Annotated in this window: 55 protein-coding genes and 1 riboswitch (1 of these 56 running past the window's edge); of the genes, 19 read left to right on the forward strand and 36 right to left on the reverse strand. The window is 61.7% G+C overall.

The annotated features are described in order from the left end of the window. Positions 1-97: 97 nt before the first annotated feature. Positions 98-835 carry a substrate-binding periplasmic protein gene (locus tag BLP99_RS04605; protein WP_092179838.1) on the reverse strand — a complete coding sequence of 246 codons (738 nt, stop codon included), beginning with the start codon at positions 833-835 and terminating at the stop codon, positions 98-100. A gap of 256 nt (positions 836-1091) precedes the next feature. Here BLP99_RS04605 and BLP99_RS04610 point away from each other — a divergent pair, with 256 nt between their 5' ends. Beyond that, a complete protein-coding gene (locus BLP99_RS04610) occupies positions 1092-1547 on the forward strand; it encodes a GNAT family N-acetyltransferase (RefSeq protein WP_072390024.1) in 456 nt (151 codons plus the stop codon). Positions 1548-1662: 115 nt separating this feature from the next. Here the strand turns inward: BLP99_RS04610 and BLP99_RS04615 are convergent, their stop codons facing one another. The 3 genes from BLP99_RS04615 to BLP99_RS04625 are packed head-to-tail and all read right to left on the reverse strand — an operon-like array spanning position 1663 to position 4632. Next, on the reverse strand, positions 1663-1959 hold the full coding sequence (locus tag BLP99_RS04615; RefSeq protein ID WP_092179840.1) for a winged helix-turn-helix domain-containing protein: 297 nt from the start codon (positions 1957-1959) through the stop codon (positions 1663-1665). A 4-nt stretch (positions 1960-1963) separates the two neighbouring features. Further along, positions 1964-2467 carry a M48 family metallopeptidase gene (locus BLP99_RS04620; RefSeq protein ID WP_072390030.1) on the reverse strand — a complete coding sequence of 168 codons (504 nt, stop codon included), beginning with the start codon at positions 2465-2467 and terminating at the stop codon, positions 1964-1966. Between the two features lie 41 nt (positions 2468-2508). After that, on the reverse strand, positions 2509-4632 hold the full coding sequence (locus BLP99_RS04625; protein WP_072390033.1) for a putative bifunctional diguanylate cyclase/phosphodiesterase: 2124 nt from the start codon (positions 4630-4632) through the stop codon (positions 2509-2511). 318 nt (positions 4633-4950) lie between these two features. Here BLP99_RS04625 and BLP99_RS04630 point away from each other — a divergent pair, with 318 nt between their 5' ends. The 3 genes from BLP99_RS04630 to BLP99_RS04645 all read left to right on the forward strand — a co-directional run bounded on the left by BLP99_RS04630 (position 4951) and on the right by BLP99_RS04645 (position 7457). Beyond that, complete coding sequence (locus tag BLP99_RS04630; protein ID WP_072390036.1) at positions 4951-5619, forward strand: polysaccharide lyase family 7 protein; 669 nt, start codon at positions 4951-4953, stop codon at positions 5617-5619. A 251-nt stretch (positions 5620-5870) separates the two neighbouring features. Continuing rightward, positions 5871-6539 (forward strand): polysaccharide lyase family 7 protein, encoded by a 669-nt coding sequence (locus BLP99_RS04635; protein ID WP_072390039.1) that lies wholly within the window; start codon positions 5871-5873, stop codon positions 6537-6539. A gap of 648 nt (positions 6540-7187) precedes the next feature. Beyond that, positions 7188-7457 (forward strand): I78 family peptidase inhibitor, encoded by a 270-nt coding sequence (locus BLP99_RS04645; protein ID WP_072390042.1) that lies wholly within the window; start codon positions 7188-7190, stop codon positions 7455-7457. Between the two features lie 54 nt (positions 7458-7511). Here the strand turns inward: BLP99_RS04645 and fba are convergent, their stop codons facing one another. The 6 genes from fba to tkt all read right to left on the reverse strand — a co-directional run bounded on the left by fba (position 7512) and on the right by tkt (position 13911). Next, complete coding sequence (fba, locus tag BLP99_RS04650; RefSeq protein WP_053156043.1) at positions 7512-8576, reverse strand: class II fructose-bisphosphate aldolase; 1065 nt, start codon at positions 8574-8576, stop codon at positions 7512-7514. A gap of 272 nt (positions 8577-8848) precedes the next feature. After that, the gene (locus BLP99_RS04655) at positions 8849-9181 is read right to left on the reverse strand and encodes an MliC family protein (RefSeq protein WP_072390045.1); all 333 of its coding nucleotides are present in this window, start codon (positions 9179-9181) and stop codon (positions 8849-8851) included. 57 nt (positions 9182-9238) lie between these two features. Further along, positions 9239-9460, reverse strand: a complete 222-nt coding sequence (locus BLP99_RS04660; protein ID WP_072390048.1) for a hypothetical protein — start codon at positions 9458-9460, stop codon at positions 9239-9241. A 31-nt stretch (positions 9461-9491) separates the two neighbouring features. Continuing rightward, entirely contained in the window at positions 9492-10655 is a 1164-nt protein-coding gene (locus BLP99_RS04665) for a phosphoglycerate kinase (protein ID WP_072390051.1), read from the reverse strand. Positions 10656-10679: 24 nt separating this feature from the next. Continuing rightward, positions 10680-11765: an erythrose-4-phosphate dehydrogenase gene (gene epd, locus BLP99_RS04670; protein ID WP_072390054.1), complete on the reverse strand. Its 1086-nt coding sequence runs from the start codon at positions 11763-11765 to the stop codon at positions 10680-10682. Positions 11766-11913: 148 nt separating this feature from the next. Then, positions 11914-13911: a transketolase gene (gene tkt, locus BLP99_RS04675; RefSeq protein WP_072430875.1), complete on the reverse strand. Its 1998-nt coding sequence runs from the start codon at positions 13909-13911 to the stop codon at positions 11914-11916. Between the two features lie 258 nt (positions 13912-14169). Here tkt and BLP99_RS04680 point away from each other — a divergent pair, with 258 nt between their 5' ends. Both BLP99_RS04680 and metK read left to right on the forward strand, forming a co-directional pair. Beyond that, complete coding sequence (locus BLP99_RS04680) at positions 14170-15165, forward strand: ArsR/SmtB family transcription factor (protein WP_072390060.1); 996 nt, start codon at positions 14170-14172, stop codon at positions 15163-15165. Between the two features lie 19 nt (positions 15166-15184). Beyond that, entirely contained in the window at positions 15185-16375 is a 1191-nt protein-coding gene (metK, locus tag BLP99_RS04685; protein ID WP_072390063.1) for a methionine adenosyltransferase, read from the forward strand. A gap of 128 nt (positions 16376-16503) precedes the next feature. Here the strand turns inward: metK and BLP99_RS04690 are convergent, their stop codons facing one another. Next, positions 16504-17124, reverse strand: a complete 621-nt coding sequence (locus BLP99_RS04690; protein ID WP_072390066.1) for a LysE family translocator — start codon at positions 17122-17124, stop codon at positions 16504-16506. 189 nt (positions 17125-17313) lie between these two features. Between BLP99_RS04690 and ligB the strand changes: the two genes are divergently transcribed. Beyond that, entirely contained in the window at positions 17314-18987 is a 1674-nt protein-coding gene (ligB, locus tag BLP99_RS04695) for an NAD-dependent DNA ligase LigB (protein WP_092179842.1), read from the forward strand. A 103-nt stretch (positions 18988-19090) separates the two neighbouring features. Further along, entirely contained in the window at positions 19091-19483 is a 393-nt protein-coding gene (locus tag BLP99_RS04700; RefSeq protein WP_072390072.1) for a DUF1090 domain-containing protein, read from the forward strand. 10 nt (positions 19484-19493) lie between these two features. Here BLP99_RS04700 and BLP99_RS04705 read toward each other — a convergent pair whose 3' ends face one another. Next, a complete protein-coding gene (locus BLP99_RS04705; RefSeq protein ID WP_072390075.1) occupies positions 19494-19943 on the reverse strand; it encodes a c-type cytochrome in 450 nt (149 codons plus the stop codon). A 123-nt stretch (positions 19944-20066) separates the two neighbouring features. On the opposite strand from BLP99_RS04705, the gene mltA reads away from it, so the two are divergent. Further along, positions 20067-21251, forward strand: coding sequence for a murein transglycosylase A (gene mltA, locus BLP99_RS04710; protein ID WP_072390078.1), 1185 nt, complete (start codon positions 20067-20069; stop codon positions 21249-21251). A 125-nt stretch (positions 21252-21376) separates the two neighbouring features. Here mltA and BLP99_RS04715 read toward each other — a convergent pair whose 3' ends face one another. Together BLP99_RS04715 and BLP99_RS04720 are read right to left on the reverse strand one after the other, a co-directional pair. Beyond that, entirely contained in the window at positions 21377-21760 is a 384-nt protein-coding gene (locus BLP99_RS04715) for an MAPEG family protein (protein ID WP_072390081.1), read from the reverse strand. A gap of 51 nt (positions 21761-21811) precedes the next feature. Further along, on the reverse strand, positions 21812-22645 hold the full coding sequence (locus BLP99_RS04720; protein ID WP_092179844.1) for an EamA family transporter: 834 nt from the start codon (positions 22643-22645) through the stop codon (positions 21812-21814). Positions 22646-22882: 237 nt separating this feature from the next. Between BLP99_RS04720 and BLP99_RS04725 the strand changes: the two genes are divergently transcribed. Further along, on the forward strand, positions 22883-24052 hold the full coding sequence (locus BLP99_RS04725; protein WP_072390087.1) for an MFS transporter: 1170 nt from the start codon (positions 22883-22885) through the stop codon (positions 24050-24052). Here BLP99_RS04725 and BLP99_RS04730 read toward each other — a convergent pair. Together BLP99_RS04730 and BLP99_RS04735 are read right to left on the reverse strand one after the other, a co-directional pair. After that, positions 24003-24884, reverse strand: coding sequence for a formate/nitrite transporter family protein (locus BLP99_RS04730; RefSeq protein ID WP_072390090.1), 882 nt, complete (start codon positions 24882-24884; stop codon positions 24003-24005). The two genes, BLP99_RS04725 and BLP99_RS04730, sit on opposite strands and share 50 nt — an antisense overlap. Positions 24885-24983: 99 nt before the next feature. Next, positions 24984-25385 (reverse strand): acyl-CoA thioesterase, encoded by a 402-nt coding sequence (locus BLP99_RS04735; RefSeq protein WP_003206420.1) that lies wholly within the window; start codon positions 25383-25385, stop codon positions 24984-24986. A gap of 191 nt (positions 25386-25576) precedes the next feature. Then, positions 25577-25684: riboswitch (S-adenosyl-L-homocysteine riboswitch) on the forward strand. A gap of 23 nt (positions 25685-25707) precedes the next feature. Between BLP99_RS04735 and ahcY the strand changes: the two genes are divergently transcribed. From ahcY to BLP99_RS04755, 4 genes are all read left to right on the forward strand, one after another. Beyond that, positions 25708-27117, forward strand: a complete 1410-nt coding sequence (gene ahcY / locus BLP99_RS04740) for an adenosylhomocysteinase (protein WP_072390093.1) — start codon at positions 25708-25710, stop codon at positions 27115-27117. A gap of 185 nt (positions 27118-27302) precedes the next feature. Continuing rightward, positions 27303-28148, forward strand: a complete 846-nt coding sequence (gene metF, locus BLP99_RS04745; protein ID WP_072390096.1) for a methylenetetrahydrofolate reductase [NAD(P)H] — start codon at positions 27303-27305, stop codon at positions 28146-28148. A 153-nt stretch (positions 28149-28301) separates the two neighbouring features. Then, positions 28302-29078, forward strand: a complete 777-nt coding sequence (locus BLP99_RS04750) for a substrate-binding periplasmic protein (RefSeq protein WP_072390099.1) — start codon at positions 28302-28304, stop codon at positions 29076-29078. Positions 29079-29342: 264 nt separating this feature from the next. Continuing rightward, positions 29343-31196 carry an RNA helicase RhlE2 gene (locus tag BLP99_RS04755; protein ID WP_072390102.1) on the forward strand — a complete coding sequence of 618 codons (1854 nt, stop codon included), beginning with the start codon at positions 29343-29345 and terminating at the stop codon, positions 31194-31196. A 65-nt stretch (positions 31197-31261) separates the two neighbouring features. On the opposite strand, the gene BLP99_RS04760 is transcribed toward BLP99_RS04755, so the two are convergent. The 3 genes from BLP99_RS04760 to BLP99_RS04775 form a co-directional block, all read right to left on the reverse strand. After that, positions 31262-31858 carry a YceI family protein gene (locus tag BLP99_RS04760; RefSeq protein WP_072458587.1) on the reverse strand — a complete coding sequence of 199 codons (597 nt, stop codon included), beginning with the start codon at positions 31856-31858 and terminating at the stop codon, positions 31262-31264. 32 nt (positions 31859-31890) lie between these two features. Next, on the reverse strand, positions 31891-32442 hold the full coding sequence (locus BLP99_RS04765; RefSeq protein WP_072390108.1) for a cytochrome b: 552 nt from the start codon (positions 32440-32442) through the stop codon (positions 31891-31893). 1242 nt (positions 32443-33684) lie between these two features. Continuing rightward, positions 33685-35460 carry a flavin monoamine oxidase family protein gene (locus BLP99_RS04775; protein ID WP_072430879.1) on the reverse strand — a complete coding sequence of 592 codons (1776 nt, stop codon included), beginning with the start codon at positions 35458-35460 and terminating at the stop codon, positions 33685-33687. A 225-nt stretch (positions 35461-35685) separates the two neighbouring features. On the opposite strand from BLP99_RS04775, the gene BLP99_RS04780 reads away from it, so the two are divergent. Further along, positions 35686-37092 carry an adenosylmethionine--8-amino-7-oxononanoate transaminase gene (locus BLP99_RS04780; protein ID WP_072390117.1) on the forward strand — a complete coding sequence of 469 codons (1407 nt, stop codon included), beginning with the start codon at positions 35686-35688 and terminating at the stop codon, positions 37090-37092. Positions 37093-37194: 102 nt separating this feature from the next. Further along, the gene (locus BLP99_RS04785) at positions 37195-37914 is read left to right on the forward strand and encodes a 16S rRNA (uracil(1498)-N(3))-methyltransferase (RefSeq protein ID WP_072390120.1); all 720 of its coding nucleotides are present in this window, start codon (positions 37195-37197) and stop codon (positions 37912-37914) included. A 156-nt stretch (positions 37915-38070) separates the two neighbouring features. On the opposite strand, the gene BLP99_RS04790 is transcribed toward BLP99_RS04785, so the two are convergent. Both BLP99_RS04790 and BLP99_RS04795 read right to left on the reverse strand, forming a co-directional pair. Continuing rightward, positions 38071-38970: a transporter substrate-binding domain-containing protein gene (locus BLP99_RS04790; protein WP_072390123.1), complete on the reverse strand. Its 900-nt coding sequence runs from the start codon at positions 38968-38970 to the stop codon at positions 38071-38073. A gap of 23 nt (positions 38971-38993) precedes the next feature. Next, complete coding sequence (locus tag BLP99_RS04795) at positions 38994-40235, reverse strand: D-amino acid dehydrogenase (RefSeq protein ID WP_072390126.1); 1242 nt, start codon at positions 40233-40235, stop codon at positions 38994-38996. Positions 40236-40340: 105 nt separating this feature from the next. Between BLP99_RS04795 and BLP99_RS04800 the strand changes: the two genes are divergently transcribed. Further along, positions 40341-41246 carry a LysR substrate-binding domain-containing protein gene (locus BLP99_RS04800; protein WP_072390129.1) on the forward strand — a complete coding sequence of 302 codons (906 nt, stop codon included), beginning with the start codon at positions 40341-40343 and terminating at the stop codon, positions 41244-41246. Between the two features lie 56 nt (positions 41247-41302). On the opposite strand, the gene trhA is transcribed toward BLP99_RS04800, so the two are convergent. Further along, positions 41303-41920, reverse strand: coding sequence for a PAQR family membrane homeostasis protein TrhA (trhA, locus tag BLP99_RS04805; protein ID WP_072390132.1), 618 nt, complete (start codon positions 41918-41920; stop codon positions 41303-41305). A gap of 207 nt (positions 41921-42127) precedes the next feature. Here trhA and BLP99_RS04810 point away from each other — a divergent pair, with 207 nt between their 5' ends. Continuing rightward, positions 42128-43042, forward strand: a complete 915-nt coding sequence (locus BLP99_RS04810; protein ID WP_072430882.1) for a LysR family transcriptional regulator — start codon at positions 42128-42130, stop codon at positions 43040-43042. Positions 43043-43162: 120 nt separating this feature from the next. On the opposite strand, the gene madM is transcribed toward BLP99_RS04810, so the two are convergent. The 9 genes from madM to mdcA all read right to left on the reverse strand — a co-directional run bounded on the left by madM (position 43163) and on the right by mdcA (position 50415). After that, positions 43163-43927, reverse strand: a complete 765-nt coding sequence (gene madM, locus BLP99_RS04815; protein ID WP_092179940.1) for a malonate transporter subunit MadM — start codon at positions 43925-43927, stop codon at positions 43163-43165. 5 nt (positions 43928-43932) lie between these two features. Continuing rightward, the gene (madL, locus tag BLP99_RS04820) at positions 43933-44325 is read right to left on the reverse strand and encodes a malonate transporter subunit MadL (RefSeq protein WP_072390138.1); all 393 of its coding nucleotides are present in this window, start codon (positions 44323-44325) and stop codon (positions 43933-43935) included. Positions 44326-44391: 66 nt separating this feature from the next. Further along, positions 44392-45312 carry a malonate decarboxylase subunit epsilon gene (gene mdcH, locus BLP99_RS04825; protein WP_092179846.1) on the reverse strand — a complete coding sequence of 307 codons (921 nt, stop codon included), beginning with the start codon at positions 45310-45312 and terminating at the stop codon, positions 44392-44394. Next, the gene (locus BLP99_RS04830; RefSeq protein ID WP_256327608.1) at positions 45309-45932 is read right to left on the reverse strand and encodes a malonate decarboxylase holo-ACP synthase; all 624 of its coding nucleotides are present in this window, start codon (positions 45930-45932) and stop codon (positions 45309-45311) included. Before BLP99_RS04830 ends, mdcH begins: the two co-directional genes overlap by 4 nt. Beyond that, positions 45926-46729, reverse strand: a complete 804-nt coding sequence (gene mdcE, locus BLP99_RS04835; RefSeq protein WP_072390148.1) for a biotin-independent malonate decarboxylase subunit gamma — start codon at positions 46727-46729, stop codon at positions 45926-45928. Before mdcE ends, BLP99_RS04830 begins: the two co-directional genes overlap by 7 nt. After that, on the reverse strand, positions 46726-47577 hold the full coding sequence (locus BLP99_RS04840; protein WP_092179848.1) for a biotin-independent malonate decarboxylase subunit beta: 852 nt from the start codon (positions 47575-47577) through the stop codon (positions 46726-46728). The genes mdcE and BLP99_RS04840 overlap by 4 nt, the downstream gene beginning before the upstream one ends. Continuing rightward, on the reverse strand, positions 47570-47869 hold the full coding sequence (locus tag BLP99_RS04845) for a malonate decarboxylase subunit delta (RefSeq protein WP_072390154.1): 300 nt from the start codon (positions 47867-47869) through the stop codon (positions 47570-47572). Before BLP99_RS04845 ends, BLP99_RS04840 begins: the two co-directional genes overlap by 8 nt. Continuing rightward, positions 47869-48744, reverse strand: coding sequence for a triphosphoribosyl-dephospho-CoA synthase (locus BLP99_RS04850; protein ID WP_092179850.1), 876 nt, complete (start codon positions 48742-48744; stop codon positions 47869-47871). Before BLP99_RS04850 ends, BLP99_RS04845 begins: the two co-directional genes overlap by 1 nt. Beyond that, entirely contained in the window at positions 48745-50415 is a 1671-nt protein-coding gene (mdcA, locus tag BLP99_RS04855; protein ID WP_072390160.1) for a malonate decarboxylase subunit alpha, read from the reverse strand. A 382-nt stretch (positions 50416-50797) separates the two neighbouring features. Between mdcA and BLP99_RS04860 the strand changes: the two genes are divergently transcribed. Then, positions 50798-51265 carry a hypothetical protein gene (locus tag BLP99_RS04860; protein WP_092179852.1) on the forward strand — a complete coding sequence of 156 codons (468 nt, stop codon included), beginning with the start codon at positions 50798-50800 and terminating at the stop codon, positions 51263-51265. 221 nt (positions 51266-51486) lie between these two features. Here BLP99_RS04860 and BLP99_RS04865 read toward each other — a convergent pair whose 3' ends face one another. The 5 genes from BLP99_RS04865 to BLP99_RS04890 all read right to left on the reverse strand — a co-directional run. Continuing rightward, the gene (locus BLP99_RS04865; protein ID WP_092179854.1) at positions 51487-51912 is read right to left on the reverse strand and encodes a hypothetical protein; all 426 of its coding nucleotides are present in this window, start codon (positions 51910-51912) and stop codon (positions 51487-51489) included. Then, the gene (locus BLP99_RS04870; RefSeq protein WP_092179944.1) at positions 51875-52504 is read right to left on the reverse strand and encodes a nucleotidyltransferase domain-containing protein; all 630 of its coding nucleotides are present in this window, start codon (positions 52502-52504) and stop codon (positions 51875-51877) included. The genes BLP99_RS04865 and BLP99_RS04870 overlap by 38 nt, the downstream gene beginning before the upstream one ends. A gap of 266 nt (positions 52505-52770) precedes the next feature. Continuing rightward, positions 52771-53136: a DUF6124 family protein gene (locus BLP99_RS04875; protein ID WP_092179856.1), complete on the reverse strand. Its 366-nt coding sequence runs from the start codon at positions 53134-53136 to the stop codon at positions 52771-52773. A 985-nt stretch (positions 53137-54121) separates the two neighbouring features. Further along, complete coding sequence (locus tag BLP99_RS04885) at positions 54122-54592, reverse strand: chemotaxis protein CheW (RefSeq protein WP_092179860.1); 471 nt, start codon at positions 54590-54592, stop codon at positions 54122-54124. After that, positions 54585-56433, reverse strand: the 3' end of a protein-coding gene (locus BLP99_RS04890) for an Hpt domain-containing protein (RefSeq protein WP_092179862.1). The gene runs 4055 nt beyond the window's last position; the window shows 1849 of its 5904 coding nt (coding positions 4056-5904); the start codon falls outside the window, past its right edge; its stop codon occupies positions 54585-54587. Before BLP99_RS04890 ends, BLP99_RS04885 begins: the two co-directional genes overlap by 8 nt.

Here is a 56433-nt window from a genome sequence, read left to right on the forward strand (position 1 = left end):
TGAGCGGGCCTCATCGCGAGCAAGCTCGCTCCTACAACGGTATGCATTCCAGATGCGGGAGCGAGCCTGCTTGGGACAAGCCATCAGTAGCCCGTCACTACATGCCATGTTGCTTCAATAGCCGCGCGTAACTGCCATCCGCCTTCATCGCCGAGATCTCCCGATCGAACCCCGCCACGATCTGCTCATGGTTCGGGTTCTTCAGGCTGACCAGGATATGCAGGCTGTTCTCGCTCAGTGGCTTGGGCAGGAACTCGACAGCGTTACGCACCTTGGCGGATTCGTGGGCCAGGTAATAACGGGCGACATATTCGTCTTCCAGGGTCAGCTTCACACGGTCGGCCGCCAGCATGCGCACCGCCATCGCGAAGTTGTGCACGGGGACTTTCTGCATCTGCGAGTCCTCGTCGAACGCCTTCGAGTAGGCATAACCACGAACCACGGCGATGGGATAGGCGTAGAGCTGTTGCAGCGTGTCGAACTGGACCGCAGCGTCCTTGCGCTTGAGAAAGCGCACCCGGTTAACCAGGTATTCGGCCGAGAACCGGCCGATATGGGTGCGTTCCTCGCTGTACCAGGCGTTGACCAGCACGTCATAACGACCCTCGCTGATGCCCAGCATCGCCCGGGCCCAGGGCACCTGCTCGAACTCACTGGCATAGCCGGCACGCGCCAGCGCGGTGCTGACAATGTCGGTCGCCAGTCCTCCATTGACCAGCGTGGAATCGGTAAAGGGGGGCCAGCCATCGCCGACCAGGCGCAGTTTCTGCCCAAAGGCGTCCTGGCCCACCCACAGCAACCCGATCAAAACAAGAGCTTGATGCAATCGCGGCATGCCAGACATCCTTGAAGGGTGCAAAGCCCGTGTTTTTAGCCGAAACTCAGGAACAGTCAGAAACCCGCGTCCTAACATTAGCTCATTGAAGCCGCTGCGCAGGCCTTGCCAAAAGATTACATAAAGGCGACAACGCCGTGATAAATGAATGATGGCATTTTGGCCTTTATCACAGTTTTTTCGGTCGCGCCGATAAGCGACTTCCGAAGAAAGGGCGCTTAATATCGGCATCGGCTTCTTCAGGAAATTCAAAAAAATGGATATCGATTGGGTCTGCAAACACCACAGTGACCTGAGCAAGGAACAGCTGTACGCCATCTTGAAACTGCGCGCCGACGTGTTCGTGGTCGAGCAGAATTGCGCCTATCCGGACGTTGACGGCCTGGACCTGGCAGGCGACACCTGTCATTTGATGGCTTGGCAGGAAAACCACCTGGTGGCCTACCTGCGCTTGCTCGACCCCCACTCGCAGAACAGCGACGTGGTGATCGGACGCGTAGTGATCGCGCCAGAATCACGGGGCAGGGGGTTGGGCCATCAACTGATGGAACAGGGCCTCAGACACGCCGAGAAACACTGGCCCGGCATCCCGATCTCATTATCGGCCCAGGCGCATTTGCAGGGGTATTACGGACGGTACGGGTTTGAAGTGGTGGGCGTGGAGTATCTGGAGGATGGTATTCCACACATCGGGATGCATCGTCCCTGCTGACCTCTTCGCGAGCAAGCCCACGGGGGGTCTACGTTGTACCTCGATCGTGCGTCCACTGAAGATCAATGTGAAGGGCTTGCTCGCGATAGGGCCAGCCCAAGACATCACACCACCATCAGGGATACTCGAGCACCGCCTTGATCCGCTGCAGGTTCGCCTCGATCCAGCGCCGATCAATCGCCCCCCAATCATGGATCCGATAATGCCCGGCATGGTTGCGGGCGCCCTTCTCCTGTTCGAACTCACACACGATGTCCAGGTCTGCCAGCGCTGCGACGGTGTCCTGGGCGGTGCGTCGCGGCATGCCGGTGGCGTCGGTGAGCGCCGGAATGTTGCTGGCCACCCCACTATCGATCAGGTAGGCCACATACAGGCGGCGATAGAAACTGCTTTTGGTCTTGCTGACGTCCATCCGGTCATTCCTTGGCTGATTGCAGGTCGCGCCAGGTCAGGTATACCCGCAAGTCGAACTCCAACTGATGGTAACCCGGCAACATGTATTCACAGAGCTGGTAGAACGCCTTGTTGTGGTCGGACTCCTTGAAATGAGCCAGTTCGTGCACCACGATCATTTTCAGGAATTGGGGCGCCGCCTCCTTGAACAGCGAAGCGATGCGGATTTCCTTCCTGGCCTTGAGCTTGCTGCCTTGCACGCGGGACACCGTAGTGTGCAGCCCGAGGGCACGGTGGGTGAGATCCAGGCGATTGTCGAACAGCACCTTGTCGATGGCCGGCGCATTACGCAGATATTGCTGCTTGAGGTCCAGCGCGTAGCCGTAAAGGGCCTTGTCGCTCTGGATCTGATGCCGGCCGGGATAGCGCTGGTGCAGGTAATCCCCCAGGCGATCCTGGGCAATCAATTGCTGCACCTGGGCTTGCAGGGCCGCGGGGTAGGCCTGGAGGTATTTGAGCGAAATCATCGGTGGCAAGACAGTCGAAAAAGGCCGTCAGTGTAGCGAATTCAAGCCTGCACCGCGCTCCAGTCGAACGGTTTGGCGAAGACGTCGGTGTCTTCGGCCATCAAGGGCCGCGCTACGAGGAAGCCCTGCACATATTCACAGCCGTGGGCTTGCAGCCAGCGATATTGTTCCACGGTTTCCACGCCTTCGGCGATCACCCGCAAGCCCAACTGCGAGCACAGGTCGATCACCGAGGCAGCCAGGGCCGCATCCCGGGGTGAGTCCGGTAATCGGGCGATCAGGTGCCGATCCAGCTTGAGCGTATCGAGTTCGAGGTCGCGCAGGTGGGTCAACGAGCAGGGGCCCGAACCGAAGTCATCCAGCGCCACCCGCACGCCGAGATGACGCAGCAGGCGCAATTGCTTGTTGGTTTCGTCAGGGTTGCGCATCAGCGCGTCTTCGGTCACCTCGACTTCCAGTTGCCGGGGTTTCAAGGCATGGCGCTCCAGCACCTGGCGCAACTCGGTCACCAGGTTCGGCATGCCGAACTGGGTGCTGCTCAGGCTCACCCCCAGCACCAGGTCATCGGCGAACAGCCGCTCCCAGACTTTGCGCTGGGCCGCGCTGCGATGGTAGATCCAGCTGCCCAGCCGGCTGATCAGTCGCGCCTCCTCCAGCAACGGCAGGAACAGGCCCGGCGGAACATCGCCGACGCTCGGGTGCTGCCAGCGCAACAACGCCTCGAAGCCGCGGATACGTCCATCGCCGATGCTGACCTGGGGCTGGTAGACCATATTGAAGTCACGGTTCTCGATGGCCGAACGCACGCTTTCCTCGAGCATCAGCCGGGACCGGGCGCGCCCGTTCATTTCATGATCATAGAAACGGTATTGCTGGCGACCGGCACGCTTGGCCTCGTACATGGCGATGTCGGAAGCCCGCAACAGGCCATCCAGGTTGGCACCGCAGTCCGGGTACGTCGCGATACCGATGCTGGCTCCCAGGGTCACATCCATGCCTTCGATCTGCTGGCAGATCGAGACACGCTCGATGAGCTTCTCGGCAATCTTGGCGGCCTGCTCCGGGTGCTCCAGATCCAGCAAGGCCGTGAACTCATCGCCACCGAGCCGCGCCAGGATGTCGAACGGCCGCAGGCACGCCTTCAACTGTTCCGACACCCAGCGCAGTACCCGGTCACCGGCATCGTGGCCCAGGGAATCGTTGACGCGCTTGAAGCCATCGAGATCCAGGTATAACAGCACCCAGTTGCTCTCCAGGCGCTCGCTGCGCATCAGCAGGTTCTCGGCGGTCTGATAGAACCCTCTGCGGTTGAGCAGACCGGTCAACGGGTCCGTGACGGCCTGGAATTCGAGTTGCTGGTGCAAGTGGCGGACCACCGACATGTCCTGGAGAGTCACCACCATGGCTTTCTGCTCCGAAGGCAACGGTGCGCAGGACAACGCCACCGACACCTGCTGGCCGGGCGCCGTACGCAACACCGCATCGTGCAGGCGCCAGGTCTGGCCTCGGCAATAAGCGACGTGGATGTCGGAATCGGCCCACTGGGGAATGTGCGGCTTCTGCAGATAGTCCAGGAACGGCGTGCCCTGCAATTGCTCGGCGGTGGCATTGAGCAGGCGACAGGCCGACGGATTGACGAAGCGAATGCAGCCGTCTTCATCCACCACCAGGATACCTTCCGCGGCGTTATCCAGCACCGAGGCGTTGAATGCCCGGGCCGCCTCCAGGTCCTGGCTCAAGCGCTGCAAGGCCCGTCGATTGCGCTGGTGCTCCAGCAAGGCGTGAACCTTGGGCTTGAGGATCTGCGGGTCGAAGGGTTTGAACAGGTAGTCCACGGCGCCACTGGCGTAACCCTTGATCACCGCATCCTGGGACTGCTCGTTGGCGGTCAGGAAGATAATCGGCGTAAGCCGCGTACGCTGGCTGCCACGCATCAGGCGCGCCACCTCGAACCCGTCCATGTCCGGCATCTGCACATCCAGCAGCACCAGATCGATGTCGTGTTCAAGCAGCAGATTAAGGGCCTCGACACCCGAGGACGCGGTCATGACCTGCCAATCCTGACGCTGCAACAATGCACGCATGCTGATCAGGTTTTCAGGGTAATCATCAACAACCAGAAGGACAGAGTTCTCTTCACCAAGCGTAGGTTGCACGCATTCCATGCTGCTTCTCTTATCGGGGCGCCATGTCCGTTTTCAGTAGCAAAACGGACAAATTACTGTGATCTCACTCTAGACCGGGTTTATGAAAAGCAGTAGCTGTCATCACGCCATCATCCTGACAAAGCCCGAAATAGCCGACTAACGGTCACCCGCCTCAGGCACAGAAACTGCAATAGACCTCAGCGACGCACTATTGACGTCAAGCATCCGCCGAACAAACCACAAAAAGCTCATTCCGGTGTTATCAGGGCGCCCCGAACGCGCGGGTTAGAGCCTTCGCGGTGGCGTGCACATTTTTTTTAACGACAGGATCTGAACATGATTGACCTTAACACCTGGAACCTGAGCATCCCCGAAGGTAGCCCAGCAATCACCATCGAAACCCCACGCCTGGCGCAAGGGTTCAAGGACCAGTACTTCAACGCCGAAACCGGTGTTGCGTTCTTCTGGGCTCCGGTCACCGGCAGCACGACCGCCAACGCGATCTACCCGCGCAGCGAACTGCGGGAAACCTACAGCGATGGCACCTTGCGCAACTGGCTGTACTCGGCGGCGGATAACAAGCTGCGCGCGACCCTGGCCGTCAACCAGGTGCCCAGCACCGGCAAGATCGTGATCGGCCAGATCCATACCAAGGACAGCAACAGCCCCATGGTCAAGCTGGAATACCAGTACAAGACCTACAGCTCCACGGGCAACATCGTCGCCAAGGTACGCATGCGTCCCGACGACGAAACAGGCCAGGTCATCACCATTGCCACGGGCGTAAAGCTCGACCGCAACTTTTCCTACCAGATTCACCTCAGCCCGAAGGGTGCACTGGGGATCAGCGCAGCGGGCTATAGCTGGCGAACCACCATCGACCCGAGCTGGAAAGTCAAACCGCTGTATTTCAAGGCCGGCGCGTATGTCCAGGACAACACCGGCTACACCACCGAAGGCGGAAAAGTGACGTTCAGCCTGCTGGAAATCCAACACAACATCTGACTTTCACGGAGCACAGCAGCAGGGAACGCTGCCTGTGCGAGGCGACCAAGCGACAGATGTCATAGGGCCATCGTTCAAAAAATTTTCAGCCTGGCCGACCAACGGTCATGCTTCTCGGGCACAAAATCGGCCAGGGCCACTCTGACGGACAGGAAAAAGTCACCCCGCGCATCATCCAGTCATCTGAAAAGCTCGAATTAGAGGCTTCGGCTAGGTCTTGCAACTTTTTTACTCTGTAGAGGGATCCGCACATGGTCGATCTTGCAACCTGGAACTTGAGCATTCCCGAAGGCAGCCCGCCGAAAACCATCGAAACACCACGGCTGGTGGATGGGTTCCAGAATAAGTACTTCAACTCCGAAGGCAGCACGGTGTATTTCTGGTCGCCCGTCACCGGCACCAAGACTGAAAATGCCGTCTATCCGCGCAGCGAATTGCGAGAGACCTATAGAGACGGCACCTTGCGCAACTGGCTGTTCCCCGAGGCCGACAATAAATTGAGCGCGACGCTGGCCGTCAACCAGGTCCCCAGCAGCGGCAAGGTCGTGATTGGCCAGATCCACGCCAAGGACAGCAACAAGCCCATGGTGAAGCTGGAATACCAATACAAGGACGACAGCAAAACCGGAAATATTGTCGCCAAGGTGCGCATGCGCCCCGATGACGACGAGGGCCGGGTCATCACCATTGCCACGGGCATAGCCCTCGATCGGTCCTTTTCCTACCGATTGCACCTCGACCGCACCGGCGACCTGGGCATCACCGCCGCCGGGTATAGCTGGTACACCACCGTCGGCGGCGCCTGGCGCGTCAAACCGTTGTATTTCAAGGCCGGTGTCTACGTGCAGGACAACACGGGCTATACCAGCGAAGGCGGAAAAGTGACGTTCAGCAAGCTGGATATCGATCACAACACTTGATCGGGTGCTTTCGATAGACAGGTACCGTGTGTACGTCCATTGCCGCGATAACGGGGCTGCTGACGGTTCCGTTCTTACAGCGGGTCACTTTCGAAAAGCGCGAAAGCAACCAAAGCGCTTTTGTCCCACCACTCGGCACCTCGCCCAGGCTCGGTGCGCCCTCACTCCGGCCTTGCTCCGAGGACCCGCTGCGAAGGGCCATCCATGGCCCAGCGCAGCTATCCCATCATCCATGGCAGGATGCCCACTGCACAAAGCCTGCGTTCGGCCAACGTGGTTAACGGGCTAGGATTAACGTCCGAAGTAAAGCTGGAGCGGCGATACGCTGCAAATGGGGAACAAGAAGAATCAATCCATCTTAAAAGTTATAAAAACTGTCATTTCCTACAGTAGCCAGAGGGCACGCCCCTCCTAATGCTGTAATCACCCGGGCGGGTACCACAGACGCAAAGCCCAAATCCCCATAAAAAACTGTTATCTATGACAGTAGTTTCAAACAACTGGGCGCAGTAGCTTAGATTTGTACGGAAAGTCATCGAAAACCGAGGTCATGTTGTTCAACGCAGCATGACTATCGCGTCGTACAGACCATATAACGCCTGGAGCATTCCTTCGATGGAGGCCCCCATAAAAAGGAGTTTAGCTACCATGAGCCACAGATTATTCAACCTGGTATCGGCCTTGCTGCTCAGCACCGCCGCTCATGCCCAAGCCGCTTGCGATGAAACGCTGGTCAAGGATCTTGTCGGCAAGACATTCGATTCCAGCACAGAGAATGACGCCAAAGCCAAAGCCGGGGCAGATGCTGTAAGAAGCACCACTCCAGGTGGCATCTTTTTTACCAAGGATTTAAACAAGAATCGTCTCAGCATCACGGTGGATCAGGAAGGCAAGATCAAAGGCTTTACCTGCAGCTAAGCCAGCAATCATAAAAAAACCCGCATCACTGCGGGTTTTCTCACCACTGAAGCCTCAATTGACCTTGGCGTTCAACTCACCCTTCAGGTAACGCTGGTACATGCCTTCCAGGGAGATCGGCTTGATCTTCGAAGCATTGCCGGCGGTGCCGAACGCTTCGTAACGGGCGATGCACACGTCACGCATGGCGGTGACGGTGGCGCCGAGGAATTTGCGTGGGTCGAATTCGCTCGGATTGGTTGCCATCAGGCGGCGCATGGCACCGGTGGAGGCCAGGCGCAGGTCGGTGTCGATGTTGACCTTGCGCACGCCGTGCTTGATGCCTTCGACGATCTCTTCAACCGGCACGCCGTAGGTTTCCTTGATGTCGCCGCCGTACTGGTTGATGATCGCCAGCCATTCCTGCGGCACCGAGGACGAACCGTGCATCACCAGGTGGGTGTTGGGGATGCGCTTGTGGATTTCCTTGATGCGGTCGATCGCCAGCACGTCACCGGTAGGCGGCTTGGTGAACTTGTAGGCGCCGTGGCTGGTGCCGATGGCGATGGCCAGGGCATCGACCTGGGTTTTCTTGACGAAATCGGCGGCTTCTTCGGGGTCGGTCAGCATCTGGCTGTGGTCCAGCACGCCTTCGGCGCCGATGCCGTCTTCTTCGCCGGCCATGCCGGTTTCCAGCGAGCCCAGGCAACCCAGTTCGCCTTCCACGGAAACGCCGCAAGCGTGGGCCATGGCCACGGTCTGCTGGGTGACGCGCACGTTGTATTCGTAGTCGGTCGGGGTCTTGCCGTCTTCGCCCAGGGAACCGTCCATCATGACCGAGCTGAAGCCCAGCTGGATGGAGCGCTGGCAGACGTCAGGACTGGTGCCGTGGTCCTGGTGCATGCACACCGGGATATGGGGGAATTCTTCGATCGCCGCCAGGATCAGGTGGCGCAGGAACGGGGCGCCGGCGTATTTACGAGCACCGGCCGAAGCCTGGACGATCACCGGAGAGTCGGTCTTGTCAGCGGCTTCCATGATGGCGCGCATCTGCTCAAGGTTGTTGACGTTAAAGGCTGGAACGCCATAGCCGAACTCGGCTGCGTGGTCCAGCATCTGACGCATGCTGATAAGTGCCATTTGTGTGTCTCTCCCGGTCGAGGGTCGTTAATCGTGCCAGCCTGCCGGAGCGGCGGCGGCTATTCAAGTCATTGCGGGTCGGGGTTTGTCCCCGGCCTGCGTGTTCGGTATCGCTAAACCCAAATACTGACGCGATCCCTGTGGGAGCGAGCTTGCTCGCGATGAGGGTACATTCAACATTACTGTTACCTGGTACACCGCTATCGCGAGCAAGCTCGCTCCCACACTGGATCCGCTCCCACATTTGGATTTTCGTGGTCGGTTCAATCGTATTACTGGGCCTTGCAACCGCGTCCGATCAGATCATTGGTGGCGACCCAATACGCCAGGCCTTCCTCACCCTTGATATGGAACGCCAGCATGTCGTCACTGTACAGCGCACCCGACGCACCCGGTTCCTGCTTCAGGCGATACACCTGCTCGGCGCCGCCGAGGCGCACCTCGACAGCATTGCGGGTATCGTCGGTATAGCGCCAGATGACCTTGGCCTCGCTGTCGCAAGTCCAGGTCGTCCAACCCGCCACCGGTTCGGACGAATGCAACAGGTTCAACTGCGCGCAACCGGCCAGCAATGCCAACGCCATGATGGCGATAAAGCCTTTCATCCGTGTTCCTCGACTGACGGCACAGGCCGCCAGCCATGAGTTAAAGGGTCAGACCCGTCAAGGACAGCCATGTTCCTTGGCCGGGGTTTGCGTTTCGTATTTGTCCAGACCGTCCGGCCCGGAGCGCTTGTTCAGCACCGGGTTGGTTTCCGCCTGCCATTCCGCCTGGTAGCAGCCTGGCTCCGGCTCACGGGGAGCCGGCTCCGACGTAGCCTGCGGTTGACTCCCGCAAGCGGCCAGGGCCACGGTCGAAAACAAAAGCGCCCACGTCTTGACCATCAGAACACTCCTTTGCCCGGTCAACCTAACCTCAGGCCTTGGCCCGGCTTTCGAGGATTTCCACCGCCGGCAGCACCTTGCCCTCGACGAATTCGAGGAACGCACCGCCACCGGTCGAAATGTAGGAAATCCGGTCAGCCACGCGGTACTTGTCGATGGCCGCCAGGGTATCGCCGCCACCTGCGATGGAGAACGCCGGGCTTTCGGCGATAGCCTGGGCCAGGACCTTGGTGCCGTTGCCAAACTGATCGAATTCGAACACGCCCACCGGGCCGTTCCACAGGATAGTCTGGGAAGCCTTCAACAGCTCGGCGAAATTGGCCGCGGTCTGCGGACCGATGTCCAGGATCATGTCGTCTTCAGCCACGTCGGCGATCGCCTTGACGGTGGCCTTGGCGCTTTCGGCGAATTCCTTGGCGACCACGACGTCCACCGGCAGCGGCACGCTGACCTTGGCGGCGATTTCACGGGCGGTATCCAGCAGGTCCGGCTCGTAAAGGGATTTGCCGACCGGATGACCGGCGGCCGCCAGGAAGGTATTGGCGATACCACCGCCGACGATCAACTGATCGCAGATCTGGCTCAGGCTGTTCAGCACGTCGAGCTTGGTGGAGACCTTGGAACCGGCCACGATGGCGGCCATCGGCTTGGCGGGAGCGCCCAGGGCCTTGCCCAGCGCATCCAGTTCGGCGGCCAGCAATGGGCCCGCCGCCGCGATCTTGGCGAACTTCGCCACGCCATGGGTCGAACCCTCGGCACGGTGCGCGGTACCGAAGGCGTCCATCACGAACACGTCGCACAGGGCGGCATATTGCTGCGCCAGCTCGTCGGCGTTCTTCTTCTCGCCCTTGTTGAAGCGCACGTTCTCGAACAGCACGACGTCGCCGGCCTTCACGTCCACGCCACCCAGGTAGTCGGCCACCAGCGGCACTTCACGGCCCAGGGCGCGGCTCAGGTAGTCGGCCACTGGCTTGAGGCTGTTCTCGGCCGAGAACTCGCCCTCGGTTGGACGGCCCAAATGCGAGCAGACCATCACGGCCGCGCCTTTTTCCAGGGCCAGCTTGATGGTCGGCAGCGAAGCCAGGATGCGCGCGTCGCTGGTGACGACACCGTCCTTGACGGGGACGTTGAGGTCTTCGCGGATCAGTACGCGCTTACCTTGCAGATCGAGGTCGGACATCTTCAACACGGTCATGGGTCGCAATTCCTGGATAACTGTTTAGAGAGCAGGTTTTTTTGAAACAGAACGCTGGGAATCAGAAAGCGAAGTCGCCGCCTGCAGGTAGTGCCCGGCAACGTCCAGCATTCGGTTGGCAAATCCCCATTCGTTGTCGAACCAGGCCAGGATGTTCACAAGCCGAGGCCCGGAAACGCGGGTCTGGCTGGCGTCGACGATGGCCGAATGAGGATCATGGTTAAAGTCACAACTGGCATGAGGCAACTCGGTATAGGCCAGCAAGCCTTTGAGCGGGCCGCTGGTGGCGGCTTCGCGCAGGATCCGGTTGACCTCGGTGGCGTCGGTATCGCTCACGGTCTGCATCGTCATATCGAGGCAGGACACGTTGACCGTCGGCACCCGCACGGCTTTGGCCTGAATTCGTCCCGCAAGTTCCGGCAGCAGCCGTTCGATGCCTCTCGCCAGACCAGTGGACACCGGAATCACCGACTGGAACGCCGAACGGGTGCGGCGCAAGTCTTCATGGTGATAGGCGTCGATCACCGGCTGATCGTTCATCGCCGAGTGGATGGTGGTGATCGACACATATTCCAGGCCGACGGCCTGGTCCAGCAAGCGCAACAGCGGCACGCCGCAGTTGGTGGTGCAGGACGCGTTGGACACCAGCAGCTCTTCGCCGGTCAGGCAATCCTGGTTCACGCCGTAGACGATGGTGGCGTCCACGTCCGCTTCACTGGCCATCGGCTGGGAGAACAACACCCGTGGCGCGCCGGCAGCGAGAAAACGCTGGCCGTCTTCGCGGGTGTGGTAGGCGCCAGAGCACTCGAGCACCAGATCGACATCCAGGGACGCCCAATCGATGCCTTCGGGGGTGGCACTGCGCAAGACCTTCACGCAGTCGCCGTTAATATGCAGACAATCGCCCTCGACCCGCACTTCGCCGGGAAACCGGCCGTGGGTGGAGTCAAAGCGTGTCAGGTATTCGATACTGGCCATGTCGGCCAGATCGTTGATGGCCACAATCTCGAACCCGGCCTTGGCCCCTCGCTCGAACAACGCACGCAAGACGCAACGACCAATCCGGCCGTAGCCGTTGAGTGCAACTCTGTAGGGACGCGGTTGGGGCATGGGGTTCTCTGACCTGGTTGAATCCATTGAGGCAGTGTCGTCTGGGCCACCGCTATCGCGAGCAAGCTCGCTCCCACAGGGTCGGTGAAAACCCTTGTGGGAGCGAGCTTGCTCGCGATGGCGTCAGAACAGACAACCTGTTTGCGGATCAGTCTTCCAGCAGCTCTTCAGCCTGACCCAGGATGTTCTCCAGGGTAAAACCGAACTCTTCGAACAAGGCTGCGGCAGGTGCCGATTCACCGTAGGTGGTCATGCCGATCACGCGGCCTTCCAGGCCAACGTACTTGTACCAGTAATCGGCGTGAGCGGCCTCGATGGCGATCCGGGCGCTGACCTGCAGTGGCAATACCGACTGCTTGTAGCCGGCGTCCTGGGCATCGAACACGCTGGTGCATGGCATGGACACCACACGCACGTTGCGGCCTTGGGCGGTCAGCTTGTCGTAGGCCTGGACGGCCAGGCCGACTTCGGAACCGGTGGCAATCAGAATCAGCTCGGGCTCACCGATGCAGTCCTTGAGCACATAGCCGCCACGGGAAATGTCGTCGATCTGGCCAGCTTCACGGGCCTGGTGCTGCAGGTTCTGACGGGAGAAGATCAAGGCCGATGGGCCATCGTTGCGCTCGATGGCGTATTTCCAGGCCACCGCCGACTCCACGGCATCGCATGGGCGCCAGGTATCGAGGTTCGGAGTGCAGCGCAGGCTGGCCAGTTGCTCGATCGGCTGGTGAGTCGGGCCGTCTTCGCCCAGGCCGATGGAGTCGTGGGTGAACACATAGAGCACGCGCTTTTTCATCAGCGCCGACATGCGCACGGCGTTGCGGGCGTACTCCATGAACATCAGGAAGGTCGCGCCATAAGGCACCAGGCCGCCATGCAGGGCTACGCCGTTCATGATGGCGCTCATGCCGAACTCACGCACGCCGTAGTACATGTAGTTGCCACTGGCATCTTCGGCACTGACGCCCTTGCAGCCTTTCCACAGGGTCAGGTTGGAACCGGCCAGGTCGGCCGAACCGCCCAGCAGCTCGGGCAACAACGGGCCGAAGGCATTGAGGGTGTTCTGGCTGGCCTTGCGGCTGGCGATGGTTTCGCCCTTGGCTGCGACTTCGGCGATATAGGCCGAGGCCTTTTCGGCGAAGTCGGCTGGCAGCTCGCCACTGAGGCGACGGACCAGTTCATTGGCCAGCGCAGGGAACTCGGCGGAATAGGCAGCGAAACGCTGATCCCAATCGGCTTCGAGCGCACGACCTTTTTCCTTGGCGTCCCATTCGGCATAGATGTCGGCAGGGATTTCGAACGGACCGTGCTCCCACTTCAACGCGGCGCGGGTCAGGGCGATTTCCTCGGCGCCCAGCGGGGCCCCGTGGCAGTCTTCCTTGCCTTGCTTGTTGGGGGAGCCGAAACCGATGGTGGTCTTGCAGCAGATCAGGGTCGGCTGGGCGCTCTTGCGAGCGGTCTCGATGGCGGTCTTGATTTCTTCCGGGTCATGGCCGTCGACGTTGCGGATCACCAGCCAGTTATAGGCTTCGAAGCGCTTGGGGGTGTCGTCGGTAAACCAGCCCTCGACTTCGCCGTCGATGGAAATGCCATTGTCATCGTAGAAAGCGATCAGCTTGTCCAGGCCCAGGGTGCCGGCCAGGGAGGCGACTTCATGGGAAATACCTTCCATCATGCAGCCATCGCCCAGGAATACGTAGGTATGGTGATCGACCACGTTATGGCCAGGACGGTTGAACTGGGCCGCCAGAACTTTTTCGGCGAGGGCAAAACCCACCGCGTTGGCGAGGCCCTGACCCAACGGGCCGGTGGTCGTTTCGACGCCCGGGGTGTAGCCGTATTCCGGATGGCCCGGGGTGCGGCTGTGTAACTGGCGGAAGTTCTTCAGGTCATCGATCGACAGGTCGTAACCGGTCAGGTGCAGCAGCGAGTAGATCAACATCGAACCGTGACCGTTGGACAGCACGAAGCGGTCGCGGTCGGCGAAGCACGGATTGCTCGGATTGTGCTTGAGGTAGTCGCGCCACAGCACCTCGGCGATATCCGCCATGCCCATCGGGGCACCTGGATGGCCGCTGTTGGCTTTTTGCACGGCATCCATGCTGAGGGCACGAATGGCATTGGCACGCTCACGACGGCTGGGCATCGCTGATCTCCTGGGTTTTGAATAGACGAAACTGAAAAAAGGCGAGCATTTTCCCTCACCCACCCGCCCGGGGGCAATGACAGATAGTCATCCAGAGCGGTTTTTCCGGTGGATAAAGTCGCTTTCGCCAGGTGAAACCTTTCCGCTGATGAGCTGTAGAGTCGAGCGCGCTCCGGGAAGTGCCATTTATCGCTCAATATCAAAACTTTTTGATATTGAACTTGCGATGAAATAACCCCCTGTCTAGACTGCCGCCCTATGAACTTACGTGCGCCTTCCCTTCAGCATAACGATAGCGATGAACTGGCGGCCCTTTGCAAGGCCGGTGGCGACCCGTTGCGCCTCAATGTGTTGCGCGCCCTGGCCAACGATTCGTTCGGCGTGCTGGAGCTGGCACAGATCTTCGGCATCGGCCAGTCCGGCATGAGCCATCACCTCAAGGTCCTCGCCCAGGCCGACCTGGTGGCGACCCGCCGTGAAGGCAATGCAATTTTCTACCGTCGCGCCCTGCCCCACACCGACCTTCTGGGTGGCAAGCTGCACGCGGCATTGCTGGAAGAAGTGGACGAGCTGAGCCTGCCGACGGACGTGCAGGCCCGCATTGCCCAGGTCCATGGGCAACGGGCCGCCGCCAGCCAGGATTTTTTTGCCCGGGTCGCGGAGAAATTTCGCGCCCAGCAGGACCTGATCGCAGGATTGCCGCAATACCGTGAAAGTGTCTTGGCGCTGCTGGACAAACTTAGCTTTGCGCCCGACGCCACCGCCATCGAAGTGGGTCCTGGCGATGGCGCCTTCCTGCCGGAACTGGCAAGACGCTTCAGCCAGGTCACGGCGCTGGACAACAGCCCGGCCATGCTCGAGCTGGCTCGCCAGGTATGCGAGCGCGAAACCCTGACTAATGTCAGCCTGCAATTGGCCGACGCCTTGAATGGTGTGAACCTGCAGGCCGATTGCGTCGTATTGAACATGGTACTTCATCATTTCGCCGCGCCGGCCGATGCCCTCAAGCACATGGCCGGCCTGCTGCAACCAGGCGGCAGCCTGCTGGTGACAGAGTTATGCAGCCACAACCAGAGCTGGGCCAGGGAGGCCTGCGGTGATCTCTGGCTGGGGTTCGAACAGGACGACCTGGCCCGTTGGGCCACCACTGCGGGCCTCGTGCCCGGGGAAAGCCTCTATGTAGGCTTACGAAATGGTTTCCAGATCCAGGTCCGCCATTTTCAGCGGCCGGCTGGTGACACTCACCATCGGTAACTTGTAGGAAAACATCGAGATGAGCGAATACTCCCTTTTCACCTCCGAGTCCGTGTCTGAAGGGCATCCGGACAAAATCGCCGACCAGATTTCTGATGCGGTGCTGGACGCCATCATTGCTGAAGACAAGTTCGCCCGCGTGGCGTGCGAGACTCTGGTGAAAACGGGCGTGGCGATCATCGCTGGCGAAGTCACCACCTCGGCCTGGGTCGACCTGGAACAGATCGTTCGCGACGTCATCCTGGGCATCGGCTACAACAGCTCCGAGGTCGGCTTCGACGGCGCGACCTGCGGCGTGATGAACATCATCGGCAAGCAGTCGGTGGACATCGCCCAGGGCGTGGACCGCAGCAAGCCGGAAGACCAGGGTGCCGGCGACCAGGGCCTGATGTTCGGCTACGCCAGCAACGAAACCGACGTGCTGATGCCCGCCCCGATCACGTTCTCGCACCAATTGGTGCAACGCCAGGCCGAGGCACGCAAGTCCGGCCTGCTGCCATGGCTGCGTCCGGATGCCAAGTCTCAGGTCACGTGCCGCTACGAAAATGGCAAGGTGGTCGGCATCGACGCCATCGTGCTGTCGACCCAGCACAACCCGGAAGTCTCCTACAAAGACCTGCGCGAAGGCGTGATGGAACTGATCGTCAAGCACGTAGTGCCTGCCGAGCTGCTGAACAAGGACACCCAGTTCCACATCAACCCGACCGGCAACTTCATCATCGGTGGCCCGGTGGGCGACTGCGGCCTGACTGGTCGCAAGATCATCGTCGACAGCTACGGCGGCATGGCTCGTCACGGTGGCGGCGCGTTCTCCGGCAAGGATCCTTCGAAGGTTGACCGCTCTGCCGCCTATGCCGGTCGCTACGTGGCCAAGAACATCGTGGCCGCCGGCCTGGCCGAGCGCTGCGAGATCCAGGTGTCGTACGCCATCGGCGTCGCCCAGCCGACTTCGATCTCGTTGAACACCTTCGGCACCGGCAAGATCGGCGACGACAAGATCATCAAGCTGGTACGCGAAGTGTTCGACCTGCGTCCATACGCCATCACCACCATGCTCGACCTGCTGCATCCGATGTACCAGGAGACTGCGGCCTACGGTCACTTCGGCCGCACGCCGCAGACCAAGACAGTCGATGGCGATACCTTCACCACCTTCACCTGGGAAAAGACCGACCGCGCCGACGCTCTGCGCGCCGCTGCCGGCCTGTAATACCCCGCAGTCATGAAAAAGCCCCTGGCGATCCGGTCGCCAGGGGCTTTTTCATCAAAAAATCAAAGTCAGGCGCCGTTCCTGTGGCGAGGGACAAGTCCCCAGCCCAAATAGGGCCCTCAGGTGATCTAAGTCCTGCGTGCCACCAGCAAAAACGACGCCGCACCGGCCAGCAACCCCGCACACATCCGATTGAACAGACGCTTGCCACTGGGCTGGGCGAACAGCCGCCGCGCATGGATGCCCATGTAGCAATACAACCCGATGGCAATGCACTCCAGCGCCAGGAACAAACCGCCCAGCACCGCGAACTGTTGGGTAACGGTGCCCGCCCTGTCGACGAACTGTGGCAGGAACGCGGTAAACAACAGGATCGCCTTCGGATTACCGATCGCCACCAGGAATTCCTGGCGTGCCAGGCTGGTCATGCTGATCGTCGTGATCGCCGCTTCGCTACCGGCCTCAGGCTGAGCGCGCCACAACTGCACGGCGAGGTAGAACAGATAACCGGCACCGACAAGCTTGATTCCCAGGAACAGCACTTCCGAGGTATGCAGCACGGCGGTGAGCCCCACCGATGCCAGGGCGATCATGATTGCAAATGCCACCAGTCGACCGATGCCTCCGCTGCACGCCCGGACAAAGCCATAACGCGAGGCGTTGCTGATGGATAACAGGTTATTGGGCCCGGGCGCCATGTTCAGCGCGAAGCAGGCCGGAATGAAAACGGCGAGTGTCGTCAGGTCCATCGAGGGGCACTCCTGGCTGGGCGGATCGAAGCACCATTGTGCCCCGGCCCAGGCTGGGTTCAAGGGACAGTTGCACAGCCAGATCGCACCACACTGTACCGCCGCCGCAACGCCTGGTAACGCTCCAGGCCTCGCAGCTTGCGCGAGCGTGGCTAGCCTTGAAAGACCCAACCAAGCAAGGATGCTTCGATGCCAGCGTTATTTCATGTACTCGTTTATTCCCTGTTCGTAGCCGCCTCCGTTAATGCAGCGCCCTGTCCCGACTGGCCGGCCGAACGAACCCAGGCGGAAATCGCCGCCCGGCAACGCCAGATCGACGCCTGGGACGACAGCTACCACCGCCTCGGCCGGTCGCCGGTGGCCGATGAGCTTTACGACCAGTCCCGCGCGCAACTGGAGCAATGGCGCAACTGCCTCGACCTTCCTGCGCCAGCCAATCCGTTGCGCACGGCTCGCGGGAAAGTACCGCATCCAGTCATTCATACAGGCCTGGAGAAGCTCAAGGACGCCTCGGCCGTACAGGCCTGGCTCAATGGCCGCCAGGACGTCTGGGTGCAACCGAAAGTCGATGGCGTGGCGGTGACCCTGGTCTACCGCGAGGGGCGCCTGCATCGGGCAATCAGCCGTGGGGATGGCATTAAGGGGCAGGACTGGACTGCGAACGCGCGCAAGATCGGCGCCATTCCACGACAGCTGCGCCAACCTGTGGACCTGCTGGTGCAGGGCGAGTTGTACTGGCGCCTGGGCGAGCATGTCCAGGCCAGCAGCGGTAGCCTCAACGCCCGCGCCACCGTGTCGGGCCTGGTGGCCCGCAGCAACCTGACCGCACAGGAAGCCGCAGACATCGGCCTGTTTGTCTGGGAATGGCCGGCAGGGCCGCAGACCTTGCCCGAGCGGACGGCCATGCTGAAGGAACTGGGCTTCGCTGACACCGTCGACTACAACCAGCCGGTCCAGGCGCTGGCCGATGTCGAACATTGGCGCGACCACTGGTATCGCACACCATTGCCGTTCGTCAGCGATGGCATCGTCCTGCGCCAGAGCCGCCGCCCACCGGCCAACCGCTGGCAAGCCAGGGCGCCTTTCTGGAGCGTGGCCTGGAAATACCCCTACGCCCAGGCCCTGGCCGGGGTGCGCAAGGTCCGCTTCAACGTCGGTCGGACCGGACGTATCACCCCGGTTCTTGAGCTCGAGCCCGTCATGCTTGACGATCGACGAATCCGTCGGGTGAGTGTCAGCTCCCTCAAGCAATGGGAAGAAATGGATATCCGCCCCGGCGACCAGGTCGCCATCAGCCTGGCCGGGCTGACCATTCCTCGCCTCGACAGCGTCGTGCTGCGCAGCGTCGTGCGGCAGGACATCGATGCTCCGGTGGCAGCCGACTATCACTTCCTCAGTTGCTGGGAGCCGACACCCGGCTGCGAAAGCCAGTTTCTCGCGCGCCTGAATTGGCTGAGCGGCAAACATGGGCTCGCCCTGCCCCATGTTGGTCCTGGCACTTGGGAAAAACTCCTGGCCGCGGGCCGACTCGACGGATTGCTGGATTGGATGACCCTCGATGCCGCCGAGCTTGCTAACATGTCCGGCTTCGGCGAACGCAGCCGCGACCGCCTGCTCGCCGGCCTGCACAGTGCCAGACAACGTCCTTTCGAGCAGTGGCTCAAGGCCCTGGGCCTGCCACCTGCTGGCGGGGCCCGGCTGGAGGGCCCTTGGCAGGTGCTGGCCGAACGAGACACCGTACAATGGCAAGCCGAGGCCGGTATCGGGCCGGGGCGCGCCGCGCAACTGAGCGCTTTTTTCCGCGACCCGCACGTGCTGGCGTTAAGCGAGATATTGCGTGCTGCCGGGATCGACGGTTTCTGATCAGGCCGCGCGGTTGAACCCAAGGGGCTGGCATGCGTTCCAACAGCGCAGCTGCACCGCTGGCTTGCGAGTTTTTTACGGATTTGCCTTTTTTGGAGTTGCTATGAATTTCCTGCCCCCCGTCCTGCTGGCCTTATGCAGCCTCATGACCGCCCCTCTTTGGGCGGACGAGCAGGCACCGGAACTCACCGGCTGCGCGGCCAAGCGTCAAGGCATCATCAATCAGATCGAACTGGCCAAGTCCCGGGGCAACCAGGAGCAGCAGGCCGGCCTCGAAACGGCGCTGAACGAAGTCACCACCCATTGCACCGACGCTTCCTTGCGCAAGGAACGTGAGAACAAAGTGCTTGAAGCCAAGCACGAAGTCAGCCAGCGTCAGGCCGACCTGGAAAAGGCCATGAAAAAAGGCGACCCGGAGCGGATCAACAAGCGCAAGGACAAGTTGGCGGCCTCCCGCAAGGAATTGCAGGAAGCCGTGGAGGAGCTGGATAAATAAGCAACCGTTCTCAGTAGTCCCGAAACTCTTTATGACAGGCACTGCAGGCGTCTTCGACCTTCTGCACCGCCGGCCCGAGGTAGCTGGCCCTGTAAGGCTGGACCTTGCTGGCAGTCACCAACTCAGCGGTGGCCGCCTCGAGGCTGCGCGCCAGCTCCTGGAAGCGCGCCTGTTTTTGCCAGACCTCATCCCGGGCGCTGGTGTGGTCCTCCTCCCGCACCTGCGGGAAATGTTTCCACGGCTCGCGGGACAGTTGGTCCAGTTGCACCGCGCCTTCGGCGAAACGCGCCCCATCGAACGGGATGCGACCGCGCAACATGCCGCCCAGCTCTTCATTGGTCTTGAGCATCTGCTTGAAGATCGCCTTGCGCTGGCCCAAGGGAGAATTGGGGTCGACACCGCCGCAGGCGGACAACGTCAGGCAAGCCAGCACTGCCATGAAAAAACGTTTTGCAAACATCTTGGCCTCGGGTCAGGAAACGGCAGCCAGTATCCTCGTGTCGCCGGCAAAGACCAATAGCCCTATTCACAACGAGGGTTGTGCGCACGCCCTGGCACGCATACGACCCGCGAAGGAAATCTCATGAACCGCTTCAAGACCTGGCACAAAAGCCTGGCGTTGCCCCTCTCTCTGATTGCCCTGCTGAGTGGTTGCAACCCCGGCGAAAAGACCGAGGAGCCCAAGACCCACGCGCTCGCCACCTATGTCAGCGCACCTTGGGAAGCCTTGCCGGCGGTCTCCGATGAAGACCTTCTGGCCGGTTTTGGCGCCTGGCGCAGCGCGTGCACCCGGCTCAAGGCCGATGCGACCTGGGGTTCGACCTGCGCGGCGGCGGCCAACGTGCCGCAGGCCGCCTCCGATGTGCGCAACTTCCTGAAGCAGAATTTGGAGGTCTACGGCTTGCGCTCCGGGGACAACAGCCCCAACGGCCTGATCACCGGTTACTACGAGCCGGTCTACCCGGGCAGCCTGACCCGGACCGCCGTCGCCAACGTGCCGGTGTACGGCGTGCCTGAAGACATGATCATCGTGTCGCTGGACAGTATCTATCCCGAACTCAAGGGCAAACGCCTGCGCGGTCGCCTCGAAGGTCGGGTGCTCAAGCCCTATGACGACGCGGCCACCATCGAAACCAATGGGGTGAAGGCACCGGTGATCGCCTGGCTGACGGACCCGATGAACCTCCAGTTCCTGCAAATCCAGGGCTCGGGCCGCATCCGGCTCGATGACGGTCGCCTGCTGCGCATCGGCTATGCCGACCAGAACGGTCATCCTTACCGCCCCATCGGACGCTGGCTGGTGGAACAGGGCGAGTTGAAGAAAGAAGACGTGACCATGGGCAGCATCAGCGCCTGGGCCAAGGCACACCCGACCCGGATACCCGAGTTGCTGGCCAGCAACCCGAGCTACGTATTCTTCAACCGCAACCCAGACAGCAACGAAGGCCCGCGCGGTTCGCTGAATGTGCCCCTGACTGCGGGCTACAGCGTGGCGGTGGATCGCAAGGTGATTCCGTTGGGCAGTCTGTTATGGCTGTCCACCACACGCCCTGATGGCAGCCCGCTGCATCGACCCGTCGCCGCCCAGGACACCGGCGGCGCCATCGCCGGCGAAGTCCGTGCGGACCTGTTCTGGGGCACGGGCGAGGCCGCAGGGCAACTGGCCGGAGACATGAAGCAACAAGGCCAGATCTGGATGCTCTGGCCCAAGGGCATGGCATTGCCGCAAGTGCCACAGGTGGCGAATGCGGTGACCACCAACCCCTAAGGGGGGGGTGATTGCCCCACCCCATCGCTAACAGGCTAGCTCCCGCAACTGATCTCTTGCAGAGCCAGACCCGATGCAGGACGAGCCAGCCCGCGATGAGGTCGGCAATGACCCAACCGCCAGGCTCAGATGGAAACGAAGAAGAAGCTCGCCACCAGCCCCACCCCCACGAACCACACCAGCGAACGCAGGATCGCCCAGTCCGCCAGGTAGCAGATGATGTAGAGCAGGCGACTGGTGATGAACAGCACGGCCAGGACGTTGATGGTGACCAGCTCGGCATTGCCGGCCAGGTGCGCAACAATCACCGCGGCGGCAAAGAACGGGGAGATTTCAAAGCTGTTCAGTTGTGCGGCGTAGGCGCGCCGCGGTGCGCCTTCGAGCGAGTCGAGAAAGTCCCGCGGATCGTGATTATCCCGCAACCGGTATTTCCCGCCGGCCTTGGCGATGCCGACACATAGGTAAGGCAGGAGAAAAGCAATCAAAATACACCACAGGGCAACCGTCATGAGGCAGTTCCTTCTTTGAGTTTTATCGAGAATCGTGAATTCGGGGGCTGGTCAGAATTTCATCACCAGCATGCCGATCAGCACCAGCCCGCAGGCTAAGAGCCGTGGCCGGCCGAAAGGTTCTTTCAGGTAGCGCATGCCGAACAGCACCACCAGGATCACGCTGATCTCCCGCAGCGCCGCCGCTTCGGCGATCGACCCCAGTTGCATGGCCCATAGCACCAGAGCGTAGCTGAACAATACGCAGAATCCGACTGCCAGGCCCAGCCGCCATTGTTGGCGCCAGAACAGCATGAACGCTGGGCGCTTGCTCACCCAGGCCAGCAACGGAAACGGCCAGGCACAGAACAACGTGATCCAGACCAGGTAATCCAACGGGTGGGACCAGCGCCGCAGGGCCTGGCCGTCGATGTAGGTGTAGCAACCGATGCACAGCCCGATCAGCGCCACCACTGGCAACATCGACCAGGGCAATCGTTCGCCGCCCCCGCCTTGCCATAACAGGCACAGCATGCCAAACGGAATCAACAGGATGCCGAGGACCTGCTGGGTCGTCAGTACCTCGCCGGCAAAGATCAGCGTCAGGGCCAGCACCACCAAGGGCGACAGGCCGCGCATCAAGGGGTAGACCAACCCGAGGTCACCGACCCGGTAAGCCTGGATCAGCAAATAGCGATACAACAGCTCGAACGCCGCCGATGCCAGGATCCATGGCCAGACTTCCATCGGTGGCAGCGCCACGAAACCCAGGGCCAGCGCCGCGAACAGCAAGGCCACGCTGTCCATGCAAGCCACCACCAGCAGACGTTCGCCACTGAATTTGATCAATGTATTCCACGCCGCATGCAGCAGCGCAGCCACCAGCACCAAGGCCGTTGCAAGCACGGCATACTCCTTTTCCTGCCCCGCTCCAGCGGGCGCTGCCCAGGCAACGCCTGCACCCCTTGAGGCTGATGAATTTTTCGCGATCCGCCGGCTGACGTTTATACTGCAAGCGACCACGCCGCACTCAGTTGCGCATAAATCAATTCCAATAAAATTCGCTGTTGCCCGCTTCCTTGAAAGGCATCGGCGTGCGTATGCCTGATCACAGCGTCAAGACTACAGACAGAGACCTTGCGCATGCCACTCGCCTTGCTTGCCCTGGCCGTTGCCGCTTTCGGCATCGGCACCACCGAATTCGTCATCATGGGGCTGCTTCCCGATGTCGCCCGCGACCTGGCCGTGAGCATTCCCCAGGCCGGACTGCTGATTACAGGCTATGCCCTGGGCGTCGTGTTCGGCGCGCCCGTGCTCGCGGTGGGCACCGCCAACATGCCGCGCAAGGCCACGCTGCTGGGCATGACGCTGATGTTCATCCTGGGCAACGTGCTCTGCGCGCTGGCCCCGAACTACCTGACGCTGATGGCCGCGCGGGTCATCACTGCGTTATGCCACGGCGCCTTTTTCGGCATCGGCTCCGTGGTGGCGGCCGGGTTGGTGGCGCCGAACAAGCGGGCCCAGGCCATTGCGATGATGTTCACCGGCCTGACCCTGGCCAATGTACTCGGCGTCCCGCTGGGCACGGCGTTGGGACAATACGCCGGCTGGCGTTCGACGTTCTGGGCGGTATCGGTGATCGGAGTGATCGCCGCCATTGCCCAATGGGCCTGGTTGCCCAAGGAAATTCCCATGGAGAAAGCCGACCTGGCCAGTGAGTTCAAGGTCCTGGGCAAGGCCAATGTGTTGCTCGCCCTGGGCATGAGCGTGCTGGCGTCCACCAGTCTCTTCAGCGTCTTCACCTACATCGCGCCCATCCTGCAGGACATCACCGGCGTCAGCCCCCACGGCATCACGATCATGTTGCTGTTGTTCGGCGTCGGCCTGACCGCCGGCAGTTTTCTTGGCGGGCGCCTGGCCGACCGACGCCTGCTGCCGTCACTGGTGGGCATGGCCCTGGCCGTGGTGCTGGTACTGGCGGCATTCAGCCAGACCAGTCAATCGGTGATTCCAGCGGCGATCACGCTGGTGCTGTGGGGAATCTTCGCCTTCGCCCTGTGCCCGATCCTGCAGTTGCTGATCATCGATCAGGCCCACGAAGCGCCGAACCTCGGCTCGACCCTGAACCAGAGCGCGTTCAACCTCGGCAATGCCACCGGTGCGTGGATCGGCGGCCTGGTGGTGGCCAGCGGGGTCAACCTGGCCGACCTGCCGTGGACCGGCGCCCTGGTCGGCGGATTGACCGTGCTGACCGCGGTGTATTTCATTTATCGCCAGCGTCGCCAGGAGGTCCCGCTGGGCGCGGCCGACTAGGCGTGCCGCTCTCGCTGCGCACCTGTGCGTGGCTGATCAGCGCGAAGATGCAACTGCCGCCGATGATGTTCCCCGCCAGGGTCGGCGCGGCGAACACCAGCCAGAAGTCCTCCCATGACAACTGGCCGGCGAAGACCAGGTAGGACACTTCGGCCGAGCCGACGACGATGTGGGTGAAGTCCCCGAGCGCCATGAGGTAGGTGATGAGGATGATGATCCACATCTTGGCGCTCTCCATGGAGGGGATCATCCAGACCATGGTGGCGATCATCCACCCGGAAATGATGCCCTTGGCGAACATCTGGCCCGTGTCGTTTTCCATGACCTTGCGGCCGATTTCCAGGAAAGCCAGGTCGGTGCGGCGGTCGAAGATCGGCAGGTGCAACATCACGTAGGCCACCAGCAGGGTGCCGCACAGGTTGCCCACCAGCACCACTCCCCACAGCCGCAACAAACGGCCGAAATTGCCCAGGGTGGGCTTGCTCATGATCGGCAGCACGGCAGTCAGGGTGTTTTCCGTGAAAAGCTGCTGGCGCGCAAGAATGACCGCGAGAAAACCGGCGCAGTAGCCGAGACTGGCGATCACCTTGAAACCTTCGTGGTCCGGCAGCCGGGAGTTGAGCAACCCCATCGCCATCAACGACAGGCCCATGGTCAACCCCGCCGCCAGGGCCGACCACCAGAGCGCGGCAATACTGCGCTCCAATTCCTGGTTGCCCTGGGTACGGATGATTTCGTGCAGCACCGCCGCCCGCGGGGGCTGGTTGCGGTCCACATCGTGTTGCTCCTGAGCCGACAGGTCAGGGGTCTTGCCTTCTTCGTGGGTGTCCATACAGCTCCTGAACCGGTGGCGTGATGTAGCTACGACACGCGGCGTCCGGAGCTGTTCAGTGGTGCACTGAAGTTCCCGGAACTTGAAACCGCCACCCTCTCACTCGACAACGGCATCCTTGAACTGATCCTTGACGTACTTGATCTCGGTCCGGCCATGGGGCGCCGGCAAGCCATCTTCGCCGAGATTGACGAAGACCATCTTCTCGACGGTCAGGATGCTCTTGCGGGTGATCTTGTTGCGCACTTCGCAGGTCAGGGTGATGGAGGTGCGGCCGAACTCGGTGGCGGTAATGCCCAGCTCGATGATGTCGCCCTGGCGAGAGGCGCTGACGAAATTGATCTCGGAGATGTATTTGGTCACCACACGCTGGTTGCCGAGCTGGACGATGGCATAGATCGCCGCTTCTTCGTCGATCCAGCGCAACAGGCTGCCGCCGAACAGCGTGCCATTGGGATTGAGGTCTTCGGGCTTGACCCATTTGCGGGTGTGGAAATTCATGATCACTCCTTGAGTGTCTGGCCGATGGATGCCCGCATCATGGCAGATTGGCCGGGCAGCGCTCTATGCCGCTGGTTCAATGACGCTCATCGGCAATTTCGATTTGCCGACAGAAACCCTTTGGAAGATCCGATTAGCCCGTTATAATCGCCCCGTTTTATCCGGCCCACCCACTGGGCCGTTCCCGCCACCTGTCCGAGGGGCGCTGCAGCAGGCTCGACCTGTCAGGCTCGGATGGGGCGTTGTTTGTACGGGGCACCCCGCGCAGACACTAAAACGCACAACGGCGCCCATTCGCATACATTACGAATGGAGGCTCTTCATGAGCGCTGTCATCACGCCTGCAGCTTTTACCGATTACAAAGTCGCCGATATGTCCCTGGCCGCCTGGGGTCGTCGCGAAATCATCATCGCCGAATCCGAAATGCCAGCCCTGATGGGCCTGCGTCGCAAGTATGCCGGCGAACAGCCGCTCAAGGGCGCGAAGATCCTGGGCTGCATCCACATGACCATCCAGACCGCCGTGCTGATCGAAACCCTGGTAGCCCTGGGTGCCGAAGTGCGCTGGTCGTCCTGCAACATCTTCTCGACCCAGGACCAGGCCGCTGCCGCCATCGCCGCAGCCGGTATCCCGGTGTTCGCCTGGAAAGGCGAGACCGAGCAGGAATATGAATGGTGCCTGGAGCAGACCATCCTCAAGGATGGCCAGCCATGGGACACCAACATGGTTCTCGACGACGGCGGCGACCTGACCGAGCTGCTGCACAAGAAATACCCAGCCGTACTGGACAAGGTCCATGGCGTGACCGAGGAAACCACCACCGGCGTGCACCGCCTGCTGGACATGCTGGCCAAGGGCGAGCTGAAGATCCCGGCCATCAACGTCAACGACTCGGTGACCAAGAGCAAGAACGACAACAAGTACGGCTGCCGTCACAGCCTGAACGACGCCATCAAGCGCGGCACCGACCACTTGCTGTCGGGCAAGCAGGCCCTGGTGATCGGCTACGGTGACGTGGGCAAGGGTTCGGCCCAGTCCCTGCGCCAGGAAGGCATGATCGTCAAGGTGTCCGAAGTGGACCCGATCTGCGCCATGCAAGCCTGCATGGACGGTTTCGAAGTGGTCTCGCCATTCATCGACGGCAACAACGATGGCACCGAGGCCAGCATCGACAAGGCACTGCTGGGCAAGATCGACCTGATCGTGACCACCACCGGCAACGTCAACGTCTGCGACGCCAACATGCTCAAGGCCCTGAAGAAGCGCGCCGTGGTCTGCAACATCGGCCACTTCGACAATGAAATCGACACCGCCTTCATGCGCAAGAACTGGGCATGGGAAGAAGTGAAGCCACAGGTGCACAAGGTTCATCGCACCGGCGCCGGTAGCTTCGATCCGCAGAACGACGACTACCTGATCCTGCTGGCCGAAGGCCGCCTGGTCAACCTGGGCAACGCCACCGGCCACCCAAGCCGCATCATGGACGGCTCGTTCGCCAACCAGGTCCTGGCCCAGATCTTCCTGTTCGGCCAGAAGTACGCCGACCTGCCGCCGGCCCAGAAAGCCGAACGCCTGACCGTGGAAGTGCTGCCCAAGAAACTCGACGAAGAAGTGGCCCTGGAAATGGTCCGCGGTTTCGGCGGCGTGGTCACCAAGCTGACCAAGCAACAGGCTGACTACATCGGCGTCACCGTCGAAGGCCCGTTCAAGCCGCACGCTTACAGGTACTGACAGCAGCTGCAAGCTTCAAGTCCCAAACGGCAAGTAAGAGCGGTGTGTTTACTTGCGACTGGGGGCTTGGAGCTTACTTCTTCATCGCTATTACGCAGCCATGAGCTGCAAGTCTAAAGCACAAGAATACGGCGCCCCGCCCTCTTGCAGCTTGTCGCTTGCAGCTTGTCGCTGGGAGCCCGACCATGTCCCAAGAACGTCGCTACAGCTTCGAGTTCTTCCCGACGAAGACCGATGCTGGGCATGAAAAACTGATCGCCACTGCGCGCCAGCTGGCCAGCTACAACCCAGACTTCTTCTCCTGCACCTATGGCGCCGGCGGCTCGACCCGCGACCGCACCCTGAACACCGTGTTGCAGCTCGAAAGCGAAGTCAAAATCCCCGCCGCCCCCCACCTGTCCTGCGTTGGTGACAGCAAGGATGACCTGCGCAGCCTGTTGACCCAGTACAAGGCTGCCGGCATCGAGCGTATCGTCGCCCTGCGCGGTGACCTGCCCTCGGGCATGGGCATGGCCAGCGGCGAACTGCGCCATGCCAACGACCTGGTGAGCTTCATCCGCGAAGAAACCGGCGATCACTTCCACATCGAAGTGGCCGCCTATCCGGAGATGCATCCACAGGCACGCAATTTCGAAGACGATCTGCTCAACTTCGTGCGCAAGGCCAACGCCGGCGCCAACAGTGCGATCACCCAGTATTTCTTCAACGCCGACAGCTACTTCTACTTCGTCGAGCGCGTGCGCAGACTGGGCGTGGATATTCCTGTCGTACCGGGAATCATGCCTATCACCAACTACAGCAAGCTGGCGCGCTTCTCCGACGCATGCGGTGCGGAAATCCCACGCTGGATTCGCAAGCAGCTGGAAGCCTACGGCGACGACTCTTCGAGCATCCAAAGCTTCGGCGAGGAAGTCATCACGCAAATGTGCGAGCGTCTGCTGCAAGGCGGGGCGCCGGGGCTGCACTTCTACACCCTGAACCAGGCCGAGCCCAGCCTCGCCATCTGGAACAACCTCAAGCTGCCGCGTTGATACGACGAAGTGGCGCTGTGACAGGCCCTGGTGAACACCAGGGCCTTTTTCATCCGATGACTTCCAACGCCCACGACCTGTCCTGAACGAAAGCCCAACCCTCGTGCCAGAGCGCTCTAGCTATTTGATAGGCACTCGTCGTAACCTCAGGCCATGCCCGTCATTGCCCAGCTGCTGACCGTCCTCTTTCTCTCCTGCCTGAGCCTGGCTGTCCGGGCCGAGAAGTTGCGCATTGTCACCGAGCCCTGGGCGCCTTATGTCTATGAGGAAGGTGGCAAGCTCATGGGCCTGGACTACGAAACCACCGCCATCGTATTCAAGCGGCTGGGGATCGATGTCGAATGGCAGCTCCTTCCCTGGAAACGCTGCCTGGCGATGCTGGAGCAGGGGCTGGCCGATGGTGCGCTGGACATCTTTCGCAGCGACGAACGCGATGCCCTTCTGCTATACCCCAGTGAACCGTTGTCGGAAGTCGAATTCGTGATATTCCATGCCAACGCCCGGCCCCATCCGTTTCGCACGCTCGATGACCTGAACGGCCTCACTGTCGGCACCTCTCCCGGCTATCTCTACAGCCAGGCCTTCCGGGAGTCGACCCAGTTCAGGCGTGAAACGGCGCCCACCCACGAAGCCAATTTCGGCAAGTTGCAGCTGGGCCGGATCGACCTGCTCATTACTGACCGTCGAGTGGGCCGCCACCTGCTCAAGCAGATGCAACTGGGTGACCAGATCAGCGAAAACCCGACTGTGGTGAGCCGCCAGAGCCAATACCTGGCGGTGCGCCGCAAGGCCGGGATGGATTTACTGGTGCAACGCTTCAGTGCCGAGCTCAAGCGCTTCAAGCGCGAACCGGGCTACGCCGAACTGAGCGCCCGTTATGACACCGCCCTTGCGCCCCAGGCCGCACCGCCACAACCGGTGCGACGCTGAAATCAGCCGTTGAGCAGCAGGAAAGCAACGCACGGCGATTGCTCTGTTATACTCGCCCCTTCCCGCCAGGCTCACGCCCGGACGCCCGGTCTTGCGAAAGGCATCCCGACACCGCTACAGCGCAGCTTCCAGCCCGCGCGAGCCTTGTCCGGAGCTGTCTTCCAGACCCGGCAGGACCGGACGGGATGACGTCTTCTTGTTGAACGTCATTCGCGCCAGGCAAGACATCCCTTGGGCCAGGCCCTCACTAATACAGGATTGCTCATGTCCTTTGCTTCCCTCGGTCTCTCCGAGGCTTTAGTCCGCGCCATCGAGGCCGCCGGCTACACCCAGCCTACCCCGGTGCAACAGCGGGCCATCCCCGCCGTGTTGCAAGGTCGCGACCTGATGGTCGCAGCACAGACAGGTACTGGTAAGACTGGCGGTTTCGCCCTTCCGATCCTGGAGCGGCTATTTCCCAACGGTCACCCAGACAAATCCCAGCGTCACGGTCCGCGCCAACCGCGTGTACTGGTCCTGACCCCAACCCGCGAACTGGCCGCCCAGGTGCACGAGAGCTTCAAGATCTACGCTCGCGACCTGAAATTCGTCAGCGCCTGCATTTTCGGCGGCGTCGGCATGAACCCTCAGGTCCAGGCCATGGCCCGTGGCGTCGACGTACTGGTGGCCTGCCCCGGCCGCCTCCTGGACCTGGCTGGCCAGGGCAGCGTCGACCTGTCCCACGTCGAGATCCTGGTACTGGACGAAGCCGACCGCATGCTCGACATGGGCTTTGTCCATGACGTGAAGAAAGTCCTGGCCCGCCTGCCCGCCAAGCGCCAGAACCTGCTGTTTTCGGCGACGTTCTCCAAGGACATCACCGACCTGGCCGGCAAACTGCTGCACAACCCGGAGCGCATCGAAGTCACGCCGCCGAACACTACGGTCGAGCGTATCGAGCAACGGGTGTTCCGCCTGCCCGCCAGCCACAAGCGTGCGCTGCTGGCACACCTGATCACCACGGGGGCGTGGGAACAGGTCCTGGTGTTCACCCGCACCAAGCACGGCGCCAACCGCCTGGCCGAGTACCTGGACAAGCACGGCCTGCCCGCCGTGGCGATCCACGGCAACAAGAGCCAGAACGCCCGCACCAAGGCCCTGGCCGACTTCAAGGCCGGCGAAGTACGCATCCTCGTTGCCACCGACATCGCCGCCCGCGGCCTGGACATCGACCAGTTGCCCCACGTGGTCAACTTCGAGCTGCCGAACGTCGATGAAGACTATGTGCACCGTATCGGTCGTACCGGCCGGGCCGGTCGTTCGGGCGAAGCGATTTCGCTGGTCGCCCCGGACGAAGAGAAGCTGCTCAAGAGCATCGAGCGCATGACCAAGCAGAAGATCCCTGACGGTGATCTGATGGGCTTCGATGCCAGCACCATCGAGGCCGAGAAGCCTGAAGTGCGCGAGCGTCCTGACGTACGCAACCCACGCAATCCACGCGGCCCACGGGGCGACGGCCCAAATGGCGGCGGTGGCGGTCGCAAGGATAAAGGCAAGGACAAGGGCAAGGAAAAACCGGCCAGCAATGGTCGTGGCGAACGTCCGGCCCGCGAGCAGAAGCCTCGCGAAGGCACCCCGGCCCGTGAGCCGCAGCGCCAGGTTCCTCGCGCCGCTGCCGATCGTGCCCCGGACGAGTTTCTGGACGACGAAATCGATAACTTCGGCAACCGCGTCGACTACGTGCCTCAGCAGAAACCGGCCCAGGGTCGCGGTCGCCGTCCGGGCGCACCGGCCCAAGGCGCTGGCGCAGGCGCCCCACGCGGCCAGTCCCAGGGCCGCCAGAACGGTCCGCGCAATGGCAGCGGCCCTTCCAGCGGCAACCCGTCGGGCAAGCGCAGCGGCCCACGTAGCGGCGGTTCCCGTGATGGTCAGGCCCGTCGCGAAGACTCCCGCCCGCGCCGCCCGGCCCGCGATGACCAGGCCCGCCAGGAACCTGCCGTGCAGAACCCTCGCAGCAACCAGCCGAAAATCATGCACAAGGAATCGAAGCTCGATCGCTTCCCGACGCCTGAACAGCTGGACCAGTTGCCAAGCCGCCCACGGGGCGAAAAACCTGCATTGCTGACCCGCAATCGCTGAGTTTTCCCAGGCCGAAAAAAAGCCCCTGATCGCGAGATCAGGGGCTTTTTTATCGCATGCGAATCTTACTTCGCCTTGACACCTTCGAACGTCACGTACAGCTCGACCACATCGGAAGATGGACCCAGGTCCTTCTGCTTGCCGAAGTCGGAACGCTTGATGCTGGTGGTGCCTTCGAAGCCGGCACGGTAGCCGCCCCAAGGATCCTTGCCTTCACCCAGGAACGTGGCCTTGACCACGATCGGCTTGGTCACGCCCAGCAGGGTCAGGTCGCCGGCAACGTCAGCGGTTTGCTTGCCATCGGCGTTCTTGCCGGTGGGCTTGACGCTGGTGGAGACGAACTTGGCATCGCCGAACTTGCTCACATTCAGGAAATCGCCACTGGCGATATGCTTGTCACGCTCGGCGTGATTGGTGAACACGCTGGCGGTGCGGACGTTGAATTCGATCTTGCTGTCTTCAGGCTTGGCGGCGTCGAAGCTGAAATTGCCGTCGATATCCTTGAAGGTACCGGTGATGTAGCTATAGCCCAGGTGGCTGATCTTGAAGTCGACGAAGGCGTGCTGGCCTTCCTTGTCGACCACGTAGTCGGCAGCCATGGCCTGACCGGCGGTCAGCAGAGCGGAACCGATTGCCAGGGCGGCGAGCGTCTTTTTCAACATGCTTTCTATTCCTTTGGAGTCGAGGTTGAACATCAGGCTTGGCGTCCCAGCATGCGCTTGAGGGTCGCGTCACGGTCGATAAAGTGGTGCTTCAATGCTGCCAACGCATGGAGGCCGGAAAAAATTACCAGCGCCCATGCCAGGTACAGGTGGATCTGGCCGGCGACGTCTGCCTGATCGGGCAGTCCGGACACCAGCGCGGGAACTTCAAACAAACCAAACACCGGAATCCCGACACCGTCTGCGGTGGAAATCAGGTAACCGGCAAACATCACGGCAAACAACCCGAGATACAGGGCACTATGACCGAGCTTTGCACCAATACGGGTCATGCGCCCATAGGTGTCCAGGGTCGGTGGCGGTGGGCTGACAAAACGCCAGACCACCCGCAGCAGCATCACCGCCAGCAGCACCAGCCCAATGCTCTTGTGCAGGTCCGGTGCGTCTTTACGCCAGCTGCTGTAGTAGTCCAGTCCAACCATCCACAGCCCCAGGGCGAACAATCCGTACACCACCAGCGCTACACCCCAGTGCATGACGATGCTGACCCAGCCATAGCGAGAAGAAGAGTTGCGTAGCTGCATTGCTCATATCCTGTAAGAACTGTCACCAAGACTAACGAGTTATCTATCGATTTAAAGCGGAAATTTTTGCTTTGAAATATCGAGAAATACGATCATGAGTCTGGGTAAGGTGGGTTAAGGAAAGATTAACGCCAAATACGGTGCACGATGTCGAGAGGGGCCAGCAACCATCAGGCTGTGAAACGGACCGCATCGCTTGCAAGCTTCCCGTAAGGAACCGCACTGAGCCGTAACCACCATCCCGGTTATTGGCCCTGTAATATATATGTACTCCCTTTCAATTTTCTATCTTTGATTAAATGAGAGCTCGACATTCATTTAACAAGGTGAATCACATGGCAGTTCCTTATACTCCATTTAGAGGGGACGGTTCTCCCATACTGCCTCCCAATCAAACCATGTCAGCGGGACAATACCTTCAATCACCTAACGGACGATTTCGACTGGTATTGCAAACTGATGGAAACTTAGTCCTCAAGGATGGCGAGGCTGTAGTCTGGACCGCAGATGGCAACCAGCGTTATAGCGTAACTCTGCACCTCAAAAGAATGCGTGAGCCTCTACAGTTCGTAATCAGCAACAGTGGCTTTCTCTATGATCCATCCAGAAGACGCTTATGGATCGCGGAAAGTACTCATAGCAGAGACAAATCGCTTTGGTATAACACCTGTCTGGGCATTCAGGATGACGGCAACCTGGTCATCCATGACAGGCGAACGGGAAAGATATGCTGGGCTCGCTTTGGCTTTGCACCCGGGCGCCTATCCAAGCCAAGGCGAGTCACGGTCCTATTCGAAGATGTACCGATTCATACATGGAAATTCTCATTAGGACCGTTCTAATAGGTTTTTACACTACTAGTTGACCGAGCACTCTGGCTTGTATGGATCCATTTGACATTTATAAGCCAAATGAGGATCTTTTTTTGGAATCATCGGAATCATAAGAGGATCTCTACATTCACCATACACACAACCAGAAAGTACGCTCACCGCTATAACCGCAATTAATAATCTCATAAATACTCCAACCTTTTTGGTTGCACAGATTAGAGCGCAACACTTGGCGCAATCTATCGCTCCCTTCCGACTCTCTTGTGGGAAGCAGCTGATATATCGCATAGCGTGTAGGACCGGGGTTATGAATTGTGCGATTCCAAGGCACGGTACATACACACCGAAGGGCTACATGAATGGGCAAAAAAAAGCGCGACCCTCGGGTCGCGCTTTTTTTGTCTGGGCGTTACTGAGCCTGGGGCTCAGTGGTCGTCGCCGGCTTGACCGCCGGCTTTTTCACCGCTTCAGCCTTTTTCACCGGCGCCTTGGCTGGGACTTTTTTCGCCGGAGCCTTGGCTGCCGGCTTCTTCGGCGTGGCTTTGGCTGCGGCCTTTTTGGTCGGCTCGGCTTTTACCGGGGTCGCGACCTTCGGCGCTTCTACCGGCGCAGGTGCCGGAGTTGGCGCGGGCGTCGGTACTGGCGGCGCTACCGGCTCAGGCGCCTTGACGGGCTCTGGTTTCTTCTCGTCATCCGAGCCACCGAACAGGTTGGTGAAGAAGTTGCCTTTCTTCGCTGCCACCGCACCTGCCGCTGCTGCCGCCGTCGCAGCCGGTGCGACCTTGGCCGGTTCAAACGACTTGCCCGCCGCAAGGTCCTGCACCTGGCTGGCCGCCCGCTGGCCGCTGCGCAACGCGCCTTCCAGGGTGCCCGGATACAGGGCATCGGTGTGTTCGCCGGCAAAGGCTACGCGTTGCAATGGCTTTTCCCACAAGCGCCAGAACTTGCTGATCTGTCCCGGGCCATAGGCCAAGTACGAGCCGCCTGTAGAAGGGTCGGTGCTGTAGCGGCGGATCTCGTAGCCGGTGAACGCCCCGCGGGCCTGCGGGTAGAACGCATGCAGGCGGATCAGCACCTGGTCGACCATCTGTTTGTCACCAAAGGCCTGCATCACCCGGGCATTGTCACCGGACAGGTTGATCACCACGTTGGCGCCGCCCTTGAGGGCCGGCTCGATCCACATCATGCCCAGGCCGGTGTTGCTGTAGATCTCGCCCGACATACGTGCCTTGCTGTCCCAGACCGGAGTCTTGAACTTGAGCATGATCTGGTCGCGCCAGCCGTAGTTGGTGCCCTTGATCGCAGCCAGGTGCTGGGCGTCCAGGGCCGGGGTCAGCTGGATCTTGTTCAGGGCCCGCAGCGGCACCGCCAGCACCACATAGTCAGCCTGGTAGCCGACGCTGCCGACCTTGACGGTCACGCCATCCTTGTCCTGGGAAATCGCCGATACGGGCGAGTTGGTCTTGATGGTTTTCAGCTGCTTGACGAAGGCCTGGGCCAGTACCGGGCTACCGCCCAACAGGCGCGATGCGCGCAGGTCACGGTCGGAGACACCGCGATAGACCCGGGTCTGCTGGGCGAAATACAGCAGGGACAGGCGCGACGGTTCGTCATAGCGAGTACGGATCTGCTGGTTCACCAACTGCCGCGCGGTGGCCGGCAACTGCAGTCGGTCGAGCCAGTTGGACACGGTGATCTGGTCCAGGGAATGCAACGTACTGGTGGCCGTCGGGTTTTGTGGATCTTCGATGGAGCGCGCCAGGTCGTCCAGGGTGCTCTCGTAGCGCTTGAGGGCTTCGGCGGTGGCCGGCTGCTTGGTCGCAAGGTCCGCAGCGGTGAAATAAGTGCCGTCGATCAGGTAGCTGGGAGTGCGCACGAATTCGGGTGCCGGCGTGGTGCCCAGCTTGAAGGTCGACACGTAGTTGTTCAGCACCGGTTGGGTCTTGTCGTTGCCGATCCACTCGCTGGTGGCCATGCCCGAACGACCGCCCAGGCTCGGCCGGGCCTCCAGCAGCGTCACGCCCCAGCCTTTGTTCTGCAGTTCATAAGCTGCGGTCAACCCCGCCAGGCCGCCGCCGATGACGATGGCCGTCGGTTGTTTATCCTTGGCCGACGCCGAAACGCTGCCCAGCCCCACCATCACCAGCATCATCAACGCACACGCGCGCAGCCAACCAGCAGACATTCTGCAAACTCCGGAATAAAAACCAGGGAAAACTTCTGTTTACGAGCCAGCCGGCTCAGAGAACGGCGAAGAATACGTCAGCCATCAAAGCGCCGCCAGCGGCGTCTATCGCCTCGCACAAAGTAGCGGCAACGACACAATGGGTTGTCCGCAGGGCCGCCATTGCATAGGCTTGCCCGATTGTTTTGCCCGCGCCCGCCGCGAGCCGCCTCGAGGAGACTGTACATGGGCCTGAATAACCAGTGGATGCAACGCGATCTCGCGGTGCTGTGGCATCCCTGCACCCAGATGAAAGACCACGAACGACTGCCGCTGATCCCCATCAAGCGTGGTGAGGGCGTGTGGCTGGAAGACTTCGAAGGCAAGCGATACCTCGACGCCGTCAGCTCCTGGTGGGTCAATGTATTCGGCCATGCCAATCCACGGATCAATCAGCGGATCAAGGATCAGGTCGATCAGCTGGAGCATGTGATTCTCGCCGGTTTCAGCCATCAGCCGGTGATCGAGCTGTCCGAACGCCTGGTGGGCATGACACCTGAAGGCCTGACGCGGTGCTTCTACGCCGATAACGGCTCGTCCTGCATCGAAGTGGCGATGAAGATGAGCTTTCACTACTGGGTCAATCGTGGCCAGCCCGGCAAGAAGCGCTTCGTGACCCTGAGCAACAGCTACCACGGCGAAACCATCGCGGCGATGTCGGTGGGCGATGTGCCGCTGTTCACCGAAACCTACAAGGCATTGCTGCTGGACACCCTCAAGGTGCCGAGCCCCGACTGCTATCACAGGCCCGAGGGCATGAGCTGGGAAGCACATTCACGGGCAATGTTCGCCGCCATGGAACAGACCCTCGCCGAGCACCACGACAGCGTGGCCGCGGTGATTGTCGAGCCGCTGATTCAGGGCGCCGGCGGCATGCGCATGTATCACCCGGTGTACCTGAAGCTGCTGCGCGAAGCGTGCGATCGTTATGGCGTCCACTTGATCCACGACGAGATCGCCGTCGGCTTCGGCCGTACCGGGACGATGTTCGCCTGTGAACAGGCCGGTATCACCCCGGACTTCCTCTGCCTGTCCAAGGCCCTGACCGGCGGCTACCTGCCATTGGCGGCGTGTCTTACCACCGACGACGTCTACGGCGCCTTCTACGACGACTACCCGACCCTGCGCGCCTTCCTGCATTCCCACAGCTACACGGGCAACCCCCTGGCCTGCGCGGCTGCCCTGGCGACGCTGGACATCTTCGAAGAAGACAACGTCATCGAAAACAACAAGGTGCTGGCCCAGCGCATGGCGAGTGCCACCGCGCACCTGGCCGACCACCCGAACGTGGCCGAAGTACGCCAGACCGGCATGGTGCTGGCCATCGAGATGGTCAAGGACAAGGCCAGCAAGACCGCCTACCCATGGCAGGAGCGGCGCGGCCTGACAGTGTTCCAGCATGCCCTGGAGCGCGGTGCGTTGCTGCGTCCGCTGGGCAGCGTGGTGTATTTCCTGCCGCCGTATGTCATCACCCCGGAGCAGATCGATTTCCTGGCGCAGGTCGCCAGCGAAGGCATCGACATCGCCACCCGGGACACGGTCAGCGTGGCGGTGCCCAAGGACTTCCACCCTGGGTTCCGTGACCCGGGCTGAGCCCTCGATTCCATTGGCGAGAACACCGTGGTGGCGAGGGGATGAATCCCCTCGCCACAGGTGCCGCCCCCATGGCACCGTTAACTTTTGCAGAGATTCGAAATGAGACTGTCCCGCTTCTTCATCGACTCCCCCTTGAGCCTCGGTGACCACGAACTGCCCGAAGCCCAGGCCCACTACATCGGCAGGGTGCTGCGCATGGCCGAAGGCGATGCGCTGCAGGTGTTCGACGGCTCCGGTCAGGAATTTCGCGGCACCCTGGTGGAAGTCGGCAAGAAACGCGTGCGGGTGCAATTGGACGAACAATTCGCCGGCCAGGTGGAGTCACCGTTGCATATTCACCTTGGCCAGGGCTTGTCCCGGGGCGAGCGCATGGATTGGGCCATTCAGAAAGCCACGGAACTGGGGGTCAGCGAGATCACGCCGATTTTCAGCGAGCGCTGCGAAGTGCGCCTCAAGGACGAACGCGCCGACAAGCGCCTGCTGCACTGGCGCCAGGTGGCGATCAGCGCTTGCGAGCAGTGCGGGCGCTCCACCGTGCCGGTGATCCATCCACCGCTGCTGCTGGCCGATTGGCTGAAGCAGACCGCGGCCGAACTGAAGCTGGTCCTGCACCCGGTAGCCGAGCCGCTGGTCAGCCACGCCAGACCGCAGGCACTGGCATTCCTGATCGGCCCCGAGGGCGGCCTGTCGGATGCCGAAGTCGAACAAGCCAAGACCGCCGGCTACCACGCCGCCCGCCTCGGCCCCCGCGTGCTGCGCACCGAAACCGCGCCGGTGGTGGCCCTTGCGGTGGCACAGCAGTTGTGGGGGGACTTCTGACAGACCTCTGTCGATCGCCCACGCTCTACGTGGGAATGCATCCCGCAAGGCTCTGGGCCACGTTCCAGAAGCGGAACGCGGGGCCTCCCTGGCGGCGTTCCCGGGCGCCAGCGTGGGAACGATCAGTCACAGTGGAGCCGTGGGGATCCGGACGACCTACTGCACCGGATCACTGGTCGGCCTGGCAATAATCGCCTTCAACTCATTGGTCATCGGGAATTCCAGGTTCAGGCCCTTGGGCGGAATCGGTTGCTGGAACCAGCGGTCGTAGATGGCGTTGATCTCGCCTGACTTGTACAAGTCCCCCAGGGTCGCGTTGACCAGGGCCAGGAATTGCGGATCGTCCTTGCGCACCATGCAGCTGTAGATTTCCCGCGATTGCTCTTCTCCCACCACCACCCACTTGTGCGGATCGCGGGCCTTGGCCCGTTCACCGTACAGCAGCGCATCGTCCATGTAGAACGCCGCCGCCCGGCCCGTCTCCAGCATCTGGAACGCTTCGCCATGGTCCTTGGCGCTGATGACGAACATCTCGGCCTTGTTATCCTGGTTGTAGTTTTTCAGGAAACGTTCGTTGGTGGTGCCGGCGGTGGTGACCACGTTCTTGCCGCGCAGGTCGGCGAAACGCTGGATGCCACTGTCCCTGGCCGTCAGCAACTGGCCCTTGACGTAGATGAAGCCGTAGGAGAAGGCCACCTGCTTCTGCCGCTCGGCGGTGACCCCGGTGGAGCCGCATTCCAGATCCACAGTGCCGTTCTGCACCAGCGGGATACGGGTCTGGGACGTGACCAGGTTGTACTTCACGTCCAGTCGCGACAACCCCAGCTGTGTCTTGATGCGCTCGACGATCCTGTTCGCCAGTTCCACCGAATACCCCATGGGTTTACCGCTGCTGTCGCCTATGTAGGAAAACGGCACCGATGCATCGCGATAGCCCAGGGTGATGCCTTGGCTGCTGGCGATCTTTTCCAGGGTGCCCGAAGGCGCTTGCGTGGCCTGGGCCTGGACGCCCAACAGCAGGCTCAGGGTGCAGCCGATCAACGTGATTTTTCGCATTGTTATTCTCCGTTGCGGGTGGGTCAGGCGGCGCGGGGCGTGAGGCCCTGCAAATCGATGGACGGTGTGCGCTGGCGAATCAGTTCGCTGAGCAGGCGAGCACTGCCGCACGCCAGGGTGAAACCCAGCGCGCCATGGCCGAGGTTGAGCCACAGGTTGCGGTAGCGGGTGGCCCCGATCAGCGGCACGCCACTGGGCGTGGCCGGGCGCATGCCGGCCCACTCGATGGCGTGCTCGTAGTCGCCGGCCCGGGGGAAGGTTTCCCGGGCCTGGCGCCTGATCAGGGCCAGGCGCCGGGGATCCGGCGCCGGGTCGAAGCCGACGATGTCCACCATGGCCGCCACCCGCAATCGCTCACCGATGCGAGCGTAGACCACCTTGCGGTCGTAATCGGTGATGCTCAATTCTGGCGCCCGATGCTGCGCGCCGATCGGCACGGTCAGGCTATAGCCCTTGAGCGGATAAAGGGGCATCGGCACTCCCGGCAACCCCAGCGCCCCACTGCGGTGGCCGGCGGCGATCACCAGGTTGTCCACCGGCAGCCATTGCCCACCCCGCTCGAGGGCCTGCACCCGGTCGCCGGCATGGCGAATGCCGGTCACCGGTCGGCCCAGCAGGAACTCGCAGCGCCCCGATGAGCGCAAACGCTCCGCCAGTCTCAGGCAGAAGGCATGGCAGTCAGCGACTTCCTCATCCGGTGTGTAGATGCCGCCCACGTAGGGCACGCCGCTCAGTGCCGGCTCCAGGCGCGCGCATTCGGCAGCGTCCAGCACCTGCTGACAGGCCGTCTGCGTTATCCGTTGGCGAGCGCGCTGGAAATGTCCGCCATTGCGAAATGTCACCAGCTTGCCGTTGCGTCGCCAGTGGAAACCGTCGAGGTGATCCTCCTCGCGCCAGCCCTGCAACGTGGCCTGGCTCAACAGCGCCAGGCGCAACAGGTGGCCACCGTTGCGACGGTTGATCGACGTCCGGCAGGCGGCCAGGAACGAGGCCATCCAGCGCCACTGCGCCGGGTCCAGGCGCGGTCGCAGCCTGAGCGGCGAATCACCGCGCAGCATCCAGCCCAGCGCCTGCCAGGGCACGCCGGCATCCGCCAGGGGCGCGACGTAGCGGTAGGACAACTGGCCGCCATTGGCGAAACTGGTTTCACGACCCAGCGTCTCCCGCGCCTCCACCAGCGTCACGTCGATGCCATCGCGCACCAGTGCGTAGGCTGTCGCCAACCCGATCACTCCGCCCCCGATGATACAAACCCGCTGAACCATATCTATCTCGCCCCGGTTTCCAATGGCCCGAGAGTAGGAGCAGGTGACAGGGTCGGGACAATGAATAAAGATGGACCACCTATAGACAAAGGTTATGGGCTCGCCATGCGCCTTCGCCACATCGAGATTTTCCAGGCCATCCGCCAGGCCGGCACCATCAGCGGCGCCGCGCAATTGCTGCACGTATCCCAGCCGGCGGTGACCAAGGTCTTGCAGCACGCCGAGCAGCAACTGGGGTTTGCCCTGTTCCTGCGAGTGCGCGGCAAACTGCAGCCCACGCCCGAAGCGCTGGAACTGGAACGTGAAGTCGACAAGGTCAGCGAGAGCCTGCAGGGCGTCCGTCGGCTGGCCCAGAGCCTGCGTCGCGCGCCCGGCCAGCGCTTGCGCATCGGTGCGACGCCGGCCCTGGCCCTGTCGTTGTTGCCCACCGCGATCCACCAGTGGACCGGCCGCTACCCGGACATCGCCTGTGAATTGTCCAGCGCCCACAGCCGCGAACTGGTGCAGAACCTGCTGATGCGCGAAATCGATGTCGCCCTGACCCTGCAACCGCCCGATCATCCCGGACTCAAGGCCCAGGTCCTGGCCAGCGGCGTGCTGGTGGCCCTGGCACCGAAAGGACATTGGGCCGAGGCGGCGCTGGGCAGGCCAATGCCGCTGCAGGAGCTGGCAGGCGCGCCGCTGATCGGCCTGTCCAGCGCCGACCCGTTGTCAGCCCGGTTGGACAACTACCTCGAAGCCGTCCAGCCGCCACCACGTGTCAGCATCGCCGTGCAGACCTATTCCCTGGCCCGGGCCATGGTGGAGGCCGGCACCGGCTTGGCGGTGATCGATCCGTTCACGGCCCTGGGCGCTTCGGCCAGTCGCACGGCCATCCGGCCGCTGTCGCCAGCGCTGCCCATTTCGCTGTATGCCGTGACCCGGGCCAACGAGGCGCCGGCACATGCCCTGGGCGCGCTGCTGGAGATTTTCGCCACTCGGGCGCAGGAGCAGCTGGATCGTTTGTCCTAGGCCCTGTGCGAAAAGCCTTGCCCCTCGGGCTCGTCTCAAGACACTTCGTACAGGACCTAGAGCACGTAGAACAGGATCGCCACGAAATGCAGCAGGCTTCCGGCAATCACGAACAGGTGCCAGATGCCATGGGCATGCCGCAGCCGGCTGTCGAGGGCGAAAAAGATAATGCCCACGGTGTACAACACTCCACCCGAGGCCAGCCAGGCGAATCCGGCACCGCCCAGGGCCGCCAACAACGGCTTGACCGCCACCAGCACGATCCAGCCCATCACGGCATAGATCACGATGGACAGGATCCGTGCCTCGGAGCGCGGCTTGATCTCCTGCAGGATCCCGATCAGCGCCAGCCCCCAGACAATCCCGAACAAGGTCCAGCCCCATGGCCCGCGCAGGGTCACCAGGCAAAAGGGTGTGTAACTGCCAGCGATCAGCAGGTAGATCGAAAAATGATCGACCTTCTGCATGATCGCTTTCTTGCGCCCGCGCACGCTGTGGTAGACGGTCGAGGCGCTGTACAGCACCAGCAAGGTAAAGCCATAGATCGCCACGCTGACGATCTTCCAGGGATCGCCGGCCATTCCGGCGATCACCAGCAACCACACCGCACCGATGAACGCTGCCACCGCCCCCACCAGGTGCGTCCAGGCGTTGAGTCGTTCCCCGTGATACATCCAATCCCCCCTCACATTCCAAAACAGACGCCAAGGCTCAGGCCTGGCGCTGCAAAGTGCAATGGTTTGCTGCTTCCCCCTGGGCCCGAGCTGTCTGGACCGGTTGGAACCCCTGTGGCGAGGGGATAAATCCCCGCGCCACACAGACTCCCTCTAAAAAGAAGCCAATTGGGGCACAATCAGGCGATACGAATAAGAGTCCGCCCCATGCTGATCGACGAAGAATTGACCCTGAAGAAACTCGAGGTGTTCCTGGCCTTCATGCGCACCGGCAACCTGGCCCGGGCGGCGGCCGAGCTGCAGACCAGCAATGTCAGTGTGCACCGGGCCATTCATTCCCTGGAAAGCGCCCTGCGTTGTCCGCTGTTCAAGCATGAGGGGCGCAACCTCACGCCGCTGGAGAGTGCCTATGTACTGGAGGAGCGGGCACAGAAACTGATCCAGGATGTGGTCGACAGCGTGCGCCTGACCCGCGAGGCCGCCGGGTTCTCCGCCGAGCGCTTCAAGCTTGGTTCGCTGTATTCGTTGACGGTCAAGACCGTCCCGCAGTTGATCATGGGCCTGAAGATCCGTCGCAGTGAACTCAATATCGACCTGATCCTGGGCTCGAACATCGACCTGTTGTACAAGCTCAAGAACATGGAGGTGGACGCGATCCTGATCTCCTTGGACGACAGCGTGAACGACCCCGACTGCGAACATATCGAGCTGTTTTGCGACGACATCTTTCTTGCTACGCCAGCGGATTCTCCCTTTGCCCAACGCAGCGAAGTCGATCTGGCCGAGGTGCGCGACGAGACGTTCATCACCTTGACCCAGGGTTTCGCCACTCATCAGGACGGGGTGCGGGTGTTCAGGCAGGCGGGCTTCGAGCCGAAGGTGGCGATGCAGGTCAACGATATCTTCACCCTGTTGAGCATGGTCAGTTCGGGCGTGGGCTACGCCTTGCTGCCGGGGCGGATCGCAGCGGTATACGAAAACCGGGTGAAGCTGATCCCTTTGCAGGAAAAGTACCGGTTGCAGCAACATATCGGCCTGGTGTTCCTCAAGGCCAAGGAGCGCGATCCGAACCTGTTGGCGCTATTGGCCGAGTGCCGGATGTATGCCAATCGCCAGGCCTGAAATCGCGCCGTCCCCCATCGCGAGCAAGCTCGTTCCCACAAGGAATATGTGAACGCCGATCCAATGTGGGAACGAGCTTGCTCGCAACAAGGGCTGCCCGCTCAGCGAAAATCCAAAGCCCTACCCCATCAATCCCCGCATGACCAGAAACAGCAACGAAGGCCCCAGCAGGCATCCAAGGGCCGTATAGAACGCCGCCGTCAGGCAGCCATAGGGCACCAGCTTCGGATCCGTGGCGGCCAGGCCGCCGGCCACGCCACTGGAAGTGCCCATCAGGCCGCCGAAGATCACCGCGCTGCGGGGATTGTTCAGACCGATCAGGGGCGCCACGAAAGGCGTCGCCACCATGACCAGGATCGCCTTGATCAGGCCTGCGGCGATGGACAAGGCCATCACTTCGGAACTGGCACCAATGGCGGCGCCGGTAACGGGGCCGACGATGTAGGTCACCGCGCCGGCACCGATGGTGGTCAGGCTTATCGCATCGGTGTACCCGAAAGCCATCGCCACGCCGACGCCGGCGATGAATGAGGTGGCCACCCCGACGAACAGCGCAAGGACGCCGACGAAACCGGCGCGCTTGAGTTCCTCGACACTCACGCCGAACGCCGTGGCGACAATGGCGAAGTCCCGCAGCATCGCTCCACCCAGCAACCCGATCCCCGATAACAGCGGGATGTCCACCACGCCCTTCTGTCCACCGGTCATTGCACCGCCTATGTACGACAGCACCAGGCCGAGCAGGATCGCAATGGCCGAGCCGTGCAGGCGGCCCCTGGTGAACGTGTCGCTGATCCAGTACGACACCCACATCGTGATGCCGACAATCGCAAAACCGCTGATCAGACCGTACCCGGTAATCACCTTCATCATGGATTCGTACATGGCGATCACCCGAGCGTCTTGACGGAAACGTTGGCTTCAGGCCCCTTGTTGCCAATGCGCACCAGCACCGGCACCATCGCGAAGCCGATCACCACGGCCAGGGTGCCCGCCAGTACCGCCATCGCCCCCCCCTTGAGCGCTCCGTAGACATTCTGCTGGGCCGCCATGGCCACCACGATGGGAATGTAGACCGCACTCCAGAACTCGACGCCGGCTTCGGTCTTGCCTTTGAAAAAGCCGTGTTTGCTCAGGTAACTGCCCAGGCCGATCAACAGCAGCATCGCAATGCCGACGCCACCGACGTTGGCCGGCACACCAATCAATTTACCCAGTAGCTCACCAATGAAGATGCCCGCCAGGGTACAAAAAGCCAGAAATGCCACACCGTAGATAATCATTGTTGTAATCCTCAAAGTGCATCGTCGAAGTTGTTGTTTTTGTGCTTCGCCAGCTTGAGTCGGTGTCTAGGGTCGGCGGCGGCCCTCCTCACGCAGTAGCGCCTGCAAGGTATCGAGCCGAGCCCCGTCGAAAGCAATGACAGTGCCCTGCTCGAACACCCGGCGCGCCAGGCCGGTGAGCACCGCGCCGGGTGGCAGTTCGATCTGTAGCCGCACGCCTCGCTCGTAGGCGCTTTGCACCGTGCCGCGCCAATCGACGACGCGGCACATGTTGAACGCCAGGTCGTCGCGCAAGGCCTCGATATTGGCCATCGGCCGGGCGCGACTGCCGCTGAGATAACCCAGGCTGGGCGCTTTCAAGGGTACGTCGGCGAAGGCCTGGGCCAGGGCGCGGGCCGGCGCCTCCAACAGCGGGCAGTGGGACGGCACGCTTACCGCCAGACGACATGCCTTGGCGGCTCCCTGGCTTCGCGCCTCCCGGGCAACGATACTCATGGCCTCGTCGCTGCCGGCGATGACCACCTGGTTGTCGGCATTGATATTGCCCAGGTAAACCGGTGTCCGCTCGCTGTGTACCCTTGCCAGTAATGCCTCCACCGCGGCGAGGTCCAGGCCGATGATGGCGGTCATGCCATAGCCTTGGGGAAACGCCTGTTGCATCAGCTCGCCGCGCAGGCTGACCAGCCGCAACGCATCCTCGAACCCCAGCGCACCGGCCACCACCGCCGCCGGATAGGCACCGATGGAAAGCCCCGCCACGTAGTCCGGCGCAGGCGCCTGCTCCAGCAAGCGCCGGGAAGCCGCCACGCCGGCGATCAACAGGCACAGTTGCACGGCGCGGGTCGATTGCAACGCCTCGGCATTGTCCAGTTGCAACACGTCTTCGCCGAGGGCATCACTCGCCTCATCCAAGACTTGCGGCGACAGCCCGTGGAGCATGCCGGCTCGTTGCGCACCTTGGCCGGGAAACACCAACAGGCTGCTCATGCGACCTGCTCCCGCGTCGACTGCCAGGGATCGCTCACCAGCCGTGCCTGAACGTCATCCTTGAGCAAGACCCGGCGCGACACGCCCGCCCACTCGCGCAAGGCGACGGCACCGCAGGGGGTCTGCAATTGCATGTCCACGGTGCATGCCGAGCCGTCCAGTTGCGCCAGTAGTTCCCTGGCCCGAAGGCGATCCAAGGGGCTTGGTGTGCGCAGGATCAAATCCAGGTCGCTGCCCTCATGCAATGCCTCGACGCCGCTGGCGAGCTCGAACCCGGCGCTACCACCGATGCCCCAGGTCCAACCGCTGGCGTCGAGCAACGGACGCAGTCGGGACAGTGCCTGCAAGGCAGGCAGGTCGCGACGGCTTTCGATGTGACACAGGTCCTCGGGGCGCACCCGGCGTTGGATCGCCGCCACCGGCATAGTCGTGGCATAACGTTGCTCCCGGGATTGCCCGCGCACGCCTACCGCGACGTATCCCGCAGCGCTCGTCGCCCTGCGCACCACCACCGGCTGCCCGAGGCCCAGGATCTCGACAACCCAGGCTGGTGCATCCGCAGGCAACCGCTGCGGGGTCATCCCCCAGAGCAGGTCGTGGGCCATGAGGTGGCTCACCACTGCGCTCTCAACAACTGGCGAACCATACTGGAGGCCGCCCGATGAGGCGCCCCCAGACGGCTGCTCAAGTCTCGAGGCGCACCGGCAAGATCATTGATCGCCTGCTGCAGGCAATCGCTCACCCGCGCCAGATCGGCCGCCGATGGCTGTTCGATACGCTCGACTTCCAGGGTTTCCCACAACAGCCCCAGGCTGGCGTAGCTGTCGATGTCATAGGCCATAGGCGGCACGCTGGCGGCCAGGGCTTCCAGCTCTTCGACGCTGCGCAGCGTCACCCGCGCCGCGGATGCCTTGCCCATGGCATGGACCATCACCCCCGGATCGCGCAGGGCGATCAGCCGGTTGGCCTGATAACCGTGGGCCAGGAAGGCTCCGGACATTGCCTTGCCCACCAGCAGGCCGATCACCGGATGCCCGGCCAACCGGGCACGGGCATAGCTGTCCGCCGCCCCCGCCAGGGCCTGATGAATGCCAAGGGCTTCTTCGCGCCGGCCATAGGCCTGGCTGGGCACGTCGACAATGGCGACCAAGGCACGCTTGCCGGACGCATCGCGGTCCGCGGCGATGGCGTCATCCACTGCCTTGGCCAGCCCCCAGCCCTCCAGCAAACCGACTTCACCGCTGCGAGCACGGGGAAAGCGACTGTCGGGATCGGCCACCACCGCCAGCAGGCGAACGTCATGCCCAGCCAGCCTGACATCGGCCACTTTCAATGAAGCAGGCAGGCCTTGTAGCGGCTCGGCACCGCCACTCAGGGCCTCGAACCAGCGCAAGCCTCTCAATGAATACGAACTCATGGGCGTTCTCCCTGATACAGCTGACGAACCGCCGCCGGCTCGATTTGCACTTCAGTGTCCAGCCGCGCCAGGCGTTGCAGGAACAGCTCGGCCTGGCCGCTGCGGTATTCGGCGGGCACTCCCAGGTGCAGCAGCTGACCGACCTGCTGGCGAATCTGCGCCACATCATCGGCCACGTAACGGTCTACCAGGCCCGTGGCGAAACGCTGTTCGCCGCCGGTCAGGCTCCAGATGAACGGCCGGTCGCGAGAGTCGTATTCATCGATCCCCGCTTCCTGCTCGATCACTTGCGGGCCATTGAGGCCCAGCCGCGCTTCCTGGGTCACCAGCAGGTAGCTGCACAACCCGGCGGCGATGGACATGCCGCCAAAACAACCGACGCTGCCGGCCACCACACCCACCACCGGCTGGTACTGGCGCAGGTCGACAATCGCCGAATGGATCTCGGCAATGGCAGCCAGCCCGAGGTTGGCCTCCTGCAAACGCACGCCACCGGTTTCCAGCAGCAGCACCGCGCGAGTCGGGATGCCCTTGCGGTTGTCTTCGGCCGCCAGCTCCAGCGCACCGGCGATTTTCGCCCCGCCGACCTCGCCGAGGCTGCCGCCCTGGAACGCGCCTTCGATGGCGGCGATCACCACCGGCAGGCCATCGAGGCAACCCTTGGCGATCACCACGCCATCGTCGCTTTGCGGCACCACATCCTGGCGCAGCAGCCACGGCGACATGATTCGCTGGAACGGGTCGAGCAGTTCACGGAACGTACCGTCATCGAGCAGGGCCTTGGCCCGTTGCCGGGCACCAAGTTCGACGAAACTGTGTTTATTCAGCAACGCTGCGCTGTCACTCATGGCCGATCTCCTCGAAGCCCTGTTCCAGGCGCAGGCGTACCACACCAGGCGTCGCGCCGAAGTCATGGATGTCGATTGTCATCGCTGGCGGCATCTGGCCGTCGAACATGCGAGCGAACAGGTGCTGCCAGCGTTGCCCGCTACCGTTGACCGAGGTCTGCACCTGGATGGTCAGCTTGCCCGCCATCCCGGGCTCGATCAGCACCTCCAGGTCGCCGGAACCGACACAGCCCACCAGCGCGCGGCCCCGTGGCGGCTGCCCGGCGGGGAATTCAAAGGATAAGGTTTCCATCAGCACACTCCCCGGTAGAAGCCATCGCCGCGCTCGATGCGGTCAAGGAACAGGCAGGCGGCCAGCAGGTCCGCTGCGCCCCCCGGCGAGGCATTCAACGCAATCAATTGTTGATCCAGCCGATGCAACTGGCGACGGCCACCCAGGCTCGCGCTGCCCCCGGCATCGAGCACCGCCCGGGCACCCTGCTGCATGGCCCGCAGGCCCGACTCGCCAGCGCGATAGAGCACGCAGGTGTCGGCCAGGGTGGTCATGATCGCCAGCAAGGCATCGAGCCGGGCGTTCTGCTCGCCGGTTCCTGCTGCGCGACTGCGCTTGAGTTGCGGCAGGCCCAGGCCAGTGACGGCTGGGAAAGCCAGTTGCGCCTCCTCCCGAGCCCCGCGCACGCCGTAGCGCTGGGCTACTTGAGCACCATGGCTCAACGGCCTGGGCGCGTAGCGATCGTCGAGCAAGGCCAGGCGGGCGGCCCTGAGCGTGACTGCGCCCGGCCCATTGGAACCGGGCTCCAGCGCCGTCGCAGCGACCAACAGGCCCAAGGCCCAGATCGCGCCACGATGGGTGTTCACGCCGCCCGTGGTGGCGAGCATCGCCGTTTCACCGTCCCGCCCGATCTGCCCGAGGGCTTCGCGCAGGGTCAGGCCGACCTCGCCGCAATCGATGGCGGCTTCGGCCATTTCCTTGAAGAACGGCCACAGCGACAGCGCCGAAGCATGCATCAACCCCAGGTGCAGGTCGGTATGGGCGCCATTGCCGCGCCGATCCACCAGGGCCGGCTTGGGTGACAGGTCGGCCTCGTCGATCAGCGCGTCCACCGCCAGATCGGCAAGACGCTCAGGTAGCGAAAGTGTCTTGGGTTGCCAGTCGAGTGCGTGCATTTACCAGCTCCTGAACTTGGCGGGCGGGTTGTAGAGGCCACCGGACCATTGCACCAGGTCGGCCACGCTCTTGGCTGCGAGCAACTCGCGGGTGGCGTCGGTGCGACGGATGCCGAGGTCTTCGGGCAAGGCGACCAACCCTTCGCGACGCAGGCGCGCGGTGTCTTTCGGGTCGTGGCGCAGGCCGATGGCGGTGACCCCGGCCACGGCTGCGATCATCGCCTGACGCTCTTGCAGGGAGCGAGCCTTGTACAGGTAGGCGATGCCTTCTTCGGTGAGCAGATGGGTCACGTCATCGCCATAGATCATGATCGGCGCCAGAGGCATGCCGGCTTTCTTCGCCACGTCCACCGCGTCCAGGGTCTCGACGAAGGTCGGCTTGCCGCCCTCCTGGAACGTCTCGACCATCTGCACCACCAGTTTCTTGCCGCGTTCGAGCAACGGTGCCTCGCCATCGCCGTGGCGCATATCGAGCCAGGCCGGCGTGCCGTGGCGGCGACCACGCGGATCATGGCCCATGTTCGGCGCACCACCGAACCCGGCCAACCGGCCGCGGGTCACCGTTGAGGAATGGCCGTCGCCGTCCACTTGCAGCGTCGCGCCGATGAACAGGTCCACCGCGTATTGCCCGGCCAGTTGGCAGACCATGCGGTTGGAACGCAGCGAGCCGTCGTGGCCGGTGAAGAACACATCCGGTCGCGCAGCGATATAGTTTTCCATGCCCAGCTCGGTGCCGAAGCAATGCACGCTTTCGACCCAACCGCTTTCGATGGCCGGAATCAGGGTGGGGTGAGGATTGAGGGTCCAGTTACGGCAGATCTTGCCCTTCAGGCCGAGGGACTCGCCGTAGGTCGGCAGGATCAGTTCGATGGCGGCGGTGTTGAAACCGATGCCGTGGTTGAGGGACTGGACGTTGTGTTTTTCATAGATGCCACGGATCGCCATCATCGCCATCAACACATGAACAGGCTTGATGTGCCGTGGGTCGCGGGTGAACAGCGGCTCGATGTAGAACGGCTTGTCGGCCACCACCACAAAATCGACCCAGGACGCCGGGATATCGACTCGCGGCAGGTCGCTGACGTCGTCCACCAACTGGTTGACCTGGACAATGACAATGCCGTCGCTGAAGGCCGCCGGCTCGATCAATGCCGGGGTGTCTTCGGTGCTGGGGCCGGTGTAGATATTGCCGGCGCGGTCAGCCATGAAACCGGCCGAGAGCACCACGTTGGGGATCAGGTCCACCACCAGTCGCGCATACAGCTCGATGTAGGTGTGGATGGCGCCGATTTCCAGCAGGCCGTCTTCCAGCAACTGGCTGATGCGCAGGCTCTGGGTGCCGGCGAAGGAGAAATCCAGCTTTCGGGCGATACCTCGTTCGAACAGATCGAGGTGCTCGGAACGGCCGACGCTGGGCATGATCATGTGCAGGTCGTGCAGCTTCGCCGGATCGACTCTGGCCAGAGAGCGCGACAGAAAGTCCGCCTGCTTCTGGTTATTGCCCTCCAGTACCACGCGATCGCCCGGCAGGATCAACGCCTCCAGCGCCGCGACGATTTTGTCGGTGGGCAACACCACACCGTCGGCAAGCCCCTTCACCAGCTCGAGACGCCGCTGCTTTTCGCCGCGCCGCCGCGTCCAGCGCGAGTCGGGGGATATTGTTGTTGTCATGACCACTCCACGGGTTCGCTGTCGTGGGGGTCACATTAGGAGCGTCGTGGCAGATGCATCAATCAAGCTCAGCGGTGGATCGTTACGGTTGGAGTAACGATGGGGAAAACGGGTCCAGTCCCCTGTGGGAGCGAGCTTGCTCGCGATGGCGGTGGATCAGTCAACAGTGAGCTAGCGGACACGAAATGTCGCACTGCTCCATTGGGTGCGATGCGACCTTGAAACAGCCCCATCCAATGCAAAACCGTCGGTCGAATAACCGATCAGACCTGTCAGTCCTGACAGTAGCTGATTTGCCGTTTGCAGGGCTGAATAGGCTGTGCAGCCTTTCAGGAACAAGGCCGATGCACCTGTAACCTCACCCGATATTTTGGAGGCGTTTATGGAATACGAAGATCTCACCACATTCGATAGGGAAGACAGGAACAAGTGGGTTGATGGAGATGGGGCAGTCGACGCAAGAATTGTGACTGAAGGCAAGAACAGTTTCTGGTCTGGAAAAATCGAGGGGCGTGAACTTTTTACGTTCAAACCAAGTCTGCGCAAGATCTTTAATATCGATCCTAGGTTGATGGGGAATATGTTTCTAGTGACTTACCGTTATCGCTTCAAACAGGAGGTGCCTCACTATATTCAGATTGCGATGACCAACGATAAGCATCAGATTTGGGCTGGCACGTTGGTACATCCTGGCACACCTGGCGAAGAGTGGCAGGATTCAGAAACGTTTGCTTTTCCCTTCACACCTAACAATCGAGAGATGCTGCTAGGCCTGCGTGTCGGTAAGGAGCATGCCGGAACGCTCTACGAATTTGAAATCGATAACATCAGGGTCAAGATGGTGGCCTAATCTGCGGAAGCGCAATAGCAGGCTCGCAATACATCACCCGACCGGCTTTGGCTCCTGCCGCCCCGCTCAGCCGGGCGATGTGTCAAGCTGTCCACCCCCTGTTGAAGCGAGCTCGCGATGGCGGTGTGCAGGCAATATCACTGCTGACGGTTCTGCCGCTATCGCGAGCAAGCTCGCTCCCACAGGGGAATGGATTGGAAGTTTGCGGCGACCACCATGAGTCAACTCATACTCATCAATTGCCGGACCCGTTCGAGCAGTTCTACCGCACTCTCAATCAGTTGGGTAAGAAGCGCATCATCTTCATCCATATAGCCTTCGTACTCGGCAAGGTTGCGTCGCTCGTGGCACAGGGCCAATAGCCGGACCTGTACTTTGGTGACATCCGCCGTATGAACCAGACACTGAAAGACCAGATAACGTTTGTCCGAACGATAGCCGCTCAAACGTAGCGCCGTGAGGGCGGCGGCATGGGCGGCGTTGTACGCCAGGTCGAATCGACTGGCAAACGAAAGAGACACTGTTTGCGCATCTGTCAGGCGGTCCATTGCAGAGCGCATCAAGCCCTCGCATTCCTGGCGATCCGGCGGTTCTGCTTTGAGGCTGCCGCTACGTAACAGATTTTCCAGGCTTTCCTGCTTGCCCATCCTTGGACTCCAAAGGGTCTTCACCCAGCAAGTTGATCTTGTCCTGCCGCGCTACCCGCACCACGAAGCTGTTACCCGCCGCAAATTTTGCAGCCCAGTCCTGGGGCGAGTAGAGCGTAGGGTTAAGAGGACGGCCCAGTTGCTCCTCCAGGGGCATAAGCCGCTCCATCACTTCACTGTAGTGCAGGCCTTCGCCGATCAGCATGAGATCTATGTCACTGGATGCGTTCGCCTGACCTTTGGCGATGGAGCCGTAGACGAACGCCCAACTCAACTGCCTGGAAAACGGCTCCAAGGCTTGGCGCAACGGCTCGGCTATCCCCATGGTTTTTTGAACGATGCCCAACAGTTCCGCGTAGATCGGGCAATGCACATTGGCTTGGTAATGGGTTTGATTGCCCTGACGAGTCATCAGCAAAATCCCTGAGTTTTGCAAACGCTCCAGCTCCCGCATGAGACTGCCCTTGCCGACTTGAGCCCAACGAGCAATTTCATTGGCATAGAAACTTTGATCCGGTTTACCGAACAACAGGCCCAGGACCCGTTGCTGAGTGGCCGTGAACAACGCATCGCTTAGAGAGAGGTGATTCATGGCAAAGGCTATAAGTCCCAAAAAGGGAACGATAGGTCCCTTTTTGGGACTTATCAAGTTGGGATTGGCATTAAACGTAGCGCCCGGCCTTTTTGGGAGAGACAGGGGTATGTGGTTGGTTCGAGTTCTGTCGCGAGGGGGTTTGTCCCCGCTGGGCTGCGCAGCAGCCGTAACCTGAGCAGTCTGACATTCCGAGAACTCAGGCTTGGGGGCCGCTGCGCGGCCCAACGGGGATAAATCCCCTCGCCACAAGAACGCGTTCAACTTTAGCGCGGGTCGACATTATCCAGCGCCCGGTTGGCCAGCAACTGACTGAGTTCGATCATCTGCTGGATGCCCAGGGCAAAATGCCGGGGCGAACCCTCAAGGTCGAAAGCCAGCTCGTTGAGCATGACATTGGCGGAGGCGAGGGTTTCGCTGAGGTTGGCCAGGAGGCATTCGCTGTCGAGGTCATCCACGACAGTGAACAGTTGACCAGGAGGTTGTTTCTTTTTGGTTTGAGGTTTGGGGTCGAGATAGAAGCTCAGGGCACGTTCGGCGGCTTCATCAAGCTTTTGCGGATCAAGGCCGGCATGGGCTGATGAGGGGTCGGTTTCGGGGGGATTGGGGTGACCTTGAACATAGGGTGACACTCCGTTTACTGGTTGGAGCTGCCACGTTCGTTTCCAAGCGAATGGGTGGCAGCCGTACGCAGGTTGGAAAACCGGGGTAAACGAGCCCGGCAGACCCGAAGGTCTCCCGCGCACAGCCGCCATAACGAAAGCAAGGTCAAAAAACGACCGTCAGCATACGTTATGAAGGGCGCTTTTGCGCCGTCTACTTCGGGTTTCCAAGCCCGATCGCTGAATTTGCAGCGACAGGAAAAGGTTAGCGACAGCCCTTCCCACCCGGCAACCGCCAGAGCTCGTCGGAAAAATCTGCTTGAGTCAGAAAGTTTGTCCGACCATTCCCACAACCTTGGTCGGCTGTCAGGCCGCCATCGCGAGCAAGCTCGCTCCCACACAGTTTTTTGGTCGTTTATAAGATCAGTGTCCACCGCCAATCTTGTGGGAGCGAGCTTGCTCGCGATGGCGGTGGCTCTGCTTGCATCAATGCAGAATGTGCCGCCGCCTTCGCGGGCAAGCCTGCTCCCACATTGGAATTGAGTACACCCGTGCGAAACAGGTCGGCTATAAGGCCGCCTCGCGAGCAAGCTTTGCTCCCACAGATCCAGCCCAAACAGGTCTGATTGGTAAACACCGCCCGCAAGAGCCAGGCCGGCTATAAGGCCGCCTCGCGCCGGACGTTGATCTCGGCGCCCCGTTAACCACGATGGCCGAACGCAGGTATTGCGTAGTGGGCATCCCGGCATGGATGCCGGGATAGCCGCGCCGGGCCATGGATGGCCCTTCGCGGCGGGCCCACGGAGCAATGCCGGAGTGAGGGCATGCCGAACCCTAGCGAGGCACCGAGTGGTGGGGCATAAAGCGTTTTGCTTACTTTTGCGCTTCTCAAAAGTGAGACGCCGTAAGGGCGGAACCCTAAGTGGCCGTTACCGCAGAAATGGATATGCACCCGGTCAACGGCTATCAGGCCACCCCACGGGCAAGCTCACCCTACATTGGAACTTCGTATGTCTCAGAATTTGTGCTGCCGAACCAATCCCGCAGCCACCACCAACTCCTCCAACGCCAACAAATCCGGCACCTTCGCCACATGTTCGCCCACTTGCACCGCCGCCTGCTCCAAACCGCACAGCGGCACGTCGACATAGCTCAGCTGGCTGTCGAGCTTGTAGGAGCGCGGGATGCCCTGCACCAACAGCGCAATGAACCTCAACTCCGGCCGTCCGCCCAGGGCGTTGAGGACGACGATGCGCGCGCGCTCGCCGACCACGGTTTTCTGGCCGCAGGCCGATTCGAAGCTCAGTAGCGGGATCTGCCGTTCGCGCCAGCTCACCCAGCCCAGGAACCACGGCGGGGTATCCATATCGAAGGCGCTGCTCTGGTAGTCGATCAGCTCGGCCACGGCCACGTTGGGCAGGATCAGGTGACGGTCGGCCAGGGGCAGCAGCAACCCGGTGAGGTAGCGGGTCAGGTGCTCATGCATGGGTTTTGCTCCAATGCGCGATGCTGTCCAGCAGGACCGACTCCTGGTACGGCTTGCCCAGGTAATCGTTGACGCCGAGGGCCATGGCGCGATCGCGGTGTTTCTGGCCGGTGCGGGAAGTGATCATGATGATGGGCAGGTGTGCCAGGCGAGGGTCGTTGCGCACCTGGGCAGCGACTTCAAAGCCGTCCATGCGTGGCATCTCGATGTCCAGCAGCATCAGGTCCGGCGAATGCTCGGCCAACAGCGCCATGGCATCCACCCCGTCCTTGGCGGTCAGGACGTGCATGCCATGGCGCTCCAGCAGGCGGCTGGTGACCTTGCGGACCGTCACCGAGTCGTCCACCACCAGCACCAGTAACGGCCGCTGATGCTCGCCCTCGGCTTCAGGTACCGGGCGACGCGCCACCTGATGGGACAAGGCGCGGATCGGCGCCAGCAGGTCCAGGATCAGCACAACGCGGCCGTCCCCCAGGATCGTCGCCCCGGACAATCCCTGCACCGCCGAGAACTGCGGGCCGAGGCTCTTGACCACGATTTCCCGGGTGCCGAGGGTGGCGTCCACCTGCACCGCCACATGCCGCTCGTTGCATTGCATCAACAGCAGGGGCAAGGGTTGGCTCTGCCCCAGTAATTTCGGCCTGGGACCGGTCTTCAGCAGTTCGCCCAGGTAACACAGTTCATGTCGCTGGCCGGCGTAGGTGTACACCGGCGGGTCGAGTTGATAATAGGCATCCAGCTCGGCCGGCAGCACCCGAACGATGCTTTCGATGGTGTTCAACGGGATCGCGTACTGGTCTTCGTGACACTGCACCATCAGCGCCCGGTTGACCGCCACGGTAAAGGGCAGGCGGATGCGGAAATGCACGCCCTGCCCCGGCGTGGAGTCGATGACCATGCTGCCACCCAGTTGCCGGACTTCTTCGTGGACCACGTCCATGCCGACGCCGCGCCCGGAGATCTGGGTGATTTTTTCCGCCGTGGAGAACCCCGGCTGGAGAATGAACTGTAAGACATCCCGGTCGCTGATGTCGCTGTCCGGCGCCAGCAGTCCACGCTTGATCGCCTTGCGCCGCACCGCTTCCAGGGGCACGCCGGCACCGTCGTCGCGGATGTCGAATATGATGTCGCCACCCTCGCGGGACAGGTCGAGGCTGATGCGTCCCCGCGCCGGCTTGCCTGCGGCGATGCGCACATCGGCGGGTTCCAGGCCGTGGTCGACGGCGTTGCGCAGCATATGCTCCAGCGGCGCAGCCATGCGTTCCAGCACATTGCGATCCATCTCGCCTTCGGCGTTATCGACCACGAACTCCACGTCCTTGCCCAGCTCCTGGGCCACTTGCCGGACGATGCGCTTGAGGCGCGGCAGCATGCGCTCGAACGGCACCATGCGCGTGCGCATCAGACCTTCCTGGAGCCGGGTGTTGATCCGTCCCTGCTGCTGCAGCAGGTTCTCGGCGTCGTGATTGCTGCGGTCGAGGGTTTCCTTGAGGTCGAGCAAGTCCGAGGTGGATTCGAACAGCGCCCGGGACAGCTGCTGCAGCTGGGAGTGACGGTCCATTTCCAACGGATCGAACTCCTCATAGCCCAGCCGCTCGGCTTCCACCTGCTGGCGGCTGAGAATTCGCCCCTGGGTTTCGGTGTCGAGTCGCCGCAGTTGGTCGCGCATGCGCTCCAGGGTGGTTTCCATCTCGCCCAGGGCCACGCGGGCGTCATTGACTTGCTGTTCGATACGGCCACGGAAGATCGACGCCTCCCCCGCCAGGTTCACCAGGTCATCCAGCAGCTCGGCGGAGACCTTGACCATGTCCGCACCTTCGCCCGATGCAGCCGGCTCAGGC

The sequence above is a fragment of the Pseudomonas sp. NFACC32-1 genome, assembly GCF_900101215.1.
Classification (GTDB): Bacteria; Pseudomonadota; Gammaproteobacteria; order Pseudomonadales; family Pseudomonadaceae; genus Aquipseudomonas.

Excerpts from the sequence above, each read along its gene's own strand:
- BLP99_RS04605 (WP_092179838.1), bottom strand. The coding sequence starts at position 835 with ATGCCGCGATTGCATCAAGCTCTTGTTTTGATCGGGTTGCTGTGGGTG.
- BLP99_RS04610 (WP_072390024.1), top strand. The coding sequence starts at position 1,092 with ATGGATATCGATTGGGTCTGCAAACACCACAGTGACCTGAGCAAGGAA.
- BLP99_RS04615 (WP_092179840.1), bottom strand. The coding sequence starts at position 1,959 with ATGGACGTCAGCAAGACCAAAAGCAGTTTCTATCGCCGCCTGTATGTG.
- BLP99_RS04620 (WP_072390030.1), bottom strand. The coding sequence starts at position 2,467 with ATGATTTCGCTCAAATACCTCCAGGCCTACCCCGCGGCCCTGCAAGCC.
- BLP99_RS04625 (WP_072390033.1), bottom strand. The coding sequence starts at position 4,632 with ATGGAATGCGTGCAACCTACGCTTGGTGAAGAGAACTCTGTCCTTCTG.
- BLP99_RS04630 (WP_072390036.1), top strand. The coding sequence starts at position 4,951 with ATGATTGACCTTAACACCTGGAACCTGAGCATCCCCGAAGGTAGCCCA.
- BLP99_RS04635 (WP_072390039.1), top strand. The coding sequence starts at position 5,871 with ATGGTCGATCTTGCAACCTGGAACTTGAGCATTCCCGAAGGCAGCCCG.
- BLP99_RS04645 (WP_072390042.1), top strand. The coding sequence starts at position 7,188 with ATGAGCCACAGATTATTCAACCTGGTATCGGCCTTGCTGCTCAGCACC.
- fba (WP_053156043.1), bottom strand. The coding sequence starts at position 8,576 with ATGGCACTTATCAGCATGCGTCAGATGCTGGACCACGCAGCCGAGTTC.
- BLP99_RS04655 (WP_072390045.1), bottom strand. The coding sequence starts at position 9,181 with ATGAAAGGCTTTATCGCCATCATGGCGTTGGCATTGCTGGCCGGTTGC.
- BLP99_RS04660 (WP_072390048.1), bottom strand. The coding sequence starts at position 9,460 with ATGGTCAAGACGTGGGCGCTTTTGTTTTCGACCGTGGCCCTGGCCGCT.
- BLP99_RS04665 (WP_072390051.1), bottom strand. The coding sequence starts at position 10,655 with ATGACCGTGTTGAAGATGTCCGACCTCGATCTGCAAGGTAAGCGCGTA.
- epd (WP_072390054.1), bottom strand. The coding sequence starts at position 11,765 with ATGCCCCAACCGCGTCCCTACAGAGTTGCACTCAACGGCTACGGCCGG.
- tkt (WP_072430875.1), bottom strand. The coding sequence starts at position 13,911 with ATGCCCAGCCGTCGTGAGCGTGCCAATGCCATTCGTGCCCTCAGCATG.
- BLP99_RS04680 (WP_072390060.1), top strand. The coding sequence starts at position 14,170 with ATGAACTTACGTGCGCCTTCCCTTCAGCATAACGATAGCGATGAACTG.
- metK (WP_072390063.1), top strand. The coding sequence starts at position 15,185 with ATGAGCGAATACTCCCTTTTCACCTCCGAGTCCGTGTCTGAAGGGCAT.
- BLP99_RS04690 (WP_072390066.1), bottom strand. The coding sequence starts at position 17,124 with ATGGACCTGACGACACTCGCCGTTTTCATTCCGGCCTGCTTCGCGCTG.
- ligB (WP_092179842.1), top strand. The coding sequence starts at position 17,314 with ATGCCAGCGTTATTTCATGTACTCGTTTATTCCCTGTTCGTAGCCGCC.
- BLP99_RS04700 (WP_072390072.1), top strand. The coding sequence starts at position 19,091 with ATGAATTTCCTGCCCCCCGTCCTGCTGGCCTTATGCAGCCTCATGACC.
- BLP99_RS04705 (WP_072390075.1), bottom strand. The coding sequence starts at position 19,943 with ATGTTTGCAAAACGTTTTTTCATGGCAGTGCTGGCTTGCCTGACGTTG.
- mltA (WP_072390078.1), top strand. The coding sequence starts at position 20,067 with ATGAACCGCTTCAAGACCTGGCACAAAAGCCTGGCGTTGCCCCTCTCT.
- BLP99_RS04715 (WP_072390081.1), bottom strand. The coding sequence starts at position 21,760 with ATGACGGTTGCCCTGTGGTGTATTTTGATTGCTTTTCTCCTGCCTTAC.
- BLP99_RS04725 (WP_072390087.1), top strand. The coding sequence starts at position 22,883 with ATGCCACTCGCCTTGCTTGCCCTGGCCGTTGCCGCTTTCGGCATCGGC.
- BLP99_RS04730 (WP_072390090.1), bottom strand. The coding sequence starts at position 24,884 with ATGGACACCCACGAAGAAGGCAAGACCCCTGACCTGTCGGCTCAGGAG.
- BLP99_RS04735 (WP_003206420.1), bottom strand. The coding sequence starts at position 25,385 with ATGAATTTCCACACCCGCAAATGGGTCAAGCCCGAAGACCTCAATCCC.
- ahcY (WP_072390093.1), top strand. The coding sequence starts at position 25,708 with ATGAGCGCTGTCATCACGCCTGCAGCTTTTACCGATTACAAAGTCGCC.
- metF (WP_072390096.1), top strand. The coding sequence starts at position 27,303 with ATGTCCCAAGAACGTCGCTACAGCTTCGAGTTCTTCCCGACGAAGACC.
- BLP99_RS04750 (WP_072390099.1), top strand. The coding sequence starts at position 28,302 with ATGCCCGTCATTGCCCAGCTGCTGACCGTCCTCTTTCTCTCCTGCCTG.
- BLP99_RS04755 (WP_072390102.1), top strand. The coding sequence starts at position 29,343 with ATGTCCTTTGCTTCCCTCGGTCTCTCCGAGGCTTTAGTCCGCGCCATC.
- BLP99_RS04760 (WP_072458587.1), bottom strand. The coding sequence starts at position 31,858 with ATGTTGAAAAAGACGCTCGCCGCCCTGGCAATCGGTTCCGCTCTGCTG.
- BLP99_RS04765 (WP_072390108.1), bottom strand. The coding sequence starts at position 32,442 with ATGCAGCTACGCAACTCTTCTTCTCGCTATGGCTGGGTCAGCATCGTC.
- BLP99_RS04775 (WP_072430879.1), bottom strand. The coding sequence starts at position 35,460 with ATGTCTGCTGGTTGGCTGCGCGCGTGTGCGTTGATGATGCTGGTGATG.
- BLP99_RS04780 (WP_072390117.1), top strand. The coding sequence starts at position 35,686 with ATGGGCCTGAATAACCAGTGGATGCAACGCGATCTCGCGGTGCTGTGG.
- BLP99_RS04785 (WP_072390120.1), top strand. The coding sequence starts at position 37,195 with ATGAGACTGTCCCGCTTCTTCATCGACTCCCCCTTGAGCCTCGGTGAC.
- BLP99_RS04790 (WP_072390123.1), bottom strand. The coding sequence starts at position 38,970 with ATGCGAAAAATCACGTTGATCGGCTGCACCCTGAGCCTGCTGTTGGGC.
- BLP99_RS04795 (WP_072390126.1), bottom strand. The coding sequence starts at position 40,235 with ATGGTTCAGCGGGTTTGTATCATCGGGGGCGGAGTGATCGGGTTGGCG.
- BLP99_RS04800 (WP_072390129.1), top strand. The coding sequence starts at position 40,341 with ATGCGCCTTCGCCACATCGAGATTTTCCAGGCCATCCGCCAGGCCGGC.
- trhA (WP_072390132.1), bottom strand. The coding sequence starts at position 41,920 with ATGTATCACGGGGAACGACTCAACGCCTGGACGCACCTGGTGGGGGCG.
- BLP99_RS04810 (WP_072430882.1), top strand. The coding sequence starts at position 42,128 with ATGCTGATCGACGAAGAATTGACCCTGAAGAAACTCGAGGTGTTCCTG.
- madM (WP_092179940.1), bottom strand. The coding sequence starts at position 43,927 with ATGTACGAATCCATGATGAAGGTGATTACCGGGTACGGTCTGATCAGC.
- madL (WP_072390138.1), bottom strand. The coding sequence starts at position 44,325 with ATGATTATCTACGGTGTGGCATTTCTGGCTTTTTGTACCCTGGCGGGC.
- mdcH (WP_092179846.1), bottom strand. The coding sequence starts at position 45,312 with ATGAGCAGCCTGTTGGTGTTTCCCGGCCAAGGTGCGCAACGAGCCGGC.
- mdcE (WP_072390148.1), bottom strand. The coding sequence starts at position 46,729 with ATGAGTTCGTATTCATTGAGAGGCTTGCGCTGGTTCGAGGCCCTGAGT.
- BLP99_RS04840 (WP_092179848.1), bottom strand. The coding sequence starts at position 47,577 with ATGAGTGACAGCGCAGCGTTGCTGAATAAACACAGTTTCGTCGAACTT.
- BLP99_RS04845 (WP_072390154.1), bottom strand. The coding sequence starts at position 47,869 with ATGGAAACCTTATCCTTTGAATTCCCCGCCGGGCAGCCGCCACGGGGC.
- BLP99_RS04850 (WP_092179850.1), bottom strand. The coding sequence starts at position 48,744 with ATGCACGCACTCGACTGGCAACCCAAGACACTTTCGCTACCTGAGCGT.
- mdcA (WP_072390160.1), bottom strand. The coding sequence starts at position 50,415 with ATGACAACAACAATATCCCCCGACTCGCGCTGGACGCGGCGGCGCGGC.
- BLP99_RS04860 (WP_092179852.1), top strand. The coding sequence starts at position 50,798 with ATGGAATACGAAGATCTCACCACATTCGATAGGGAAGACAGGAACAAG.
- BLP99_RS04865 (WP_092179854.1), bottom strand. The coding sequence starts at position 51,912 with ATGGGCAAGCAGGAAAGCCTGGAAAATCTGTTACGTAGCGGCAGCCTC.
- BLP99_RS04870 (WP_092179944.1), bottom strand. The coding sequence starts at position 52,504 with ATGAATCACCTCTCTCTAAGCGATGCGTTGTTCACGGCCACTCAGCAA.
- BLP99_RS04885 (WP_092179860.1), bottom strand. The coding sequence starts at position 54,592 with ATGCATGAGCACCTGACCCGCTACCTCACCGGGTTGCTGCTGCCCCTG.